The sequence below is a fragment of the Salinihabitans flavidus genome (assembly GCF_900110425.1).
Lineage (GTDB): Bacteria > Pseudomonadota > Alphaproteobacteria > Rhodobacterales > Rhodobacteraceae > Salinihabitans > Salinihabitans flavidus.
In genome coordinates this window covers 1-53,848 of sequence record NZ_FODS01000023.1, presented here as the reverse complement: position 1 = coordinate 53,848, position 53,848 = coordinate 1, and the positions used below count along the sequence as shown (strand labels likewise).

At 62.7% G+C, this 53,848-nt stretch carries 50 protein-coding genes, 1 tRNA gene, 2 pseudogenes and 1 riboswitch; of the genes and pseudogenes, 16 read left to right on the top strand and 37 right to left on the bottom strand.

The features are described 5' to 3' along the window. The 4 genes and pseudogenes from BMW66_RS15830 to BMW66_RS15815 all read right to left on the bottom strand — a co-directional run. The coding region (locus BMW66_RS15830) for a transposase (RefSeq protein WP_139196193.1) at positions 1–258 on the bottom strand (258 nt) is incomplete at its 3' end. 48 nt (positions 259–306) lie between these two features. After that, positions 307–546: pseudogene (locus tag BMW66_RS15825) on the bottom strand (IS481 family transposase); the annotation flags it as partial. A 70-nt stretch (positions 547–616) separates the two neighbouring features. After that, positions 617–1,267, bottom strand: a complete 651-nt coding sequence (locus tag BMW66_RS15820) for an RluA family pseudouridine synthase (protein WP_093119893.1) — start codon at positions 1,265–1,267, stop codon at positions 617–619. A 50-nt stretch (positions 1,268–1,317) separates the two neighbouring features. Next, the gene (locus BMW66_RS15815; RefSeq protein ID WP_093119892.1) at positions 1,318–2,742 is read right to left on the bottom strand and encodes an aldehyde dehydrogenase family protein; all 1,425 of its coding nucleotides are present in this window, start codon (positions 2,740–2,742) and stop codon (positions 1,318–1,320) included. Between the two features lie 130 nt (positions 2,743–2,872). On the opposite strand from BMW66_RS15815, the gene BMW66_RS15810 reads away from it, so the two are divergent. Next, positions 2,873–3,526 carry a peroxiredoxin gene (locus BMW66_RS15810; RefSeq protein ID WP_093119890.1) on the top strand — a complete coding sequence of 218 codons (654 nt, stop codon included), beginning with the start codon at positions 2,873–2,875 and terminating at the stop codon, positions 3,524–3,526. Positions 3,527–3,619: 93 nt separating this feature from the next. Here BMW66_RS15810 and BMW66_RS15805 read toward each other — a convergent pair whose 3' ends face one another. From BMW66_RS15805 to pnp, 3 genes are all read right to left on the bottom strand, one after another. Beyond that, positions 3,620–4,822 (bottom strand): hypothetical protein, encoded by a 1,203-nt coding sequence (locus BMW66_RS15805; protein WP_093119889.1) that lies wholly within the window; start codon positions 4,820–4,822, stop codon positions 3,620–3,622. A 5-nt stretch (positions 4,823–4,827) separates the two neighbouring features. After that, positions 4,828–5,577, bottom strand: a complete 750-nt coding sequence (locus BMW66_RS15800) for a lipopolysaccharide kinase InaA family protein (protein ID WP_217639324.1) — start codon at positions 5,575–5,577, stop codon at positions 4,828–4,830. Between the two features lie 215 nt (positions 5,578–5,792). Continuing rightward, positions 5,793–7,925, bottom strand: a complete 2,133-nt coding sequence (gene pnp, locus BMW66_RS15795) for a polyribonucleotide nucleotidyltransferase (protein WP_093119886.1) — start codon at positions 7,923–7,925, stop codon at positions 5,793–5,795. A 293-nt stretch (positions 7,926–8,218) separates the two neighbouring features. On the opposite strand from pnp, the gene BMW66_RS15790 reads away from it, so the two are divergent. After that, positions 8,219–8,665, top strand: a complete 447-nt coding sequence (locus tag BMW66_RS15790) for a PACE efflux transporter (RefSeq protein ID WP_093119885.1) — start codon at positions 8,219–8,221, stop codon at positions 8,663–8,665. Here the strand turns inward: BMW66_RS15790 and BMW66_RS15785 are convergent. The 3 genes from BMW66_RS15785 to rpsO all read right to left on the bottom strand — a co-directional run bounded on the left by BMW66_RS15785 (position 8,641) and on the right by rpsO (position 10,447). Continuing rightward, on the bottom strand, positions 8,641–8,934 hold the full coding sequence (locus BMW66_RS15785) for a DUF6525 family protein (protein ID WP_093119884.1): 294 nt from the start codon (positions 8,932–8,934) through the stop codon (positions 8,641–8,643). The two genes, BMW66_RS15790 and BMW66_RS15785, sit on opposite strands and share 25 nt — an antisense overlap. Further along, positions 8,931–10,037, bottom strand: coding sequence for a GTP-binding protein (locus BMW66_RS15780; RefSeq protein WP_093119882.1), 1,107 nt, complete (start codon positions 10,035–10,037; stop codon positions 8,931–8,933). The genes BMW66_RS15785 and BMW66_RS15780 overlap by 4 nt, the downstream gene beginning before the upstream one ends. 140 nt (positions 10,038–10,177) lie before the next feature. Further along, a complete protein-coding gene (gene rpsO, locus BMW66_RS15775) occupies positions 10,178–10,447 on the bottom strand; it encodes a 30S ribosomal protein S15 (RefSeq protein WP_093119881.1) in 270 nt (89 codons plus the stop codon). 279 nt (positions 10,448–10,726) lie between these two features. On the opposite strand from rpsO, the gene BMW66_RS15770 reads away from it, so the two are divergent. Next, complete coding sequence (locus BMW66_RS15770; RefSeq protein WP_093119902.1) at positions 10,727–11,320, top strand: NAD(P)H-dependent oxidoreductase; 594 nt, start codon at positions 10,727–10,729, stop codon at positions 11,318–11,320. Positions 11,321–11,556: 236 nt separating this feature from the next. Here the strand turns inward: BMW66_RS15770 and BMW66_RS20775 are convergent, their stop codons facing one another. From BMW66_RS20775 to rbfA, 6 genes are all read right to left on the bottom strand, one after another. Next, positions 11,557–12,519, bottom strand: a complete 963-nt coding sequence (locus BMW66_RS20775) for a calcium-binding protein (RefSeq protein ID WP_093119879.1) — start codon at positions 12,517–12,519, stop codon at positions 11,557–11,559. A gap of 98 nt (positions 12,520–12,617) precedes the next feature. Next, entirely contained in the window at positions 12,618–12,950 is a 333-nt protein-coding gene (locus BMW66_RS15760) for a DUF5665 domain-containing protein (RefSeq protein WP_245729511.1), read from the bottom strand. Beyond that, positions 12,947–13,486 (bottom strand): DUF1643 domain-containing protein, encoded by a 540-nt coding sequence (locus BMW66_RS15755; protein ID WP_093119878.1) that lies wholly within the window; start codon positions 13,484–13,486, stop codon positions 12,947–12,949. Before BMW66_RS15755 ends, BMW66_RS15760 begins: the two co-directional genes overlap by 4 nt. Positions 13,487–13,536: 50 nt before the next feature. Further along, entirely contained in the window at positions 13,537–14,445 is a 909-nt protein-coding gene (gene truB / locus BMW66_RS15750) for a tRNA pseudouridine(55) synthase TruB (protein ID WP_093119877.1), read from the bottom strand. A 54-nt stretch (positions 14,446–14,499) separates the two neighbouring features. Then, the gene (locus BMW66_RS15745) at positions 14,500–15,240 is read right to left on the bottom strand and encodes a phosphodiester glycosidase family protein (RefSeq protein ID WP_093119875.1); all 741 of its coding nucleotides are present in this window, start codon (positions 15,238–15,240) and stop codon (positions 14,500–14,502) included. Next, entirely contained in the window at positions 15,237–15,638 is a 402-nt protein-coding gene (rbfA, locus tag BMW66_RS15740; protein ID WP_093119874.1) for a 30S ribosome-binding factor RbfA, read from the bottom strand. The genes BMW66_RS15745 and rbfA overlap by 4 nt, the downstream gene beginning before the upstream one ends. Before the next feature lie 85 nt (positions 15,639–15,723). Between rbfA and dapB the strand changes: the two genes are divergently transcribed. The 3 genes from dapB to BMW66_RS15725 all read left to right on the top strand — a co-directional run bounded on the left by dapB (position 15,724) and on the right by BMW66_RS15725 (position 17,747). Next, positions 15,724–16,533, top strand: coding sequence for a 4-hydroxy-tetrahydrodipicolinate reductase (gene dapB / locus BMW66_RS15735; protein WP_093119872.1), 810 nt, complete (start codon positions 15,724–15,726; stop codon positions 16,531–16,533). Positions 16,534–16,688: 155 nt separating this feature from the next. Next, the gene (locus tag BMW66_RS15730; RefSeq protein WP_093119871.1) at positions 16,689–17,450 is read left to right on the top strand and encodes a hydroxypyruvate isomerase family protein; all 762 of its coding nucleotides are present in this window, start codon (positions 16,689–16,691) and stop codon (positions 17,448–17,450) included. Between the two features lie 69 nt (positions 17,451–17,519). Then, the gene (locus tag BMW66_RS15725) at positions 17,520–17,747 is read left to right on the top strand and encodes a DUF2798 domain-containing protein (protein WP_093119869.1); all 228 of its coding nucleotides are present in this window, start codon (positions 17,520–17,522) and stop codon (positions 17,745–17,747) included. 166 nt (positions 17,748–17,913) lie between these two features. Here BMW66_RS15725 and BMW66_RS15720 read toward each other — a convergent pair whose 3' ends face one another. The 5 genes from BMW66_RS15720 to BMW66_RS15700 form a co-directional block, all read right to left on the bottom strand. Next, positions 17,914–18,813 carry a cation diffusion facilitator family transporter gene (locus tag BMW66_RS15720; RefSeq protein WP_093119868.1) on the bottom strand — a complete coding sequence of 300 codons (900 nt, stop codon included), beginning with the start codon at positions 18,811–18,813 and terminating at the stop codon, positions 17,914–17,916. Positions 18,814–18,846: 33 nt separating this feature from the next. Next, on the bottom strand, positions 18,847–19,257 hold the full coding sequence (locus BMW66_RS15715) for a universal stress protein (RefSeq protein WP_093119867.1): 411 nt from the start codon (positions 19,255–19,257) through the stop codon (positions 18,847–18,849). Between the two features lie 117 nt (positions 19,258–19,374). Next, on the bottom strand, positions 19,375–22,185 hold the full coding sequence (gene polA / locus BMW66_RS15710; protein ID WP_093119865.1) for a DNA polymerase I: 2,811 nt from the start codon (positions 22,183–22,185) through the stop codon (positions 19,375–19,377). 142 nt (positions 22,186–22,327) lie between these two features. Next, the gene (locus BMW66_RS15705; protein WP_093119863.1) at positions 22,328–23,014 is read right to left on the bottom strand and encodes a CbtA family protein; all 687 of its coding nucleotides are present in this window, start codon (positions 23,012–23,014) and stop codon (positions 22,328–22,330) included. Positions 23,015–23,034: 20 nt separating this feature from the next. Next, a complete protein-coding gene (locus BMW66_RS15700) occupies positions 23,035–23,223 on the bottom strand; it encodes a CbtB domain-containing protein (protein WP_245729510.1) in 189 nt (62 codons plus the stop codon). 24 nt (positions 23,224–23,247) lie between these two features. After that, positions 23,248–23,460, bottom strand: a riboswitch (cobalamin riboswitch). 205 nt (positions 23,461–23,665) lie between these two features. On the opposite strand from BMW66_RS15700, the gene smc reads away from it, so the two are divergent. After that, positions 23,666–27,121 (top strand): chromosome segregation protein SMC, encoded by a 3,456-nt coding sequence (gene smc, locus BMW66_RS15695; protein WP_093119862.1) that lies wholly within the window; start codon positions 23,666–23,668, stop codon positions 27,119–27,121. A gap of 111 nt (positions 27,122–27,232) precedes the next feature. On the opposite strand, the gene BMW66_RS15690 is transcribed toward smc, so the two are convergent. From BMW66_RS15690 to BMW66_RS15680, 3 genes are all read right to left on the bottom strand, one after another. Further along, complete coding sequence (locus BMW66_RS15690) at positions 27,233–28,402, bottom strand: lytic murein transglycosylase (RefSeq protein WP_093119860.1); 1,170 nt, start codon at positions 28,400–28,402, stop codon at positions 27,233–27,235. A gap of 70 nt (positions 28,403–28,472) precedes the next feature. After that, on the bottom strand, positions 28,473–29,381 hold the full coding sequence (gene cbiB, locus BMW66_RS15685) for an adenosylcobinamide-phosphate synthase CbiB (RefSeq protein WP_093119858.1): 909 nt from the start codon (positions 29,379–29,381) through the stop codon (positions 28,473–28,475). Further along, complete coding sequence (locus BMW66_RS15680; protein WP_093119857.1) at positions 29,378–30,310, bottom strand: threonine-phosphate decarboxylase; 933 nt, start codon at positions 30,308–30,310, stop codon at positions 29,378–29,380. Before BMW66_RS15680 ends, cbiB begins: the two co-directional genes overlap by 4 nt. A 145-nt stretch (positions 30,311–30,455) precedes the next feature. Here BMW66_RS15680 and BMW66_RS15675 point away from each other — a divergent pair, with 145 nt between their 5' ends. After that, positions 30,456–30,815, top strand: coding sequence for a response regulator (locus tag BMW66_RS15675; protein ID WP_093119856.1), 360 nt, complete (start codon positions 30,456–30,458; stop codon positions 30,813–30,815). A gap of 6 nt (positions 30,816–30,821) precedes the next feature. Here the strand turns inward: BMW66_RS15675 and BMW66_RS15670 are convergent, their stop codons facing one another. Then, positions 30,822–31,796 carry a glutathione S-transferase family protein gene (locus BMW66_RS15670; RefSeq protein ID WP_093119854.1) on the bottom strand — a complete coding sequence of 325 codons (975 nt, stop codon included), beginning with the start codon at positions 31,794–31,796 and terminating at the stop codon, positions 30,822–30,824. Positions 31,797–31,971: 175 nt separating this feature from the next. Between BMW66_RS15670 and BMW66_RS15665 the strand changes: the two genes are divergently transcribed. Both BMW66_RS15665 and BMW66_RS15660 read left to right on the top strand, forming a co-directional pair. Then, positions 31,972–32,325, top strand: a complete 354-nt coding sequence (locus BMW66_RS15665; RefSeq protein WP_093119853.1) for a hypothetical protein — start codon at positions 31,972–31,974, stop codon at positions 32,323–32,325. A 259-nt stretch (positions 32,326–32,584) separates the two neighbouring features. Beyond that, a tRNA-Gln gene (locus tag BMW66_RS15660) sits at positions 32,585–32,659 on the top strand. Positions 32,660–32,835: 176 nt separating this feature from the next. On the opposite strand, the gene BMW66_RS15655 is transcribed toward BMW66_RS15660, so the two are convergent. From BMW66_RS15655 to BMW66_RS15645, 3 genes are all read right to left on the bottom strand, one after another. Next, positions 32,836–34,413, bottom strand: a complete 1,578-nt coding sequence (locus BMW66_RS15655) for a recombinase family protein (RefSeq protein WP_093119851.1) — start codon at positions 34,411–34,413, stop codon at positions 32,836–32,838. Between the two features lie 146 nt (positions 34,414–34,559). Next, entirely contained in the window at positions 34,560–36,200 is a 1,641-nt protein-coding gene (locus tag BMW66_RS15650; protein WP_093119849.1) for a GMC family oxidoreductase, read from the bottom strand. 53 nt (positions 36,201–36,253) lie between these two features. Continuing rightward, the gene (locus BMW66_RS15645) at positions 36,254–36,664 is read right to left on the bottom strand and encodes a sorbitol dehydrogenase family protein (RefSeq protein ID WP_245729509.1); all 411 of its coding nucleotides are present in this window, start codon (positions 36,662–36,664) and stop codon (positions 36,254–36,256) included. Between the two features lie 297 nt (positions 36,665–36,961). Here BMW66_RS15645 and BMW66_RS20770 point away from each other — a divergent pair. Further along, positions 36,962–37,075 (top strand): annotated as a pseudogene (locus tag BMW66_RS20770) (YcbK family protein); the annotation flags it as partial. Positions 37,076–37,157: 82 nt separating this feature from the next. Here BMW66_RS20770 and BMW66_RS15630 read toward each other — a convergent pair. From BMW66_RS15630 to BMW66_RS15615, 4 genes are read right to left on the bottom strand one after another with little or no spacing between them, the layout of a single operon-like run. Beyond that, positions 37,158–39,017 (bottom strand): acetyl-CoA hydrolase/transferase C-terminal domain-containing protein, encoded by a 1,860-nt coding sequence (locus tag BMW66_RS15630; RefSeq protein WP_093119845.1) that lies wholly within the window; start codon positions 39,015–39,017, stop codon positions 37,158–37,160. Position 39,018: 1 nt separating this feature from the next. Continuing rightward, positions 39,019–41,106, bottom strand: a complete 2,088-nt coding sequence (locus BMW66_RS15625) for a 3-hydroxyacyl-CoA dehydrogenase NAD-binding domain-containing protein (RefSeq protein ID WP_093119844.1) — start codon at positions 41,104–41,106, stop codon at positions 39,019–39,021. After that, positions 41,103–42,392 (bottom strand): acetyl-CoA C-acetyltransferase, encoded by a 1,290-nt coding sequence (locus tag BMW66_RS15620; RefSeq protein WP_093119843.1) that lies wholly within the window; start codon positions 42,390–42,392, stop codon positions 41,103–41,105. The genes BMW66_RS15625 and BMW66_RS15620 overlap by 4 nt, the downstream gene beginning before the upstream one ends. Then, entirely contained in the window at positions 42,389–44,662 is a 2,274-nt protein-coding gene (locus BMW66_RS15615) for an acyl-CoA dehydrogenase (RefSeq protein ID WP_093119842.1), read from the bottom strand. Before BMW66_RS15615 ends, BMW66_RS15620 begins: the two co-directional genes overlap by 4 nt. Positions 44,663–44,902: 240 nt before the next feature. Between BMW66_RS15615 and BMW66_RS15610 the strand changes: the two genes are divergently transcribed. After that, positions 44,903–45,181 (top strand): aspartate dehydrogenase domain-containing protein, encoded by a 279-nt coding sequence (locus BMW66_RS15610; RefSeq protein ID WP_093119840.1) that lies wholly within the window; start codon positions 44,903–44,905, stop codon positions 45,179–45,181. A gap of 191 nt (positions 45,182–45,372) precedes the next feature. On the opposite strand, the gene BMW66_RS15605 is transcribed toward BMW66_RS15610, so the two are convergent. The 5 genes from BMW66_RS15605 to BMW66_RS15585 all read right to left on the bottom strand — a co-directional run bounded on the left by BMW66_RS15605 (position 45,373) and on the right by BMW66_RS15585 (position 49,475). Next, positions 45,373–45,972 carry a helix-turn-helix domain-containing protein gene (locus tag BMW66_RS15605; protein WP_245729508.1) on the bottom strand — a complete coding sequence of 200 codons (600 nt, stop codon included), beginning with the start codon at positions 45,970–45,972 and terminating at the stop codon, positions 45,373–45,375. Positions 45,973–46,028: 56 nt separating this feature from the next. Further along, the gene (locus BMW66_RS15600) at positions 46,029–46,727 is read right to left on the bottom strand and encodes a GntR family transcriptional regulator (RefSeq protein WP_093119839.1); all 699 of its coding nucleotides are present in this window, start codon (positions 46,725–46,727) and stop codon (positions 46,029–46,031) included. Between the two features lie 98 nt (positions 46,728–46,825). After that, positions 46,826–47,683 (bottom strand): ABC transporter permease, encoded by an 858-nt coding sequence (locus BMW66_RS15595; protein ID WP_217639323.1) that lies wholly within the window; start codon positions 47,681–47,683, stop codon positions 46,826–46,828. After that, complete coding sequence (locus tag BMW66_RS15590) at positions 47,683–48,465, bottom strand: ABC transporter ATP-binding protein (protein WP_093119837.1); 783 nt, start codon at positions 48,463–48,465, stop codon at positions 47,683–47,685. Before BMW66_RS15590 ends, BMW66_RS15595 begins: the two co-directional genes overlap by 1 nt. Next, positions 48,462–49,475 (bottom strand): ABC transporter substrate-binding protein, encoded by a 1,014-nt coding sequence (locus BMW66_RS15585; RefSeq protein WP_217639322.1) that lies wholly within the window; start codon positions 49,473–49,475, stop codon positions 48,462–48,464. The genes BMW66_RS15590 and BMW66_RS15585 overlap by 4 nt, the downstream gene beginning before the upstream one ends. Positions 49,476–49,894: 419 nt before the next feature. On the opposite strand from BMW66_RS15585, the gene BMW66_RS15580 reads away from it, so the two are divergent. The 4 genes from BMW66_RS15580 to BMW66_RS15565 all read left to right on the top strand — a co-directional run. Further along, positions 49,895–50,809, top strand: a complete 915-nt coding sequence (locus BMW66_RS15580; protein WP_093119836.1) for an Ldh family oxidoreductase — start codon at positions 49,895–49,897, stop codon at positions 50,807–50,809. A 54-nt stretch (positions 50,810–50,863) separates the two neighbouring features. After that, on the top strand, positions 50,864–52,186 hold the full coding sequence (locus BMW66_RS15575; RefSeq protein WP_093119834.1) for an acyl-CoA thioesterase/BAAT N-terminal domain-containing protein: 1,323 nt from the start codon (positions 50,864–50,866) through the stop codon (positions 52,184–52,186). 61 nt (positions 52,187–52,247) lie between these two features. Continuing rightward, on the top strand, positions 52,248–53,141 hold the full coding sequence (locus BMW66_RS15570; RefSeq protein ID WP_217639321.1) for a DUF1684 domain-containing protein: 894 nt from the start codon (positions 52,248–52,250) through the stop codon (positions 53,139–53,141). 477 nt (positions 53,142–53,618) lie between these two features. Beyond that, positions 53,619–53,848, top strand: a 230-nt coding sequence (locus BMW66_RS15565) for a transposase (RefSeq protein ID WP_139196192.1), incomplete at its 3' end; no start/stop codon positions are given.

Genomic DNA, 53,848 nt, shown 5'->3' with positions numbered 1-53,848 from the left:
GCGCAGTTCACGGTTCTCACGCTCCAGGGCCTTGATCCGTGCCTTCTCCTCGCTTGTCGGTCCGGACAACTCGCCTGCATCACGCGCGGCGCGCCGACACCAGTCCCGCAGGCTGAAAGACGAACAGCCCAGCTTCGAGGCAATTGCCCGGTAGGCAGCACTGTCGCTGCTGTAATCAGAACGATGTTCGCGGAAAAGCCGAACGCCGCGCGCGCGGAACTCGGCCGTGTAGCTCGGGGTGTGTTTCTTGTCTGTCATGAGGCTCACCTTTTGAGAGTTTTACTCTCCGGTAAACCCGGGGCGGTTCAATGTGTGCCGCCGGAACGCGACGATCATTGCCTCCTCTTCCTCGCTGAGAACGGTTGAACGCGTGGCTCTCGGGCCGGTCTTCTGATCCTCCACCGTCGCACGCTTGCGCCACTTCGCAACGGTCTTGGGGTTGATGCCCAGCTCCTTGCTCAGCTGCGCGAGCGAAGCTTGCGATCGCTGTATTGCAGCTCTGACAGCGTGCGTGGTCGTGGCGCTCCCGTGACGAACTTGTCCCATAATGCTTCCTTCCATTCCCGAGAAAGGATCGCACCATCAAACCATGGGATCAAACACCTAGGCCGGGCGCTCAGAACGGGGCCTTCACGCGAAACCGCACCCCCGCCCCGCCATCGGGGTGACGCAGGCGCAATTCCTCGGAATGCAGCATCAGGCGCGGATGCTCCGCCGCCGCCCCGGTGGCATAGAGCGGATCGCCCAGTATCGGATGCCCCAGCGCCAGCATATGCACCCGAAGCTGATGGCTGCGCCCGGTTTTCGGCATCAGCCGAACGCGGCTTTCACGCTCGCCATATCGCTGCACGCGCCAATCGGTTTGCGCCTGTCGCCCGGTCTCGTGGCAGACCTTCTGCAACGGGCGGTTGGGCCAGTCCACGATGAGCGGCAGATCCACCGTTCCCGTTTTCGGCTCCAGCCGTCCGGCGACGCGCGCGACATAGGTTTTCTTCGTGTAACGCTTTTCGAATTGCAGCGAGAGATGGCGCTGCGCGTGGGGGCTCAGGGCAAAGATCATCACCCCCGATGTGTCCCGGTCCAGCCGGTGCACAAGAAGCGCCGTGGGAAACGCCTCCTGCAGGCGCGACAACAGGCAATCGGCCAGATCCGCCCCCTTGCCCGGCACGGACAGAAGGCCGGCCGGCTTGTTCACGGCCAGAATCTCGTGATCCTCGTGCAGGATCTCGAGCGGCTCCGTTGGCGGGGTGTAGGCGCTTTGCGGCATGGCGCCCGATATAACAGGCCTCTGCCCCGCGTCCACCCCGCCGCGCCGGTTCAGCGGCAGCCGGAGATCGCCTTGACCTCGCAGAACTCCTCAAGCCCCCAGAGGCCGCCCTCGCGCCCGTTGCCCGACTGCTTGTAGCCCCCGAACGGAGAGCCGTTCTCGCGCGCCTTGCCGTTGGTCTCCACCATGCCAGAGCGCAGGCGCCGCGCGACTCGGAGCCGCCTCTCGTCGTCCTCCGACTGGATGTAGTTGGTCAACCCATACACCGTGTCATTGGCCATCTCGACCGCCTGCGCCTCATCCGCGAAGGGCGACATCGCCAGCACCGGGCCGAAGATTTCCTCGCGGTAGATGGTCATTTCCGGCGTCACATCGGCAAAGACCGTGGGGCGCACGAAATAGCCCCGGTTCATCCCCTCGGGCCGGCCGGGCCCGCCGGCGACAAGCGTGGCGCCCTCCTTGATGCCGGTCTCGATCATCGCCTGCACCTTGTCGTATTGCGCCTGCGACACGACCGGGCCGATATGGCGGCCGGGTTCGGACGGCGCGCCGACGGCGACGGCCTCCGCGGCGGCCTTGGCCTGCTCCACCGCGCTGTCATAGCGGCCTTGCTCCACCAGCATCCGGGTCGGCGCGTTGCAGCTTTGCCCGGTGTTTTGCATGCAGTCGATCACCCCGCGCTTGACCGCCTTTTCGTTGGCATCGGCGAAAATCAGGTTGGCCCCCTTGCCGCCAAGCTCAAGGCTCACGCGCTTGATCGTATCGGCGGCGGCCTTGGAAATGGCCGTGCCCGCGCGGGTGGAGCCGGTGAAGCTGATCATGTCCACGTCCGGGTGCGCCGAAAGCTGGCTGCCCACGCCCGCGCCGTCCCCGTTCACGAGGTTGAACACCCCGGCGGGAAAGCCCGCCTCGTCCACCATCTCGGCCAGCAGCAGGCTCGACAGCGGCGCGATCTCGGAGGGTTTGAGCACCACCGTGCAGCCCACCGCCAGCGCCGGGATCGTCTTGAGCACGACCTGGTTCATCGGCCAGTTCCACGGCGTGATCAGCGCGCAAACCCCGATCGGCTCATAACGGATGAGATCGTGCTCGCCGTAGGGGCGCTCAACCTCGAAGTCCTTCAGCGCGTCGAGAAAGCCCTGCGTGTGCCATGCGCCCGCGCCCCACTGATTGTTGCGCGCCAGATCGATGGGCGCGCCCATCTCCATGCTGATGGCCTGCGCCATCTCGTCGCGGCGCCTGTTGTAGATTTCCGCGAACCGCTCGATCAGGGCGACCCTTTCGGCCAGAGGGGTTTGCGCCCACGCCCCGAACGCGCCGCGTGCGGCGGCGACGGCGGCATCGGTATCTGCTTGATCTCCAAGGGAAATTACAGCGCATGGATCTTCCGTCGCCGGATTGATCACCTCAAGATCCCGGGGCGTCGCCGGGTCCGTCCAGCCGCCCGCGATATAGAATTGACGTTTCTCGATCATGATTGACCTCCGTGTGGCAGGCGGCACTTTAACCGCGCGGTTGAGACCCCATATGGGTCTTGTGTATCGGACTTGCCGAATATGATCAAATTCACACCCCTCATGCAAGCCTCATCCAAAGGAGAATGAAATGGGCCTTCGTATCAATGACACCATTCCCGACCTGACCGTAAAAACGGATCAGGGAACATACAAGTTGCATGATTGGATCGGCGACAGCTGGGCGATCCTGTTCTCGCACCCGAAGGATTTCACCCCCGTCTGCACCACCGAATTCGGCGCCGTCGCGCAGCTTTCGGAAGACTGGGCCAAGCGCGGCACCAAGGTGATGGGCATTTCCGTCGACAGTGTCGAAGAGCACAAGGAATGGAAAAGCGACATCGAGGGTTTTGCCAATGCCAAGGCCGGCTTTCCGATCATCGCGGACGAAGATCTCGCCGTGTCAAAAGCCTTCGACATGCTGCCCGCCGACGCCTATCTGCCCGATGGCCGCACCGCCGCCGATTCCGCCAGTGTCCGCTCTGTCTTCATCGTCAGCCCCGACAAGAAGGTGCAGCTGATCATGACCTACCCGATGTCGGTGGGCCGCAACTTCGCCGAGGTGCTGCGCGCGCTGGACGGCCTGCAACGCACCTACCAGCAGCCGCTGGCCACCCCGGCCAACTGGCAGACCGGGCAGGACGTGATCGTGGCGCTCGGCCTCAACGACGTGGACGCGGAGGCGAAATACGGCCAGCTCGACAAGAAGCTGCCCTATCTGCGCTTTGCCAAGAATCCGGCCTGATCCGGGTCTGACCCAAAGGAGCGCGCAGGAAGAATCGGTGTGACGTCATGTTATCGAATTGCAGGGGTTCGGAGGCTTCTCCTCCCCTGCAGTTCAGGTCTGCGAGAACCGCCCGAGTGCGCTATCCAGACCATCTCCAAAAATCGCTGACAGAGTTTCGGCGCATTCGAACGCATTGTCTGTCGCATGGATGACAACACGATCAAACGATGACGGTGTGGCGGCGTTGATCTCATCCCTGATCCGACGCTTGATCAACACGTCGGTATTGGCAACATGCGGATAGCGCTTCTTAACCTTTGCAGGCGACATGGGTATGGGAAGCGGTCCAGGTGAGGGCGCATTGCGGCAAATGATGGCAACAGTTGGCCGAACAACAGCGCCGCAGTATTTCTCCACCCAATCGCCGCCGCGCGTCTGCCGGATCACCCGGTCTTGTTGCGTTTCATCCAGAATGACTGTTTCCAGCGGTGTGAACCTCTCGGAAATCATTCGCGTGGCCAGTTGAACCATATCCGGAGCGTCGCCGTCTTCGCGCAGTATGAACACGGTAAGGCCTTTACATCTCTCTACTTTCGTGGTGGCCAGAGATTGTTCGTATTCGATTAGTGTCGCCATGAATGGATGCTGATCCGGCCAACGCACCATCAGGTCGTAAGGCATGTTCCAATCAGAAGACCTGAGCAACTCGTGAAGAGCCAGTAGGGTCAGAGGCTCGGGCAACGCAATGTCCCCAGCAGCCTTTGCCAGCCCACGCAGTTCCGCAACGTAGTCTTTCTTGGGTACATCCACGGTGCCATTGAAACCGCCACCGATCAAAATGCCACAGCGGTGCCCTTTATGATAACATAAATGGTAGGCAAAGGCGAAAAACTCAGACACTGGATCAGGCCGAAAAAAGCCACGCGGGTCCAGAACGCGCCCTTTCAACAGCCGCTCTGCCAGTGCTGGCATATAGTAGGGCATACTGCGGTAGCTGGAACCTTGTTGGCCGGAAACTGAATAATAATCACATTTCGTACCGCCGTGGTGGCGGGACGAAATCTCCAGAATTTCCCAAGTTTGATCGTCGGCAATCAGGTGGTCGATGTCATCATTGCTGGCGGCTTCTTCCTGTGCGCATCGCGGGACATGATCACTCCAACGTAGTACGACATAGTTGATATCGGCATCATTCATGTCGGCGTAAAAGGACTTCAGATCACCGGTGTAGAAGCGAACCGTGCCTCCTCGAATAACGGCTGCAGCAAGACGCAAGTAATTCCCGATCTTGGCTAGAGGCAAAGGGCTTGACATGTCTATCAATCCTTACCGACCGGCTTCAGGTGCAGTCGGGCGCGAACGGAGGGCCTAGCATTCAGCAAGCGCTCGACACGTTGTTTTACAATGTCCAGCGGCGTATCCATATCAGCCTGCCCATGCAACCGTTTAACCCAATCATTCAATAGTGCTTCACGCTCACCAAGAGGAGCTTTGCGAATATAGTGAGCGCAGAGGTGTTCCAGAAGCCAGTCCGACCGGGGCTCGAAAAAAGCGGCGTATTGCCAATCAATAATGCTGAATTTGGTGCCATCATCATAGTTCGGAGCGATCAGAATGTTCTCGTCCCGAGCGTCCACATGATGAACGCCCGCATGATACAATGACAACAGCGCTGGGATGGCCAATAAAGATGCCTCCAAATAACCACCCGGCCGTGTTCTGGACAATTGTAAGATATCACGATGACCAGCAAGGTCCTCGGTTACCAGCCCCGAGCCAGTCACCAGACCAAAGAGGCGCCGATGGAAATAGCAGTAAGGCCGTGGTACCCTGATCCCGCGCGCGCGCGCCTCCTGCCCGTTGCAGAACTCCTGGTAGGCATATTTTTTGTAGCGCAGCATCGAGCTGATATTGCGCAAGGGAAACATCTTTGCAACAAGGCTCGGATGCGCGTCACCGAAGAATATGCGCAGGACCAACCTCTGACGAGCGGTCTTCAATATCTCTGCATTTTCAGGCGCTTGAGTCCACGAAGGATCAGGCACGGCCTCCGAAAGCCACGCCTTCAATTCCGGTTCCGTTTCGGACGGGAACTCAAAATGGAGCTTTCTCGCAGGTCTTGACGGTGAAGGTGTCATTTGCGGTTTTTACTCTATTTTATGCCCAACTATTTGCACATCTGAGGTAGAAAGCGCGGGGATCTTCGAACTAGATAAAGCCGCATCTAACGCAAAAGGCCCCGACACGAGTGCCGGGACCTTGTTCGTCGATCTGGAAGGAAAGACTACTCCGCGCTTTCCTCTTTCTTCATCTCTTCTCCGGTCTCCTGATCGACCATCTTCATCGCAAGGCGCACCTTGCCACGGTCGTCGAAGCCCAGAAGCTTGACCCAGACCTCCTGACCTTCCTTGAGCACATCCGAGGGATGGTTCAGGCGGTGGTTCTCGATCTGGCTGACGTGCACGAGGCCATCGCGCTTGCCAAAGAAGTTCACGAAGGCGCCGAAATCGACGATCTTCACCACCGTGCCCTTGTAGATCTCACCTTCCTCGGGCTCTGCCACGATCGAATAGATCATGTCATAGGCCTTCTGGATGGCTTCGGCATTGGGCGAGGCGATCTTGATCACGCCATCGTCGTTGATATCGACCTTGGCGCCCGACACTTCGACGATCTCGCGGATCACCTTGCCGCCCGACCCGATCACTTCACGGATCTTGTCGGTGGGAACCTGCATGGTCTCGATCCGCGGCGCATGGACCGAGAAATCGCCCGCGCCCGAGATGGACTTGTCCATCTCGCCAAGGATGTGCATCCGGCCGGCCTTCGCCTGATCCAGAGCCTTTTCCATGATCTGCGGCGTGATCCCCGCAACCTTGATGTCCATCTGAAGCGAGGTGATGCCCTCGGCGGTGCCGGCGACCTTGAAATCCATGTCGCCGAGGTGATCTTCGTCACCAAGGATGTCCGACAGGATCGCGTATTCGCCATCGTCTTCCAGAACAAGACCCATCGCCACGCCGGCAACAGAGGTCTTGAGCGGCACGCCCGCATCCATCATCGCAAGCGATGAGCCGCACACCGTGGCCATCGAGCTGGACCCATTGGATTCGGTGATCTCCGACACAAGGCGGATCGTGTAGGGGAAATCGGTCGCCGGCGGCAGGACCGCCTGAAGCGCGCGCCATGCCAGCTTGCCGTGGCCGATCTCGCGCCGTCCCGGAGGGCCGACACGCCCCGCTTCGCCCACCGAATAGGGGGGGAAGTTGTAGTGCAGCAGGAAGTTGGACCGGAAGTTGCCATGCAGCGCATCGACGAACTGTTCGTCATCGCCGGTGCCCAGCGTGGTCACGACAAGACCCTGCGTCTCACCACGGGTGAAAAGCGCGGAGCCATGCGTGCGCGGCAGAAGGCCGGTTTCGCATTCGATGTCCCGGATCTCGTCGAGCTTGCGGCCGTCGATGCGGTTGCCGTTCTTCACGACATCGCCGCGCAGAACGGTCGACTCCAGCTTCTTGAGAGCCGCGCCAAGGTTGGCGTCTTCAAGCTGCTCCTCGGTCAGGGCCGCCTTGATCGCTTCTTTCGCGGCGGGAATCGCGTGGGTGCGTTCCTGCTTGTCACGAATGGCGAACGCGGCGCGCATCTGCTCTTCGCCTGCGGCTTTCACGACCTCGTAAAGCTCCGAATAATCCGGCGGAGTGAAATCGAACGGCTCTTTCGCACAATCTTCGGCCAGATCGATGATGAGATCGCAAACCGGCTTGATCTGCTCATGCGCGAAGTTCACCGCGCCCAGCATTTCGGCCTCGGACAGCTCATAGGCTTCCGATTCGACCATCATCACCGCGTCCTTGGTGCCCGCGACAATCAGATCGAGGCGCTGCTCGGGGTTGTTGCGCAGATCCTGCATGTCATCGATTTCCGGGTTGAGGACATATTCCCCATCCACATACCCCACACGGCATCCGCCGATCGGCCCCATGAAGGGCGCGCCGGAAATCGTCAGCGCCGCAGAGGCGGCGATCATCGCCACGACATCGGGATCGTTGACAAGATCGTGGCTCAGCACGGTGCACATCACCAGAGTCTCGTGCTTGAAGCCGGGCACGAACAGCGGGCGGATCGGCCGGTCGATCAGACGCGCGGTCAGCGTCTCCTTTTCCGACGGACGCGCCTCGCGCTTGAAAAAGCCACCGGGCACCTTGCCCGCAGCATAGTATTTTTCCTGATAGTGAACCGTCAGCGGAAAGAAGTCCATTCCGGGCTTCGGTTCCTTGGCAAAGGTCACATTGGCCATGACACTGGTCTCGCCCAGAGTGGCGATCACAGAGCCGTCGGCCTGCCGGGCAATCTTGCCCGTTTCAAGGGTGAGGGTTTCCTCGCCCCATTTCATGGATTTCGTCGTTACGTCAAACATCATCGTTTCCTGATTGGAAGCACTCCCGGGCCCTCCCGGGTCTTCCGTTTTGCATGGCGGCCCCATTGCCGCCGACCCCTTCCATCATATCTCTCGAATGCCGGGGCCCGGGCACACGTCTCAGATTGTCCGCCCATACATGAGTTTGCCGCCGATTGAAAGGACAAGCGCGCGCGCCCGCGCGTGTTGCCGCGATCCCGGCGGGCTGCTATGAGCCCTCGCGGAAGGACGACCTCCCCCGCGGATGCGGCACCATACGGGACGGCCCGGCATGACAGAAGGGAAGCCCCGGAATGCGCACAACACCGGACCGTATTCGCCACGCCGTCAGCTTTGAGATTCTCGGCCTGCTGATCGTCACACCGCTGGGGGCGTGGGCCTTTGACATGGCGCCGCTCGCCATCGGCGTCGTGGCGGTCGTGGGGGCCACGATCGCCACCCTGTGGAACTATCTCTACAACGTGCTGTTCGACCGGGCGATGCTGCGGCTGGCCGGTCACGTGCACAAGACTGTTGCTCTGCGCGTCCTGCATGCGCTGCTGTTCGAGGCGGGGCTTCTGGTGGTGCTGATGCTCTTCATCGCGTGGCATCTCGACGTGAGCCTGATGACCGCGCTGGTGATGGATCTGGGCTTCGCGGGCTTCTATCTCGTCTATGCGTTTGCTTTCAACTGGGCCTATGACGTGATCTTTCCGATCCCCGGCGCCGGGCGTCGTCAGGCCCGCGCCTCCACCGACTGAGACGCCATGGCGGCGGGGGGCGCGTCCCGGGCAAGCATCGCCGCCTCGATCTGGTCGAGGCGGGCAAGCGCTTCCGTCACATCGCACCCACCGCGCGCACACCGGCGCCAGATGGCGAGGCAGGACGCCGGCGACCACGGCCGCGCCGCCTGCGCCAGCCAGCAGCGCAGGTGCGGCGGCAAGGCATCGAAATCGCGCATCGGATCGGATTTGCGGCGGCGGAGTCGCAGCCGCGTCGCACCGCGATTGCCATTCCGGGTCGTCCTCATGCGGCGGCCCCTGCCTCACGCCAGAGTGGGAACGGATCGCTCAGCCCGGTCAGCGCCGAAAGATCCTCCGCCTCGGCCTCCGGTATGAGGCACGCCTCCAGTCCGGCCCGAAGCGCCGGCCAGTCGATGCCACTGCCGATGAAAACCAGTTCCTGCCGCCGGTCGCCGAACGGTTCGGCCCAGTTCTGGCGGACATAGGCGTGCGCCTGCGGGTGATCCGGCCAAAGCTCCCGGGGGACAGCGGCCCACCACTTGCCAAGCGGCTTGACGCTCGACAGCGCCCCGGCAAGTGAAAACTCGGCCGCCCAGTCGGGACGGGTGGCGATCCAGAAGTGCCCCTTGGCCCGGATCACACCGGGCAGCGGGCCGTCCAGAAAGGCGTGAATCCGTCCCGGATCGAACGGCGCACGCGCCCGAAACACAATGGAGGCGATTCCATATTCCTCGGTTTCCGGGACGTGATCCGCGAACCCATAGAGTTCCTTGGCCCACATGGGATGTTCATGCGCCCGGTCGAAATCGAAAAGCCCGGTGTCCAGCACGCTGTCTGCGGGCACATCGGCAAAGTCGGTCGACAGGATGCGGGCGTCGACGTTCAGACTGCGGACGATCTTGCGGGCGGTATCCGCACGCTCGGGGCCCGCCTCGGAGATCTTGTTGACGATCACCACGTCGGCAAATTCGATCTGGTCGGTCAACAGGTCCACCAGAGTGCGGTCGTCGGCCTCCCCCAGCGATTCCCCCCGGTCGCTCAGAAAGTCGTGGCTGGAAAAATTCTCCAGCAGGTTGCGGGCATCGACCACCGTCACCAGCGTGTCGAAGCGGCCCTCGTCGGCCAGCCGTCGCACCTTCGCCAACAGGTCGTCGCGCAGGGTGCAGCAGATGCAGCCGTTCGACATTTCGACAAGGGTTTCGTCCGTGTGGCTCAACTCGGCGCCACCTGCGCGCACCAGATCCGCGTCGATGTTCACCTCGGACATGTCATTCACGATCACGGCGACGCGGCGGCCTTCCCTGTTGTTGAGGATTCGGTTCAGCAGAGTGGTCTTGCCGGCGCCCAGAAAACCGGACAAGACAGTGACGGGCAGGCGGGTATCAGTCATTGGTGGCCTCCGATATGGATATGTTATTACATATCATTTCATAGCGAATCGAACCCCCCTTGCCAAGCCACCGCGGCGCCACAAAAGAAAACCGCGCCCCGGTGGGGACGCGGTCAACGAACCAGCGGTCGGCGGTCCGCCTAGCGGCGGATGCCGAGACGCTTGATCAGGTCGCGATAGCGGCCTTCGTCCTTGCCCCGGAGGTAATCAAGCAGCTTGCGGCGCTTGGCCACCATCATCAGAAGGCCACGGCGGCCGTGGTTATCCTTCTTGTGGGTCTTGAAATGCTCGGTCAGCGTGGAAATGCGCGACGTGAGAATGGCCACCTGAACCTCGGGCGAGCCGGTGTCGCCTTCCTTGGTGGCAAATTCCGTCATCAGGCGCTGTTTTTCGTCAACGGTAATCGACATCGGGGTCTCCTTTGAATTGAAGGGTGAGGGCACGAGCCGGGATGTCGTCCAGCACGGTCCTTGGAGATGTCTGCACGGCTGTCGCCGGTCAGATGCGGGCGTATAGGCGGAATCGCGGCAAAAGAAAAGGGGGCAATTCCGCCAGCACCTTGCAGTGCGTGGGCAAAGGCAGGCGGTTTGATCCTCTCTGCAAACACGCACAAGACATTTGCGCACATACACCTTTCATGGCCCGGCCCTGCTGATCACATGAAAGGTGAGACATGAATGGAGGTCAGAATGCCCACACCGAAAATCGCTGTCATATTCTATTCGACATACGGCACCAACCACGAGATCGCCGAGGAAGCCGCCAGGGCCGCGGAGGCCGCAGGCGCGGAGGTTCGCCTGCGCCGGGTGGCCGAGACCGCGCCGCAAGAGGTTGTGGAAGGGCAGGACGCCTGGAAGGCACAAGCCGACAAGATGGCGGATATTCCGGAGGTCGGCCCCGATGACATGGAATGGGCCGAAGGCTACTTCTTCTCCGCGCCCACCCGCTATGGCGTGGTGGCCAGCCAGTTGCGCGCCTTCATCGACACTCTCGGTCCGCTATGGATGGCTGGCAAACTGGCCGACAAGGCCGTGACCGCCACCACCAGCGCGGCAAACACCCATGGCGGTCAGGAAGTCACACTGCTCACTCTGTATCCGACTTTCATGCATTGGGGGGCGATCGTGGTGACACCAGGCTACACCGACTCCGCGATCTCCGAATCCGGGGGCAACCCCTATGGCTATTCGACCAAGGCCGGGGAATTCGATGCGGCCGGCCGCGCGTCGGTGGCGCATCAGGCCCGACGATTGGTCGAGAAGACAGCAAAGCTCGCTGCTTGATGAGCCGGGCGCTGCACGGTCGGGGCATGTGATTGTCCCGACCACATGGCCAGAATCGCTTTTGAGAGAGCGATTCGCAGGATGCGCGTGGACCCGGTGAATTTGACCCTCGGGGCTTTGGCCTGCGCTGAACAAAACGGATTCCTGCCGGCCGCGGCGGTTCCGCGTGGGCCGCGATATCGAGGTGAACGAGCGACTGGGGGATGCCAGCGCGACCGGCGCAGCCCCTTGATGGCTCAGACTCGCATGATCGCGGCGGTGGGGCTGTCCTGCGGCAACAACGTTATATCCGCCAGCGACAGATCGCCGCCGCCCCGGATCGCCGCAATCTCCACCCCGTCCAGCAGCAGATGCGAGGTGCCCGGATCGTCCGCATCGGGGACAAGCGACAGATCCGGCGCCACGTCCGCCTCATTCATCAGAAGCACGAGGTTATCCTCATCCGGGTCATAGTCGATCACCGTCGCCGCCTCGCTCATCCGGTCATGAAGCGTGATCGTGTCCGCCCCTTCGCCGGAGGTGACGATATCGCCGCTCCCCGCCATGAGAAGGTCGTCGCCCGCCCCGCCATTGAGATAATCGGCCTCGCCATCTCCCGCGCCGACGATCAGATCGTCGCCCGGACCGCCGAACAGCGTATCCTCGCCCGTGCCGCCCAGCAGCGTGTCATCGCCATAGCCGCCATGCAGCGCGTCCGCGCCCTCCCCACCGTCCAGCAGGTCATCGCCCATCCCGCCGTGCAGGGAATCCCCGCCCGCACCGCCAAAAAGCGTGTCATCGTGGAAATGACCGAAGATATTGTCGTCGCCGGCACCGCCCGCAAGAAGATCGTCCCCATCGCCACCATGCAATGTGTCGTCGCCCTCCCCGCCGTCCAGCGTGTCATCGCCGGCCCCGCCGAATAGCTGATCCCAATCGGCCCAGCCCTCCAGCAGATCATCACCGTCATATCCGTTGATCTGATCGTTGCCGCTCCCGCCGCCAAGCGTTTCGCCCTCGTCAGTGCCGGGCAGGATGCTGTCCGTGCCCCCGTCCGCCGCCTCCCCATTCCCGGCCTCGGTCTGAAAATCTGTCGTCAGTTCGCCCTCTGGCTCGGGAAGGTCGTTTTCATCCGCCTCCTCCGTGTCCAGAGAATCCGTTCCGACAAAGGCTGCGGCCCCCATCGCCATCAGGCCCAGCAGCCCGGCAAGATAAAACATGTCACCACCCTCACGCGGATCACCCCGGCCTCAATAGGCCACCGACAAGGGTCTCCGGGCAACTTTAATCGGACGCGATGGTTAACGCGCGCGGCGACCTATGGGCCCTGTTTGTCCTGGATTTCCTCGACGAGTTGGTTGGCCCACTCCCCGATGATCGGCAGGAACTCGAACTGCGAAACCCACCATGCGACGATGGACACAAGGATCGTCGCCCCCAGAACAGAGCCAAGCCCGAAGGCCAGTCCGCGCGTGAACTGAAACAGGATCAAGCGCCAAAGCGAGTTCTGCACCCGGATGAAACGATGCGAATTGAGCTTTTCCAGCTCACGGGCAAGAGACCGGATGGCTTCGACGTCGAGCTCTACGGCGCCGGGCTGTCGCGTGTCCTGCTTCCGGGGGTCCGGCTCTTGGGTATCTTGCTCTGTCATGGCGTCTCCTCGAAGTCATGCGCGCCCATCACGTCCCACGGCTCCGGCGCCAGCGTGTAGGGAAGATAGAGCGGATGGCGCGGGTGGCCCTCTTTCGTCTGACCGAAATGAAAAAGCGGCGCGCCCGCTGCCAACAGGATCGCGCGCATCTCGGCGCCGCGCCCCATGTGCGCCCCATGCACGCCCCAGGCCGCGATCACCCTGTCGGCCCCGCGGCAGGCCGCAGTCACCTGCGCGTCGTTGCCCGGGCCCACCGGCGCGGGATGCGCCCGAAGCCGGCGCGGATCGGTCTCGCGCAGCGCGAAAAGATTGACCACATCGAACGCGCCGAACCCAAGCCTGCGCGCGCGCCGCTCGCAGCGTTCAATCGTGGGGTCGTTCTGCGCCTCCGTCGCCTTCGACGGGTTGAGCATGATGAACAGGACACGCGCGCCCTTGGGTGTCCAGCACCGGCTCAGGCGATAGCGATAGGTCTCGCAGTCCGAATAGACCGCTTCGGAGGCCGCATCGCACTTCTGATGTCTGCGCGTGATCATGCACCTGTTGTGCCGGGTTCGGCGGGCGGTTGCAACGCCGCCCGACGCGCTCAGCCGCGGTTGAACACCCGGGCGGGATGCAGCGTCCCGGCCCGGTAGATGCCCACCGCCACGGCGTGCCCGTCGAAACTGGCCCAGCATTCCTCGCCATATTCCACGTCATGCGCGATCACCATGCCGGGGTTGCCGTTGGCAAGGCGCACCGCACCCTCGGGTGTGCATTTCACCTCTGGCAGATCGGAAAGCCCCACCTCCAGCGGGCCGACATACGCGTCAAGCGCCGGGGTTCGCGCCATCTCCTCGATCTCGTCCATGCTGAGCCCGTCTTCGGCCTCGAAAGGGCCGGACCAGATGCGCCGCAGCTTCACCACATGGCCATGACAGCCCAGCGCCTCGCCCAGATCGCGGGCGATGGACCGGACATAACCGCCCTTCCCGCAGGTCATTTCAAGCTCCACATGGTCGGCGTCGGGCCGTCCGGTCATCACCAGATCCTCGACCCAGAGCGGCCGCGCGGCAATCTCCACGTCCTCGCCGTCGCGCGCGAGCTTGTAGGCGCGCTGCCCGTCGATCTTCACGGCCGAGAATTTCGGCGGCACCTGCTCGATCTCTCCGGTGAACTGCGCCAGCGCGGCCTCGATCGCCGCATCGTCCGGGCGCAGATCGCATTCTGCGATCACCTCGCCCTCGGTATCGTCGGTATTCGTCGCCTGCCCCAGCCGCACGGTGAACCGATACGCCTTCAGCGCGTCGGTGACATAAGGCACGGTCTTTGTCGCCTCGCCCAGCGCGACCGCCAGAACGCCGGTCGCGTCGGGATCGAGCGTGCCGGCATGGCCCGCCTTCTTCGCGTCAAGCGCCCAGCGCACCTTGTTCACAACGGAGGTGGAGGTGATGCCCGAAGGCTTGTCCACCACCAGCCAGCCGGAAATGTCGCGCCCCTTGCGCCTGCGTCCCATGATGCCCTCGTTTTTGTGACAGGAAAGGCGCGGTATCGGATGCCAGCGCCCCTGTCAATTCTCCGCCGGCTCCACCACGCCCACGATCGGCCCGACCCACAATCCGGGGTCCGACCGCCCCAGCGCGGGCGCGTGCAGACGCGAGATATTGCCATCGAGGTAAAGCGCGTCGGGCGTGTTCAGCACATCGCGGAACAGCCGCCCGAATTCGTGAAAGGTCACCGGCTGATTGGAAATCGCGAAGACCGCGCGCCGCCCGTTCGCCGAGGTACCCACCCCGTTGCGCAGATAGCGCGAGCCGCTGTCGGGCAGGAACCGAGGATGCAACGCCCCGTCAATCACCAGCATCGGCCCCGACTGCGTGGCATCGCGGCACGCGGGGCCTTCGGCCTCATAGCGCAGTGTCTCATAGACCCGTGCGCGCCCCTCCTCGATGCAGAACACCCCATTGGGCAGCAGGCCAAAATTGCCCGGCCCCGCGCGGGTCACAAGCGGGGTCTGCGCCTTGCCCTCTTCGACATAAAGCCCCACGGGCGAGCGGTCGGGATGATACATCCCCGCGTTCATCCCAAAGGCCAGCCGCGCGCCCTCCGCCTCCAGCGCCGCGTCCACCGCGCCGAACTGGCCAAGCAGATCACCCGCGTCATCGCTCAGGAAAAGCCGCAGATCTTCGCGCGCCGCGTCCACCTCGCAGACCGTGTAGGGGCGCCCCTCGTGGTCGATGTCCCGGCATGTCACCGCCTGCGCCGGCAGCGCGTAAATCAGCAGCAGCACCAGGACCAGCGCGCGCATCACTCCTCGTCGTCGAGATCGCGCAAGACGTTGTCCTGCGACAACAGGCGCCGCGTCTCGTCCATCCGGTCGAAGGTCTCGTCGATGCGAAACCGCAGGTCGGGCGCGAACTTCAGGCCCACCTTCTTGCCGATCACCCGCCGCAACTCTCCCTTGTTGCGCGCCAGAAGCTGCACCGCATCCTCCTTGCCCTCGCCGCCCAGCGGCAGCACGAAGACCGTTGCGATCTTCAGATCCGGGGAGGTCCGGACCTCCCCCACCGTGATCGACAGCCGGTTCAGCTCCGTATCGTGTATATCCGCGCGCGCCAGCACCTCCGCCAAGGTGCGGCGGATCAACTCGCCAACGCGAAGCTGTCTTTGTGTGGGCCCGGGGCCGTCCTGGAAACTGTTCTTTGCCATGCGCCCCACTTAGGGCTTTCGCGGGGCTTTGCCAAGCGCCGCGGCATTGGGTATGAGTGCGCAAACCTGCCGTGGGAGAATGGACATGAACGACTTGCCGGGTATCGTGATCACCGGCGCCTCCGGGCGCATGGGCCAGATGCTGATCCAGACCGTGCAGGAAAGCGACCGCGCGCGCCTCGCCGGGGCGGTGGAACGGCCCGGTCACGACTGGATCGGCCGCGATGTCGGAGAGGCGATGGGCGGCGCGCCCCTCGGCGTCACCGTTACCGATGAGCCGCTGGAGGCGTTCGCGCGCGCGCAGGCCGTCATCGACTTCACCGCCCCCGCCGCCACGGTGGAATTCGCCCGGCTCGCCGCGCAGGCGCGCGCCGTGCATGTGATCGGCACCACCGGCATGAGCGACGAAGATATCGCCGCGCTGGAGCCTTGCGCGCGCCACGCGGTGATCGTGCGGGCGGGCAACATGTCGCTGGGCGTCAATCTTCTGGTGCAGCTGACCAAGCGGGTGGCCGCCGCGCTGGACGAGGATTTCGACATCGAGGTGATAGAGGCGCACCATCACCACAAGGTCGATGCCCCCTCGGGCACCGCACTGATGCTGGGTGAGGCCGCCGCCGTAGGGCGCGGCGTCGATCTGCGCGAGGTGGCCGACCGCGGCCGCGACGGCATCACCGGCCCGCGCCAACGTGGCGACATCGGCTTTACCGCGATCCGCGGCGGCGACATCGTGGGCGAACACGATGTGCTCTTCGCCGCGCCGGGGGAACGGATCACGCTGCGCCATGTGGCGACAGACCGGGCGATCTTCGCCCGCGGCGCCCTTCGGGCCGCGCTGTGGGGGCAGGACAGGAAACCGGGGCAATACGACATGGTGGACGTTCTCGGGCTCTGACCGCAGGTGGCCACGATTCACCAAATTCGCTTGCCTCATTTCGGCCATGATGGTCTGCTGATACTCAAAGGCACTGCTGTTTATCTCCTTTGTATTTGACCGGCGCCCGGCCTGCCGCGCAATGCCATTTGAAACCTGAACATCAAAGGATGGGAATGCTCCGATTCGCTGCCGATATCAGCACGCTCTTCACCGAGCTGCCGCTGGTGGACCGAATCGCCGCCGCGCGTCACGCCGGATTCACCGCGGTGGAGATACCTTCGCCCTATGACACGCAGGCAACAGAGATCCTCGACGCGCTGCGCATCTCGAACATGAAACTCGCACTGATCAACGCGCCGCCGCCAAACCGCGCGGGCGGCGCGCGTGGCTATGCCGCCGTTCCCACCGGGCAGGACCGCTTCCGCCACGATTTCAAACGCGCCCTGCGCTTTGCCCAGGTGCTCGGCGCTGATCTGATGCACATCATGGCCGGAAAGGCCGAGGGTCCGGAAGCGCGCGAGACGTTGATCGACAACCTGCGCTGGGCGACCGATGCGGCGCCAATGCAGAAACTCACGATCGAGCCGGTCAACACCGGCGACATGCCGGGGTATTTCCTCGATGACTTCGACCTCGCCGCCGAGATCCTAGATGCCGTCTCGGCCCCCAATCTGGCGCTGCAATTCGATGCCTACCACGCGCAAAAGATCACCGGCGACGCGATGGCGGCCTGGGCCGCGCACGGCCACCGCGCCGGACATGTGCAGATCGCACAAACCCCGCGCCGCTCTGAGCCGGACACCGGAGAGATCGACTATCCCGCCTTTTTCGACCGGCTGGACGCTGATGGCTTTACCGGGTTTGTCAGCGCCGAATACAAACCCGCCGGCGTCACCACGACCGCCGGCCTCGGCTGGCTGCGCGCGGCGCTGTAGCCGCCCGGTTGCAATATTCCATATTCAGAATATATATCGCGCAACACAGTTTCCGCCAAGGAGTGCGCCATGATTCCCGCCCGTTTCGCCAATCTCTTGTTCGGCTTTCTTGTCTCCGGTCTGATGTCGTTCATCGTGTCGGGCATCTCGACGGTCCGGGCCGTGGGGTTTGCCGAAAACTTCGCCGGCACATGGGCCGGGGGCTGGATCTCAAGCTGGGCCGTGGCCTTCCCGGTGATCCTTTTCGTTGCCCCGATGGCCCGCAGGCTGGTGACCCGCCTGACCACTTCGGACTAAGCACCACCACACGTCACATCTTTACCCGATCTTAAGATCTTGCCACCGAACGCCGCGTTCATCACGCATCCCGGCGGCTCCGCCACCGACGCGATACCGACAGAATACCGACGTTTTACCGACATGGGTTTTTGAGCGTTAACAATGACTTGAGGTGATTCGCCGTTCAATGCCCGATAGCCGCCGCCCCGTCGCAGGCATCCGCGCTCGTCTCAAGCTCCAGAACCGCGTGGCGGATGCCGAAATCCGCCTCCAGCACATCGCGCAGCGCCTGCTTCACCGCCGCCGCATCCGCCCCCGGGGAAAGCACCACGTGCGCCTCCAGCGCGGCTTCATGTTCCTGCATCCGCCAGACGTGCAGGTGATGCGCCGACGCCACCCCCTCTACATCCTCGATCGCGGCCAGCACGGCGCGCAAAGACATGTCCTCGGGGCTGCCGAGCATCAGAATTCTTACAACGGGTCGCACCCCCTGCCACGAATGCCACAAGATATAGCCCGCAATACCCAGCGTCACAATCGGATCGACCAGCCGCCAGTCATAGAGAAGGATCAGCGTCCCCGCGACGATGACCGCCACCGACCCCAAGGCATCCGCGACATTGTGCACAAAGGCGGCGCGTATGTTCACGCTGTCCTTCGACATCGAATAGATCAGAAGCGCCGTGACCAGATCCACGACCAACGCCACGCCCGCGACCACCACGACGATCCATCCCTGCACCTCTACGGGGTTGAAAAGACGCTGAATTCCCTCGCTCACGAGATACAGGGCAATGACGATCAGCGTGGTGTAATTGACCAGGGCCGCCACCACCTCCGCCCGGCCATAGCCGAAGGTCATCACCTCGTCCGCAGGCCGCCGCGCGATCCGCCGCGCGGCGAAAGCAATAACCAGCGACAGTGCATCGCTAAGGTTGTGAATCGCATCCGCGATCATCGCGAGCGAGCCTGAAATCACCCCCGCCACGATCTGCACCAGCGTCAGCAAAAGGTTCACCCCGACCGCCGCCGCAACACGCCGGTCGCCCTCTATCCGGGGATGGTGATGATGATGCTCGCCCATGAAACCTCTTTTACTGGCAAGAGGTTAGGACGTTCAGCGCACCACGTAAACCGAACATTCCGCATGCGTGACAACATGGCTCGCCGTGGTACCAAGAAGGTAGTCGCGCACCTTGGGGTTGGCCGCGTCCATCACGATCAGATCCACCTTCTGCTCATCGGCCAGCTTGACGATCTGCCGGTGCACCGCACCGCGCCGGATCATTGGCGTAACCTCCACGCCCTCCGCCGGGTGTGTGGCGAGGAACTTTTCCAGCTCCCGCTCCCAATATCCCTTTGGATCCAACACGTTCATGTTGCTTTCGATCTCGGGGATAACGGTCGCCACGATCAGCCGCGCCCCGCGCCGCTGCGCCATTTCCACAGCCTCGCTATAGGCGTTGTATTCGAGCTTCGCATGACGAAGGTTCAACGGGCACAGGATCAGTTTCGTCTCGCGGCTCATGGGATACCCTTTCCGGTCGCGGCTGCAGCATACGCCTCATGCCAGATTCATTCAGGCCCCGCTGTCCATGAACGCCGCTATAGGCGCTGAAAACGTCGCTGTTGCAGGGCGTTCGGCCTAATGCGCCTCGGCCCAGTTCGCTCCCTGTCCCGCATCCACGACGATCGGCACATCCAGCTTCACCAGCGGCTCCGCCGCGCCCTCCATCACCGCGCGCGCGGCGTTGATGGTCTCGTCCACCTTGTCCTGCGCCACCTCGAAGATCAATTCGTCATGCACCTGCAACAGCATCGTGGCGGGCAGACCGGCAATCGCCTCCGGCATGCGGATCATAGCGCGCCGGATGATGTCTGCGGCCGTGCCCTGAATCGGCGCATTGATCGCCGCACGATAGGCAAAGCTCGCCCGCGGCCCGCGCGCGTTAATCTCCGGCGTGTGGATCTTGCGCCCGAACAGTGTCACGACATGCCCGTGTTCCTTGGCAAACGCCTTGGTGTCGTCCATATAGGCGCGAATGCCCGGAAACCGCTCGAAATAGCGATTGATGAAATCCTGCGCCTCGCCGCGCGGAATACGCAGGTTCCGCGCAAGGCCAAAGCCGGAAATGCCGTAGATCACACCGAAGTTGATCGCCTTGGCCTGCCGCCGGATCTCCGGCGTCATCGCGTCCATCGGCACGCCGAACACCTCCGACGCGGTCATGGCGTGAATGTCCTGCCCGTCGCGGAACGCCGCCTTGAGCGTGTCGATCCCCGCGATATGTGCCAGAATCCGCAACTCGATCTGCGAATAATCAAGGCTGAGCAACACCTTGCCCTCATCCGCGACAAACGCCTCCCGGATGCGGCGCCCTTCTTCGGACCGCACGGGAATGTTCTGAAGGTTCGGATCGGTGGAGGCCAGCCGCCCGGTATTCGCCCCGGCCTGCACGTAAGAGGTATGAACGCGCCCGGTCTCGGGGTTGATGTGATCCTGCAAGGCATCGGTATAGGTCGATTTGAGCTTCGAGACCTGCCGCCAGTCAAGCACCCGGGCCGGCAGGTCGTGCCCCACCGCCGCGAGATCCTCCAGCACATCGGCGCCGGTGGCATAGGCGCCGGTCTTGCCGCGCTTGCCACCCTCAAGCGACATCTCGTCGAACAGGATCTCGCCCAACTGCTTGGGGCTTCCAACGTTGAAGGACCGGCCCGCAAGCTCGTGAATCTCCGCCTCAAGGCCCGCCATCTTCTGCGCGAAGGCATGCGACATGCGCGACAGCGTTTCGCGGTCCACCTTCACGCCCGCCCGCTCCATCGCGGCCAGCACCGGCACCAGCGGCCGCTCCAGCGTCTCGTAGACCGCCGTGACCTTGCGCTGATGCAGCATCGGCCGGAACCGAAGCCAGAGCCGCAGGGTGATGTCGGCATCCTCGGCGGCATATTTCACCGCTTCATCAATGGGAACGCGATCGAACGTGATGGCCGATTTGCCCGACCCCAGAAGTGTCTTGATCGGGATCGGCGTGTGGCGGAGATACCGCTCCGACAGCGTATCCATCCCGTGCCCATGCTCTCCGGCGTGAAGCGCATAGCTCAGAAGCATGGTATCGTCGATCGGCGCCACCTCCACGCCGTAACGGGCCAGCACCTTGCAGTCATACTTGGCGTTCTGGAAGATCTTGAGCACCGCGTCATCGGCCAGTACCGGGCGCAGCGCGTCCAACACCTCGTCGAGCGGCAACTGCCCCTCGGCCAGTTCGTCCGATCCGAAGAGATCGCCCGACGCCCCCGTCTTGTGCCCCACGGGGATATAGCACGCCTCCCCCGGCTCCACCGAAAGGCAGATTCCCGCCAGTTCGGCCCGCATCTCGTTGAGCGAATTGGTCTCGGTATCCACCGCGACGCGGCCCACGGCGATGATCTTTTCAATCCACGCATCCAGCGCCGTGCGGTCGCGCACCCACTCATAGCGGTCCGGGTCGATGGGGGGCTCCTCCACCGCGACCTCGCCGGGATTGGCCGCCTCGGGCTTGGGTTCGGGAACGACTGGCGCCTCCACCCCGAGCTTTTCGGAAATCCGCTTGGTCAGGGTGCGGAACTCCATCTGTGCCAGAAATTCCAGAAGTTTCTCCGGATCGGGGTCGCGCACCTCCAGATCCTCCAGCGTGAAATCGAGCGGCGTGTCGGCGTCAAGCTCCACCAGACTGCGCGACATCTCGATCTGCTCGCGCTTGTCGATCAGCGTCTGGCGCCGCTTGGGCTGCTTGATCTCTTCGGCGCGGTCCAGAAGCTCCTCAAGAGAGCCGAATTCATTGATCAGAAGCGCGGCGGTCTTGATCCCGATCCCCGGTGCGCCGGGGATATTGTCCACGCTGTCGCCGGCAAGCGCCTGCACATCCACCACTTTTTCGGGTGGAACGCCGAACTTCTCGATCACGCCCTCACGGTCGATCCGGCGATTCTTCATCGCGTCGAGCATTTCGACGCCATCCCCGACAAGTTGCATCAGATCCTTGTCGGAACTGATGATCGTCACCCGCCCGCCCCGGTCGCGCGCCTGCACGGCGAGCGTGGCGATGATGTCGTCGGCCTCAAAGCCCTCGATCTCTTCGCAGGCGATGTTGAAGGCGCGCGTCGCCTCGCGGGTGAGCGGGATCTGCGGGCGCAGATCCTCGGGCATCTCCTCGCGGTTGGCCTTGTATTGATCGTAGAGGACATTGCGGAACGTGTGGCTGCCCTTGTCGAAGATCACCGCCACATGCGTCGGCGCATCCGGCCCGTTGTTGCCGTCCACATAGCGTTGCAGCATGTTGCAGAACCCCGACACCGCCCCCACCGGCATTCCGTCGGATTTCCGCGTCAGCGGCGGCAGCGCGTGATAGGCCCGGAAAATGAAGGCCGACCCGTCGATCAGATGCAGATGACAGCCCTTGCCGAACCCCTCTCCCATGACGCGCTCCTTTTGCGTTGCCCGGCCTTGTCATGCCATGCCGCGCGCTTCGGTGCCAGCGGGGAATTCGGGGTATCGGGAGCTTTCGCCCTTCGCGTGAGGCGGCAGGCCCCGGCAGGTTCACCGCCGGGGCTCATCGGTCTTATCTCTCTCCGCGAGCGAAGAAATAGGCACTGAAATAGCCCAGAAGCCCCCAGCCAATCATGGCCATGCCAAGACTCATCGTGGCGAACTCCGCCGAAAGTTCGGGCGGGGCAATCCCGAAATAGGTATCGAGATGCGGCGCCCCGATGATATGCGGAGCGAGGATCAGGACAAGCCCGACGACAAGCCCCGCAAGACCCCGCCAGAAGGCGACAAGGCCCAGTCCCGCCACTGTGGCAAGGATCGTGCCCAGCCACCAGATCTGGCGCGGCGCGAGTTCCGCCGCAGGCGTGCCCGGAAGCTCCGGCGGCAGCCCGACCGCAGGCGCAAGCTGCACCGCGAGAAAGCCGCAGATCCCCCAGATCAGGCCACTCTCGGGCGTGATTTCCAGCCCGCGCAGCGCGCGTGCCAGAACCATCCCCGCCAGAAGCAACAGGCCATAGCCGGTATAGGTGACAAGGTTGAAGCCAACCGTCATCGCATGACGGCCCCATTCGGTGCCAAGACCGGGTGCCTCGCGAACCGACTGTGTCGATCCGTCGGACATGAAATGCACCCGCGCCCCGCTTTCGTAAAGCTCCCCTTCCAGAAGAAGCGGAATGACAAACATGAACTGAAGCAGGGCCGCCACGGCTCCCGCTATCAGGCCAGCGAACACCGCGCTGGACAGCAGATTTTTGGTCATGAGTTGGTCAGGCTCCCCGCTCAGTGGCAGGGAAAGGCCATGGCATGGCGCTGATCATGGGCGGCGTCGTGCAGAACGGTCGCCTGCGCCATGCCGGACACGGTCAGCAGGGCAACCCCCAGAACCAAGGCCAGCGCGCAAGCGCCAAGGCCGGATCGGGCGGCAGCGGGGTTTGCGGTTTTCGTCATCATCATCACTGTCTTCTCCATTCTCCCGTCACACCCGACGGGGCGGGGTTTCATTGTCACATGGCCGGTCTCCTGGCTCACGGGTCGATGCGCGCGCTTCCCTTCCCAAGGCAGAAGCCTCAGTGGCGTTGAAGGCACGCTCTCCGCTTACAGTCGCGGGGGCGGCTGCGGCATTGGGGCTCTGCCCCGCACCGCATTCCCATTTCATCCCAACCGGCCTGCCGGGTCGGCGGGGACACCATGTCCCCCCTGTTTGGCCGCAATCACCGCACCGGGTCAAGGAGATTTGCGACATCCCGAGGCCCGGCAGCGGCGCGACAGCAGCAAACCCATCGGCGGGATTCCGCAATATCTTGTGGAAAAGTTAATGGAAACTTCCATATCGTGGGGTTTACAGTTGACTCGACGGGCAGAGGTTTTCCAGAGTCGTTCAATCAACGGAATCATCGAAAGGCTCCAGCATTTGCGTTTTTCCAAGCTGCGTCTGACCGGCTTCAAAAGCTTTGTCGACCCCACGGACCTGATCATTACCGACGGGCTGACGGGTGTGGTCGGTCCGAATGGCTGTGGCAAGTCGAACCTGCTGGAGGCGCTGCGCTGGATCATGGGCGAGAACCGCCCCACCGCCATGCGCGGCGACGGGATGGAGGACGTGATCTTCGCGGGCACCGCCTCACGCCCCGCGCGCAATTTCGCGGAGGTCGTGCTGCAGCTGGACAACTCCGAACGGCTCGCCCCCGCCGGGTTCAACGATGACGACACGCTCGAGATCGTGCGCCGCATCACCCGCGACGTGGGCAGCGCCTACAAGGTCAACGCCAAGGATGTGCGCGCGCGCGATGTGCAGATGCTTTTTGCCGATGCCTCCACCGGGGCGCACAGCCCGGCGCTGGTGCGGCAGGGGCAGATCTCGGAACTGATCAACGCCAAGCCCAAATCGCGCCGCCGCATCCTTGAAGAGGCGGCGGGAATTTCCGGCCTCTATCAGCGCCGGCATGAGGCGGAGCTGAAGCTGCGCGGCACCGAAAGCAACCTCACCCGCGTGGACGACGTGGTTGAACAGCTTGGCGCGCAGCTTTCTCAACTCGCCCGGCAGGCGCGGCAAGCCGCCCGATACCGCGCCATCGGCGAGGAGCTGCGGCAGGCCGAGGGCCTTTTGCTCTATCGCCGCTGGCGCGAGGCGGACGACGCGCGCGCGGCGGCAGAATCGGAACTGCGCGAGTGTGTTACGGCGGCCGCACGGGCCGAATCGGCCGCACGCGCAGCGGCGAAGGACCGGGAGGCGCAGGATGTGGCCCTGCCTCCGCTGCGCGAGGAGGAGGCGATCGCGGCGGCGCTCCTGCAACGTCTTACGGTGGAACGCGATGCGCTCAACGATCAGGAGGCCCGCGCGCGCCAGACCATCGAGACCCTGCGCAACCGGATCGAACAACTGACCCGCGACATGGAGCGTGAAGCCGGGCTCAACCGTGACGCGGGCGAGACCATGGAGCGGCTTGAATGGGAGGCCCGGGAACTCGCACGCGCGGGCGAAGGCCACGACGAGGCGCTTGCGCAGGCCGCCGAAGAGGCGAGCGAGGCGGCCACCCTTCTGCAAACGCGCGAGGGCGATCTGGCCGCGCTGACCGAGGATATGGCGCGGCTCTCCGCGCGGCATCATTCGGCCCAAAGGCTTCTGGACGACAACCGCAAGACGCTTGAGAAAAGCGAAGGGGAAGCGGAGCGCGCCCGCGCCGCCGTGGCCACATCGCAAGAGGCGCTCGCCCGCGCCGAGGCCGACCTGGAGGAATTCGAGGCCGCCGCCGAGATGGCCGCCGAGGCTGCGGAACAGGCCGACGAGGCGCTGGATGCCGCAGAGCAGGCCCGCGCCGATACCCAGAGCCGCGAGGCTGACGCGCGCGCCGAACGTTCCGAGGCGGAAGGAGAGCTGAACGCCCTGCGGGCCGAGGTCACGGCGCTGGCGAAACTGGTGGAACGCGACACCGCCGAGGGCGGGCAGATCCTCGACCGGCTTCAGGTGCAGCAGGGGTTCGAAAAGGCGCTCGGCGCCGCATTGGCCGACGATCTACGCGCCCCGGAGGTGGAGGGAGACGGCCCCTCGGGCTGGCAGGCGCTGCCGCCCTATGACACAGAGCAGACCCTGCCCGACGGGGTCACCGCGCTGAGCCTGCATGTTTCCGTGCCCGACGTGCTGCAACGGCGGATGGGTCAGATCGGGCTGGTCGCGCCGGAGGATGCCGCGCGACTTCAACCGCTGTTGAAACCGGGGCAGCGGCTCGTGTCCCTCGAAGGGGATCTGTGGCGCTGGGACGGTTTCCGTGCTTGGGCCGAGGACGCGCCAAGCGCCGCCGCGCTGCGCCTGCAACAGCTCAACCGTCTGGAAGAGCTCAAACAGCAGATGGCCCGTGCCACGGCACGCGCCGACGGGGCGCAGGACGCGCATGAAACCCTGCAAAAGCGGCTGACCGACCTGACAGAAGCCGATCGCGCCGCGCGCGCCGCCCGTCGCGACGCCGATCAGGCCGTGGCCGAGTCCGGACGCAAGCTCAGCCGGGCAGAGGCGGATCGCAACCTTGCGGCGGGGCGGCTCGAGTCGCTTGGCCTTGCCGTGGCGCGCCACGAGGAAGAGGCCATGACCGCCCGCGCGGCCCTGCGCGAGGCCGAACGCGCGCTCGAAGAGCTTGGCGATCTGGACGCGGCCCGCGCCGAGCTTGAGGATGTGAAGATGACGGTGGAGGCGGCGCGCATCACGATGATGTCGAAACGCTCCGCACACGATGAGCTGCGCCGCACCGGAGAGGCCCGCACGGCCCGCGCCCAGCAGATCGCAAAGGAGATCAGCGGCTGGCGCCACCGCCTCGAAACCGCCGAAAAGCGGATCGGAGAGCTGGAAGAGCGCAAGATCGCGTCAGAGGCCGAACTGTCCGAGGCGCAGGAGCTGCCCGAGGAAATCGCTGAAAAGCGCGAGGAGCTGTCAGAGGCGATCGAACAGGCCGAAGAGCGCCGCCGCCACGCCGCCGACCGGCTGGCAGAGGCCGAAACGGCGCTTCGAACCGCCGAACATGCCGAACGCGACGCCGAGCGCGCGGCGTCAGAGGCACGAGAGGCAAGGGCGCGATCCGAGGCCCGGTTCGACGCGGCGAAGGACACGGTCACTCAGGCCGCCGCGCGGATCGCCGAAGAGCAGGACCTCAGCCCGCAGGCGCTGCTGGAGCGGCTGGCAGTCGATCCGGAACAGATGCCCGACAGCCACGCGATAGAGGCCGATGTCACCCGTCTGCGCCGCCAGCGCGACGCGCTTGGCGCGGTGAACCTGCGCGCCGAGGAGGACGCCCGCGAGGTGCAGGAGGAATACGATCAGCTTGTGACCGAGAAATCCGACCTCGAAGAAGCGGTGAAGACCCTGCGCAATGGCATTGCCAGCCTCAACCGCGAGGGGCGCGAACGGCTGCTGACCGCCTTCGAACAGGTGAACAGCAATTTCACCATGCTCTTCACCCACCTGTTCGGCGGCGGAGAGGCGAACCTCGTTCTGGTCGAAAGCGACGATCCACTCGACGCGGGGCTTGAGATCATGTGCCAGCCGCCGGGCAAGAAACTCTCAACGCTGTCGCTTCTGTCCGGGGGGGAGCAGACGCTGACCGCGCTCGCGCTCATCTTCGCGGTGTTCCTCGCCAACCCGGCCCCGATCTGCGTGCTCGACGAGGTGGACGCGCCGCTCGACGATGCCAATGTCGCGCGGTTCTGCGATCTGCTGGATGAAATGTGCCGCCAGACCGAAACACGGTTCCTGATCATCACCCACCACGCGGTGACGATGGCCCGGATGGACCGGCTTTTCGGGGTGACAATGCAGGAACAGGGCGTCTCGCAGCTTGTCTCCGTCGATCTCAAGAAAGCCGAGGCGATGGTGGCGTGACCTTCGACAACGGCAGGGATCGCAGCGACAAGTTCGTCGAAAACGCCGGGCGGCTCGTGCTTTTGACGGATGCGGGGGACCGCTTCCCGGTGCGCCCGTGACGCCCCAGGCTCAGAGCCGCGACAAAAGCGTCGGCGTCGGCCAGGCGTCGGCGGGCAGGCCAAGGCGGATCTGTTCCTTCTGCACCGCATCGCGGGTCTTCGCGCCAAGGATGCCATCCACCCCGCCCACGTCATGACCACGCGCGCGCAGCTTCTGCTGAAGTTGTTTCATCTGCGCTCCGCTTAGCCCCGGATCGGGATTGCCCCTGTCATAGACCGGCGCCCCCTCCAGCCGCGTGGCGAAATAGGCCGCCGTGGTGACATAGACAAAGCTCCGGTTCCATTCGAAAAAGACCCTGAAATTCGGGTAGACGAGGAAGGCCGGACCCTTCCGCCCCTGCGGCAGAAGAAGGGATGCAGGCAGATTGGCAACTTGGCCCTGCCGCGGCCGGACACCGAGTTTGGCCCACTGCGCGGCCGGCATGGTCTGATCCAGTCCCGATTTCGCCCAGTCGAGGTCAGCAGGCACGACAACCTCCTGCAACCACGGCTCATTCTTGCGCCAGCCCAGATCGCGCAGCATATTCGCCCCTGACATGAGCGCATCCTGTGGCGAGGTTTTCAGGCTCACCTTGCCGTCGCCATCGCCATCCACGCCGTTTTCGAGGATGTCGGCAGGCAGCATCTGCACCATGCCGATCTCACCAGCCCAGGCCCCAGTGGTTGTCCTGGGATCGAAATTGCCCCTCTCATAAAGCGTCAGAGCCGCAAACACCTGCGGCCGGAAAAGCCACGGGCGGCGGCAGTCATGCGCCAGTGTCACCAGCGAATTGAGCGTGTTGTAATCGCCCTGAAACGCGCCGTAATCAGTCTCGAACCCCCAGAAGGCCAGCAATACACCCCGCGACACGCCGTATTGCCGTTCGACCGCGTCGAAGGTGGCCGCATGTTGCCGGGCTTTCTGACGGCCCACGTTGATCCGGTTCGCCGAAATCAACATCTGCGAGAATTCGAGGAACGGCTTCTGAAACACGCCCTGCGATCGGTCGGCGCGCAGTGTCTTGGGGTCTTGCCGCACGGAGGCAAAGAAGCTCTCCACGCTGGTGCGGGAATGGCCCTTGGCAATGGCCTCCTGTTTGAGGTCATTCACGAAACCGGAAAAGCTCCCCCCGCAGGGGGTGTCGGCCAGGGCCGGGGCGGCGGCAAAAAGACTGATGATGAACGGGACGATCAAGCGCATCGGAAACCTCATTGGAAATCTGTGCCCCAAGCGTAGCAGGTGCCGTCGATCCCGCAAGCCTTCGACCCGATCAGAATACAGCGAGGATGAGCGCGAACGCCAACGCCGCCCCCCACACCCGCCACAGCGCGCGCACGGCGGCATCGACCGCCTCCGGCCCGATCTCATGCGCGCCGTGCGGGTTCACGAACGGATAGTCCCGCATCGCCCCGTCATAGCTTCGCGGTCCGGCTAGCGCGATGCCCAGCACCCGCGCCATCGCCGCCTCGGGCCATCCGGCATTGGGGGAACGATGCAGCCGCGCATCCGCCCGGATCGCGCGCCACCCGCGCAGCCCGCCATGCACCCCGGCAATAAGAAGCGCCGTCAGACGCGCCGGCACCCAGTTGAGAAGATCGTCAAGCCGCGCCGCCGCCCATCCGAACTCGGCATGGCGCGGCGTGCGATAGCCAATCATGCTGTCGGCGGTATTCACCAGCTTGTAGATCAGCAGCCCCGGAAGCCCCGCGATCAGGAACCAGAACGCCGGGGCGATCACCCCGTCCGACAGGTTTTCGGCCCCCGACTCGATACCCGCCCGCGCCACTGCGGGCCCATCCATCGCGGAGGTGTCCCGGCTTACGATCCGGGCCACCGCGCGCCGCCCGTCGCCCAGGGACAACCGCAGGGCATCGCCCACTGCGCCCAGGTGATCGACAAGCGAGCGTTGCGCCAGAAGGACCGCCGCCAGCAACAGCTCCGGCAGCCAGCCGAGTTCCGAAAGCACCGCCCCGATCACTCCGGCCGCAAGGACCATCACCGCAAGCACCGCGATCCCGGAGATCCGGCCCGCCGCGCCGGTGTTGAACATCTCGTCCGCCCAGCCCACCGCGCGCCCCATGAGCACCGCCGGATGCGGCACCCGGTCCCAGATCGCGCGCGGCTCTCCAACAGCGGCATCGAGGAGAAGCGCAAGGGCAAGAATTTCCGGGGTATTCATAACGCATCCTCCAACTGCGGCCAGCGATCCGGCGCCGGCAGGCCAAGCCGTATCAGATGCGGTGAATAGGGGAAAACGCGGCTCCAGACCCGTGCGCGCGCCAGATGCTCCTGCCATCGGGCGGCATCGTCCACCTCGTAAAGGCGAAACAGTGGTGTGCCGCCAGCCACCACGGCGCCGCACGCCTTCATCAGCGCATCGAGCCGGGCGGCATCGCGTGTCAGCCTCGCGCGCGTGTCCTCCGCCCAGCCGGGATCGTTCAGAGCGGTGGCGCCCGCCGCCAGCGCCGGCCCTGACACCGGCCATGGGCCCAGCATCGCGGCAAGACGCCCGATCAGATCCGGAGCGGCGATGGCAAAGCCAAGCCGAAGCCCCGCCAGCCCCCAGAACTTGCCAAAGCTCTTGAGTACGATCCGCCCGGGCCGCGCGGCATGGGTGACCAAGCTCCGCTCTGGTGCAATATCGCAGAAACTTTCGTCGATCACGCAAAGCGGCGCTGTCACATCCGCGTCCGTCCAGAACTGGCCGGTCGGGTTGTTGGGATGCACAATCACCCGCGCCTCTCCGGGGGAGTCCCCCACCTGCCAGCCCTGCGCGGCGAAGGCGGCGGCATGTTCGTTATAGGTCGGCGTGGGGATCTCCACCCGACCGGGGTGTACCAGCGCAGGTATCCGCGCGATCAGCGCAGAGGCGCCCGGCGCGGCCAGAACCTCCGCGCCGTCCGGCACCTTCCAGAAGCGCCGCGCCGCAGCGATCAATGCCGCCTGAGCGTCCCGATCCGGCAAGTCGGTCCACGCCGCGCGATCAAGCTCCGCCACGGGATAGGGCACCGGATTTATCCCCGTGGACAGGTCGAGCCAATCCGTCCGCGCCCCGCCCCAGCGCGCCGCCGCCAAATCCACCCCTCCGCCGTGATCTCGCCCCGACATCCTGTTTTCCCGCGTGTCTGTTTCACCGAGGTTTTGAGCAGGAAACAAGGTCCGAGGCAAGATTACGCCGTCAAAAGATGAATCATTGGTGTTCCTTATCCGGTTCGGTCTATTATTCGACTAACTTAGGTCTAGGCGAAACTCGATGGAAGTTCTCATTGCAGAAAGTGAGACGGAACTCGGCGAACTCTGGAAGCGGCATCTGGAGCGTATGGGCGCCAATGTCGCGCTTGTGGGGACGCATGACGCGGCCATTGAACTGCTGCGCGACCATGCCTTTGACGTGATTGTTCTCGATCTGGTGCTACAGGATGGTGGCGCGCTCGCCATCTCCGATTTCGCCAGCTACCGCCACCCCGAGACGCGGGTGATCTTCGTTACCAACACCTCTTTCTTCTCGGACGGGTCAATCTTCAACCTAAGCCCGAATGCCTGCGCGTTTGTCCGCTCCGGCACCCCGCCCGAGGATCTGGCCGCGATGGTGGAATACCACGCGCGGCGCTAAGGGACGTCACCCCCGGCCATGCGGCGCATCGAGATCACGCCGCTGCACAACCGGTACGATGCGGTGCGGATTTATGGTATCGTGACTGTAATAGTAGTGCCGCACGATATGCTCCATGTTGACCGTCTCCGCCACACCCGGCTGCTGATAGAGATCGCGGGTATAGGCCCAGAGGTTGGGATAATCCACGATTCGCGACCGGCTGCATTTGAAATGCACATGATAGACCGGATCGAACCGGATCAGCGTCGTGAAAAGGCGCCAGTCGGCCTCGGTAATCTCGTCGCCGACGACATAGCGCGTCTTTGAAAGGCGCCCCTCCAGCCAGTCAAGCGTATCGAACAGCGGCCCGACCGCCGCCTCATAAGCGTCCTGCGTGGTGGCGAAACCGCTCTTGTAAACGCCATTGTTGAGCGTGTCATAGACCCGCGCGTTGACAGCGTCGATCTCTTCGCGTTTCTCCTCCGGGTAATAGTCACGGCTGTTGCCGGTGAGATCGTCAAAGGCGGAATTGAACATCCGTATGATCTCTGCGCTTTCATTCGACACGATCGTCTCGCGCTTTTTGTCCCAAAGGGTCGGCACGGTAACGCGACCGGAATAAACCGGGTCGGCCTTCGTGTAGATGTCGCGCAGGAAGCTCAGCCCATGAAGCCGGTCGCCGGTCGCGCCCTTGTCATCGGTATCGAACGTCCAGCCGTCCCTGAGCATATCCGGATGCACCGCCGAAATTCCGATCAGATCATCCAGCCCCTTCAGCTTGCGGAAGATCAGCGTGCGATGCGCCCACGGGCAGGCATAGCTGACATAGAGGTGGTAGCGCCCCGCCTCTGCGGCGAAGCCCCCTTCGCCCGACGGGCCGGGCGCACCATCGGCGGTCACCCAGTTGCGGAACTGCGATTCCGAGCGTTCGAACTTGCCGCCCGTGGATTTCGTATCATACCACTGGTCGGTCCATTTTCCTTCTACGAGCAATCCCATCTTCTTCGCCTCCGAAATTTGCTGTCTCTGACCTAGGTCCTTTGGCAGGGCGACAAAACCTCGTCTCCCGCAAATGTGTTGCGCATTTGCGCACACGGACCTGACCTTGCTGGTCCCCGCTTGACCCTGTCCGCGATCATGGCAAGCTTGGTTTTCAAGCTAGGGGGCGATGGTTATGGACAGTTTTCTGCCGGAACATGTGCGCGCCGGTCTCGAAGCCGCGCGCAAGAAGGATCAGAGGCGCCGGTCGCGCATGCGGGTGGAGGCGGACGGTCGCAGTTTCCGCATCCTGCGCTTTCAGGAGGATGGTTTTACCCTAGACATCGAGGACGCCCCGCATCTGCGAGGGCTGGTCGATCTCTACGACGGGCCTCGCCACCTGTCACAATGCCTGATCGTGGCCTCCGGCGAAGAGGTGGGCGAAATGCGTTACGAGTTCAAATGGTCCACCCGGGCAGGCGATCGCCCCGCGCTCGATTTCGAGCGCCCCGACGACGCGCCGGACGGCTACCTCCCCGATCTTCGCTGATTCCTATCGGGATGCGACGGGCCGCCCGCCGCACCGACGCAATACCGACAAAATACCGACGTTATACCGACACGGGATTTCAGACCTTTCCGGCGTGCATTTCCGCAACTCCGCACGCGCCACCTTGTCCAAGCCGCAGTTCTGGTGGGAGGTGGTGTCACACCAGAATTCCGCTGCAAAACACAGAATATGCGCGCCGGAAATTGTCAATTCAGGGCTTGCACCCAGTTGTTTCACGCAGTAATTAGCCGCTCATTGTTGGGGTGTAGCCAAGTGGTAAGGCATCGGTTTTTGGTACCGTGTATCGTAGGTTCGAATCCTACCACCCCAGCCAGACACTTCCGTAGATTCTGCAGCCGAGAGACTGTCGGGAAATTGTGTCGAGACTTCCGTGGCTTGAGTCTCCGGGTTTCGGAAAGAGACGCACACTTGAGACAAAATCCGGCCGATTTTAGCCTGAAGTCTCAGTTTGCGTTTTAGGCGGTACGAGTTTGGGAAATTTCAGGGGCTCTAGAGCTTGGTAAAAAGCTCTCTCTGTTCTGACCAGGTCGCAGGAACACCCGACTTGATCAGATAGTCCGAGGTCAGATCGTCCGGCTGCTCACCTGCTGCGATCGCATCGAGTATGTTCGGCGCGAGCATCGCGAGATCGACGACGTCCTGAATCCGCCGTTTTGATGTGCCTTCAGCTTCTGCGATCTCAGTGAATGTCTTTCCTTCCATGATCATCGCCAGCCATCTTTGCGCCCTGACGATGTTCTGGACAAGCGTCTGATCGACCTCCTCTTGAGCATCGCCAAGGTGCAGCTTCAGCTCTACGCCCCGCCTGCGCATCCGGAACGGGGCTTTCAGGATCAGGGCATCCGCGTCGATCTGGTCCGGATCGCAGCCCATAACAATAGCGATTTCTGAATGACTCAATTGCACGGTCAGGTTACCCGGACGCAGGTCTGCACGCTCAATCAGCCTTAGACTTGAGTTTGTCGTCTGAGTGGCCTGCAGTCTTGTCGTTATCGCACTTACCATCGCGGCAGGCAGGTCTTTCACCAGAACTGCTGCAATGTCGTGGCGCTGCAGATGCTCTCTGACCAGATCGGCAATCAGCCCCTCCAGTTGCTCTGCTGGCAGACGCCAGGCATCCGGGTGCTCTTTGCTGCGATCTTTCACCAACCTGTGGGAGATGTAGTATCGCAGGCGCTTGCCATTCTTCCGGCTATGACTGGGTGTCAGGCGGTCCCCGGTTTCGTCAAAAAGCTTTCCGGCCAGTAGTGATTTTGTGGCCTTTCGTGTCGTGCCGCGGGTTTTTGCAGCCCTGCCGTCAAGCATACTCTGCACGCGATCCCAAACATCGGGATCAATGATCGCCGGATGTTGCCCTTGATAGACGTGCCCTTTGTGCCGGATGCGCCCAGCATAGATCGGATTGCTTAGGATGTGATGAATGTGCCCCCGGTCGAACGCCGTGCCGCCTGAGAGACGTCCTGCCCCACGTACCCGCCGACGTGATCTCAGGCCAAGGTCATCCGCGCGGTTTTTGACCTCCCGAATGAGCCCGTGCTCCAGATAGAGATCGTACAGGGCCCTAACGGTACTGGCCTCGCCTTCGTCGATCTTCAGAGTCCGGCCATCGGCCTGATAGCCGAGTGGCACATTTCCGCCCATCCAGAGTCCTTTGCGCTTGGAGGCCGCGATCTTGTCCCGGATGCGTTCCGCCGTGACCTCGCGTTCGAATTGAGCGAAGCTCAAGAGTACATTCAGGGTCAGGCGGCCCATGCTGGTCGCCGTGTTGAAGCTTTGCGTGACCGATACGAAGGACGCTTCGGCCGCATCCAGCCGCTCTACCAGCTTGGCAAAATCAGCAAGCGAGCGGGTCAGCCGGTCGATCTTGTAGACAACGATCTGATCCACACGTTTGTCGTCCACCGCCTGCATGAGGCGCCGTAATGACAGGCGGTCCAGATGGCCGCCAGAGATCCCGCCATCATCATATCGGTCCGGGAGCAATTCCCATCCCTCATGCTTCTGGCTGGCGATATAGGCCTCGCAGGCCTCTCGCTGCGCATCGAGCGAATTGAAGTCCTGTTCCAGCCCCTCTTCGGAGCTTTTGCGGGTATAAAGATGCGGATTTTTGGCTTGGGCGCGCTCGTGATGGCGAAACTCGTGCTACGGCCTTGGCGTGCGCTTCGTCGACAACTGCGCGTCCTGCGTGGCGGATTGCTTGTGCATTTCTGAACTCACTCAATTGGCATCAAATCAGCCTCTGAGACACTGGCCGCGATGGCATCCACCGCGCGCAAGGACAGGGCTGCGATGGTGAGGCTTGGGTTCGCGGTGGCGGAGGTCGGGAAGGTTCCTGAGCCCAGTAGGAACAGGTTACGGTGGTCGAAGCTGCGCAGGTCAGCGTCCACGACTGCCGTGTTGGCATCTTTGCCCATGCGGACGGTACCGATAATATGCCCCGCGCCTTGGAAGTCGGGCGAGTGATTGACGTCGGTGGCACCAAGAGCTGCAAACACCTCTTCGTGCGCCTCTTGCGCGGCATCCAGACCGGCACGGGTGTAGTCGTCAAAGTCAAAGTAGATGCGCGGTAGCGGCATGCCGTTTGCATCCTTCTTGTCAGGGTCCAACGTCACGCGGTTTCCTGCATCCGGAGATTGCTCCACCAAGGAGGCGAGGCGGATTTGCCGTGATGTTGTATCCTTGATCGCTGCATCCAGCTCTTCTCCGCGCAGGCCGGACTTGGCCAGATCAGCAGCCGTGGAAGTCGGGGCGCCTGTCGGCCAAGCGTGCCCGTCATTGCCCATCTCAATGCGGAATGCGGCGCGGTCCTTGCGGAACTCACCATCGCGCAGGTTTTCGATCCCCGATGTCGAAAGCGGGCCGCGGTAGGGCCAAACAGGTTTGGGCGCGACAGCCCAGCTGAGTTTGGTCGGGTGATCCATCAGATTGCGTCCGACTTGGTCAGAGCTGTTCGAAATACCATTCTCGGCCCCTTCTTGCGCCGAATTCAGCAGCAGGCGTGGCGTTTCGATCGCATGGGCCGCCAAGACAACCACTTTGCCGGTGGCCGTTCCAGTGCTGCCGTCAGCGCGGCGGAAGTCAACGGATGCGATCCGCCCAACCTTCCCGAGATTGAGCCGGGTGGCTGTCGTCTGGTCATGAGCAACAGCACCTGCGTCCTCTGCCTGCATCACATGAACGGTTGCATCATATTTGGCCTGAATGGGGCAGATCGGAATGCACGACGCGTTGCCGCAGCATTCGGGACGATCCGCGTGGAAGGTGGAGTTGCGGCCCTGCGGTGTCGCGCGGACCTGATATTTCGACCCCTCCAACGACTTCGAAAATTGCTTATCCAGATAGGTCATCGGGATCATCGACATCGGGAAATCCCCGGACCGCGGGGACCCCAAATCTTCCGAGCTATCGCCCGCCACGCCGATTTCCTGCTCAGCCGCGAGATAGAACGGCTCAAGCACTTCGTAATCAAAGGGCCAGTCAACGCCATGGCCGTATAGGGATTTCAGTTTGAAGTCCGCAGGCACATTCCGCAGCGTGGTGCCCAGCCAGTGCCACGTCGTTCCCCCTACGACCTTGATGTAGGTCGATTTGAAGTTTTCGGGGCCCATCTGCTGGTAATAGTCTTCAATTCTATGGCTGACAGGGTGCGGCGCGGTGGGATCGTTGGGGTAGGCCGATTCCGGCACCTTGATCTTGGCATTCCAGAACGTCTCGACCGCTTCAGACCGATCGATCCGTTTACCGCTTTCCAAAAAGGCGACCTTCAGCCCCTTCTTTGCAAGCTTTGCCCCGGCCACCGCGCCTGCGATGCCTGTGCCGATGATGAGAATGTCTGCGCTGATGTCAGATGCCATTTCGGAATTCCTTTGACCGTGATTTTTTGGGAGAACGGAAAAGAGCGCTGTTATCAGGCTCCAGGCGGTTCTGCCCAATACCCCATGGCACCGCCGCAGTAGGCCAACGGTTTCGTGTAATCCATCGCCTGCCACATCAACGCATCAGTGTAGGTGATAACGTCGAGATCATCGGGGTCAGGCGACACTCCGGTGTACCACGTCGCGACGATCTCATTGGCGATCGCATCATCATTCTTGCCATCCGCCAGCGCAGATATAGCTTCCTTCTGGCCGGTGACGGAGAAGGCATCGAGCATCGCCGCCGCGATATCCTTTGACAGGTCGTCCTGCCCGACCAAGTTTTGGGACAACGACAGGAATGCATCTACATCCAAATTGGCCGCAAACGCGCGGCTCGGCGTGTGCGTCAGGGCGAGCACCGACATGGCGGAAACAGCCGACAGCATTCCCCGTCGGGTCATGGTTCCGGATCTTGTGGATTTTGGATGAGCCATATGTTTGTCCCCACCTGGTTTGTTTTCGGAGCAACGTTCGGTATGCCAGTATTAACGCGCGACCTATCCCTTTGGTTCCTGAAAGTTGGCCAATGCGCGAATGGGGCTGATTACGCTGCTCCATATAAGCTGACAGTCTCCAAGTGGCCGTTTGACGTCAAGATCGCCAGATTTTTCCGACAGATCAGGTAATTGGCTCTCCAAGCCTCGTCTTCGCCCCTTCTGCGGTCGCCGAAATGCTAGAATGTGGGTGGATCGGGCCTTGAATCCGCCATCGAGCCGCGAGTGCCGTATCTCGACACCTTGCGTTGGGTGTTCATCGCCGTGTCGCTCGGTGGGATCGCGGTGACGATCTCCGCCCACCTCGACGACTGGTGACGGGAGCAACGGTGACCGGTGAATTTATCTCTCTCTTTTCGCGGCGTCCTGGCCGCGAGGTGACACGCCAGATTGCCGTTGATCAGGATTTGTCCGCCGCTGCTTTAAGGGCCCCCTTGACTGCGAGCCTCGTCAGTCGATCGGCAAGAGACCGCGGGTGATCCAGTGACAGACGCTCCAGACCGGCGCGCTGCTGGGGATCGGGCGCGCCGGTTAAAAGGCCACGCCAGAGCAATCCTGCCATTGCCCGGCGCGATCCCGCTTTTGCTTTCAGGATGGCAAGGGCCGCCAGCAGGCTTTGTTCGACCTCGGTGAAGTCGGTGCCGAACGGGAACCGCGCCAAGGTTGCATCCGCCATGAAAGGTGCAATCCATGACCGCAGGACTTCGGGCGTGTTCGTTTGATGGGCCTGCGGCACCTGCGCGTCCTTGGGCAGCTTGCCTGCCGCTTTCGCCCGCTCCAGCAATTCGGGCTGAAACCGGCTGTCGGCGATCGAAATCATGGCCATGACGCATTCGGCGTCCGAGCGTCCGCGCAGATCGGCGACCCCGTATTCCGTCACGATGATATCGCGGTAATGGCGCGGGATCGTCTCGTGCGGATGATCCCAGACGATGTTCGACGCCACATCGCCCTTGCTTTCGCGGGTGGCGTGCAAGGTGATGATCGCCCGCGCGTCATGCAGCGCGAACGCCTGGTCGACGAAGTTGAACTGCCCACCGACACCGCTGACGATTTGGCCCTTGTCCGTCACGTCCGAGGTGACGCCACCCAACAAGGTCGCCTTCATCGCCGCGTTCACGAACCGCGCGTTAAGGCGCGCCGCGCGCTTGGCCTGCTCGTCTCCATAAAGCTGGTTGGTGAACGACACCGGCATCATCTGGATGCGTGCACGCTCGCCTTCGGGCATCTCGCGCAGAGAGCGGTAGAAGTCGTGGCAATCGACAAAGAACCCCGCGTGAACGGCGGCGCCGTCTACCTCCCGCCGGATAATCCCGGCTTTTACCAACTCCACGATGCCCTGAACCAACATCTCGGTCACACCGTAGAGCCCAACCTCGAAACGGCCGCCTTGCGCGCCGGCGTGGCCGGGAAAAGGCGCGGCGGCCATGATGGCGCGCAGGGTGTCCGGGGCCCGGTGACGCAGCATCAGTGACGCGGCCACCGCATCGCCGATAGACCCGATGCCGATCTGAAGTGTGCCGCCATCGGGCACCAGCCCGGCCACATGCAGGCCAATCGCGTGGTCGGCCGCCGCGACCGGGCGCTTGGGCACCGAGAACAGTTCGAACTGCGTGGCGGGATCGTCCAGCACCCAATCGAGTTCGTTCGATCCGATTTCGGCGGCACCGGGCATGAAAGGCAGGTTCGGATTGATCTCGCCCGCAAGGATGAAATCCTGTTCGCCCTGCGCGCGGGCATGCAACATATCGGCCGTGATATCCGTGTTGCCGGACAGGCTGAACCGATCGCCGTCGCGTGCCACAAGCTGCGCGATCACGTTGGGACGCCGGGCCATCAGAACATGCAGTGCGTGCGTGTAGTTGGCCGCGATATAGCCCTGCTGGGCCGCGGCGTTTCCCAGCCAGGTGCCGGCCTGGAAAAAGAATTCCTGCACCTCGATGTTGTCGGGCAATGTTCCGTCCGACAGCCGCGTCGTGTAGTCGAGCGGCGTGTAAGCGCCGAACAAGCGGTCCACGGCCGGGCCGAGAAACCGCGCCTGAAGATCGCTTTCGGGGCGCGGACGTTGCAGGGTCAGCGCCGTAAAGATATGCAGCCGGATCGACCGGTCGGCGATGGCCAGATGGGTCAACGCGTTGACGATGGTATTCGCCTTGCCCAGCCCCAGTGGCAACGCCAGCCGGATATCGCCGCCGGTCTTCTCGACGATACGGCGGGCCATGGTCGCGGGATCGGACAGGGTCAGCGGCGCGCCCGGCATGTCAGTCCAAGTCCTTCCAGCCCGGATCCGGGCGGAAGCGGTCGCCATGGCTTTCGGCCAGTTCGGTCAGGCGCGCCACCACCTCATCCACGCCACGCGAACGGGCGTAGTGCATCGGCCCGCCGCGAAACGGTGCGAATCCGGTGCCGAATATCAGCGCGCCATCTACCTGATCGCTGTCGTGGGCGATGCCCTCGCGCAGGCATTCCACACAGGCGTCAAGGATGGGCAGGATCAGCCGGTCGGTGATGGCCTGTGCGGTCTCTGGGTTCGACGCGGCGCCTTTGTCGGCCTTGCCGTCCGTCCAATCGTAGAAACCCCGGCCTGATTTCTTGCCCAGATCTCCGTTTTCGATCTTGTCGGTCAGCCAGCCGGGAATTTCGACCATCGGCTTGGATAGACCCGATTTCAGGCTTTCGGCCACATGAAGGCAGATATCGAGGCCGATCTGGTCGGCCAGTTCTACCGGGCCCATCGGCATGCCGAAGGCTTCGGCGGCGGCGTCTATGGTTTCTTTCGCGTGGCCCTCCTCGATCAACTGGATCGCCTCCAGAAGGTAAGGCGTGAGCGCGCGGTTCACCAGATAGCCGGAATAGTCGCCGACGCGTGCGGGCAGTCGCCCTATGGTGCCGCAGAAGGCGGCCAATCGATCCGCCACCGCGCCGTAGAGGGCGTCGTGGGAGACGACCTCGACCAGTTGCATCTTGGAGACCGGGTTGAAGAAGTGCAGCCCGGCAAAGCGGCGCGGCCGCTTGAGGGTCTTGGCGAGTTCGGTGATCGAGAGTGACGAGCTGTTCGTCACCAGCGTCGCGGTCGGGTTCATCCGTGGCTCGATCCCGGCATAGATCTTGCGCTTTATCTCGGCGTCTTCTGGTCCGGCCTCAATGACCAGGTCGGCCTTCGGCACGCCCAGCCCGTCCGGATCGGGCATCAGCCGATCCAGCGTATCGCGGTTCTCGATGCCGCTCAGGTGCTGGTCCTTGCAGATGTCGCCCGCGCGGCGGATCGTCTGCCCCAGCGCCTTGAGATCGGGGTCCGAGAAGGTCACGCTCTTGCCATTCAGCGCGCACCAGGCGGCGATTTCGCCGCCCATGGTGCCCGCCCCCACGACATGGACATGGGTGATGCCGTCCTGGCCGTCGCCATCGTTCTTCAGCGCCTGCCGCAGGAAGAACACCCGCACCAGATTCCTTGACGTCTCGTTGGTCACGAGGTCCGCGAATGAGGCAATCTCGGCCCGTTGCATCTCGTTGCGGTCGCCCCCATGCGTCTCCCACAGCTCGATCAGCGCGTAGGGTGCGGGATAGTGATCTCTGCTCGCGCGTTCCTTGACGGTGCTGCGCATCTTGCGTGCGGCCAGGCGGCGCGCAGGCGAAAGCGCCATGGCGCGGTCTTTCAGGCTGGGTCCGTCGTGCTTGCGATTACCGTTGATGGCGTCGCGCACCGCCGCTTCGACATGGCGTTCCTCGACGATTGTCTCAACGATTCCCAATGCCTTGGCCTTCTTCGTGTGCGCCGTCTTGCCGGTCAGCATCAAGGTCATGGCCTCGATCGGGTCGATGCGTTCGGTCAGGCGAAATGTCCCGCCGAGCCCCGGGTGCAGCCCGAGGTTGACCTCGGGAAAGCCGAAGCTGGCACCGTTCACTGCAATGATCCTGTCGCAGGCCAGCGCGATCTCGAAACCGCCGCCAAGCGCTTGTCCGTGCACGACGCAGACCGTCGGGCATTCAAGCGCCTCGAGCCGGTCGAGCACGGCGTGCCCCTCATCCAGCATGGTCTTGAAGTCGTCGGCATCCTTCAGATCGCGGAACATGTTGATATCCGCCCCGACGGCGAAACTGCCGATCTTGGCCGAGCGGATCACGACGCCTTCGGGCGGATCCTCCGCGATGGCGTCAAGCTGGCGGTCCAGCCCCTCCAGCACGTCGCGCGAGACGGTGTTGGCGCCGGCCTCTTCGACATCGAGTGCCATCCAAAGGATGCCCTGCGCATCGCGGGCCGCGCGCCACGGCCCGTCGCTTTCGGCTGTTCGGGCGGGCCCCAGTTCCAACCATGTCTTTCCCAGATGGTTCAGCACAGGTCCAGTCATGCCATCGCCTCCAGCAACATTGCGCCGCCCTGGCCGCCGCCGATGCATTCGGTTGCAATGCCGCGTGTCAGGCCCTTGCGCTTCATCGCGTTGGCCAGGTGCAGCACGATCCGGTTCCCGCTTGTGCCGACCGGATGTCCCAGCGCTACGGCACCGCCGTCGATGTTCAGGCGGTCGCGGTCGATCGCCCCGAAGGCCGCGTCCAGGCCCAGGACCTGCTTGCAGAAATCAGCGTCCTCCCACGCGGCCAGGCAGGCCAGCAGTTGGGCGGCAAATGCCTCGTTGAGTTCCCAAATGTCCACGTCATCGCGGCTCAATCCCTGGCGCCGGGTGATCGCAGTCGAGCACAGCACCGGCCCCAGCCCCATGATCGATGGGTCGAGCGCCGACCATTCGCTGTCGACGATCCGCGCGATCGGGGAAAGCCCGTGGTCCTCGACGGCCTTTTCGGAGGCGACGATCACCCAAGAGGCCCCATCGGTGATCTGGCTGGCATTGCCCGCGGTCACCTTGCCATGGGGTTTTTCGAAGACCGGGCTCAGCGTGGCAAGCGACTCGGCGGAGCTGTCGGGGCGCACGCCGTCATCGTGATCGTAACACGCACCGTCCCTGTCGAAGGCGGGGGTCAGTTCGCCCGACAGCCAGCCTTCTTCCTGCGCCCGCGCCAGGCGCTTGTGACTCTCCACAGCGTAAGCGTCGGCCTGTTCACGTGTTATACCGAAGCGATGTGCGAGGATCTCGGCCGTCTGGCCCATGTTCAGATCGGTGACCGGGTCGGTCAGGCCGCGTTCAAGCCCGATGATCGGCTTGAAGAAATTCGCGCGCAGCCCCGCCAGTTGCGACGCCGTATCCAAAGCGCCATCGGCGGTGGCCATGCCCGCGTACCACTCGACCGCCTCCTGACGCAGAACCAGCGGCGCGTGGCTCAGCGCCTCGGTCCCGCCGGCAAGGATCAGATCGTGTCCGCCGTCACGGATGTAGCGATAGGCGGTGTCGATCGACTGCATGCCCGAGCCACAGTTGATCTGCACCGTGAAGGCTGGCATCGCCGCCCCCATCCCCAACCGCAGCGCGGCGACCCGGGCGGGGTTCATCTCGTCGGCGATGACGTTGACACAGCCAAGGATGACCAGATCCACGGCATCGCGCGCGAAGGGCTGGCGCGTCAGCAGCGGGCGGCCGCATTGCACGGACAGATCCACGGGCGTGAACGGCCCCGGCTTGCCCCTTGCCTTGACGAGCGGGGTTCTTGCGCCATCGATGAGGTAGACAGGACGATCGGTCATTTCTCGGCCTTTCGGGATGCCTTTGGAGCGGCTTTCGGCTTGGAGGATTTCAGGTCCGGGAAGAATGCCGCGAGTTCATCGGGCGCGAAATCGTCCACGGCGATGACCTTCTGCACGGCGGCTTTCATGGCGTTCAGCTTTTCGTTCTCGGCCTTTGAGATCTTGCCCGCGTCGAGCGCCTGCTTCTGGGTCATGTCCGCCTCGCGCAGCCGTTTTTCCAGTGGTGCACAGTCGATCACGGCTGCAAAGGCCGCGTCCAGTTGCGCGATGCCTTCATGCGCACAATTCTCGAACAAGGCACCGGACAGCCGCGCACGCGTCTCGGTCGGTTCGGTGATCAGATCGGCGCAATCTGCGGTCAGCGCATCGGAAGGTCCGCGCGATGCGTGCCGGGGCAGCGTCACGGCGCGCAGCAGCCAGCCGGCCCACCGCGCCGGCAGATTGGCCTGCGCCTGGTCAAGGCTGCGGCTGATCTTTGCGAACGCGGTCTCGGCGGCGAAATGCACCAGCGGTAGGTCGGCTTCCTTTTTACCCTCATTCTCCCAGCGCTTCAGCGTCGCCGACAGGAAATAAAGCTCTGACAGCACATCCCCCAACCGCGCCGACAGCATCTCGCGCTGCTTGAGCGCGCCGCCCAGCGTCAGGAACGCGAAATCCGACGTCAGCGCAAAGGCGGCGGACCAGCGCGACATGCGCCGGTAGATCTGCGTGACGGCGCCCGCGTCGCGCGGTGCCGGAGCAAGGCGCGCGCCCGTCCAGGCACGCCCCAGGGCGCGGAAGAACGTCGCGGTCGTATGGCCGACATGGGCCCAGAAATGCCGGTCGAAGGCATCCAGCGACCCGGCGTCGTCCTCGATCTCGAGCGCTTGCATTTCGTCCAGAAGATGCGGATGCGCCCGGATCGCGCCTTGCCCGAAGATGATCAGGCTGCGCGTCAGGATGTTGGCCCCCTCGACGGTAATCCCGATGGGTATCGCCTTGTAATGCTCGGACAGATAGTTGCCGGGGCCGTCTATCACCGCCTTGCCCGCATGGACATCCATGGCATCGTTGAGCGCGTCGCGCATGCGTTCGGTGGCGTTCGCCTTCATGATGCCGGATATCACCGCCAGCGCCTGACCCTGATCCAGCCCGACGCAGGTCAGTTGACGCGCCGCATCCAGCGCGTAGGCGTTGGCCCCGACCCGCGCAAGGCGTTCCTGCACACCGCCGAATTTTGACACCGGGATACCGAATTGCTGGCGCACGCGGGCATAGGCGCCGGACGTGTGCGCCGACATCACGGTGCCCGCCGCCGACAGTGACGGCAGCGAGATGCCGCGCCCGGCGGCCAGCGCGCTCATCAGCATCATCCAGCCCCTGCCGGCGTACTCCCGCCCGCCGATGATGTTGTCGAGCGGAACAAACACATCGGTGCCCGTGGTCGGCCCGTTAAGGAACATCTGCCCGGCCGGGATGTGGCGGCGGCCGGTCTCTACACCGTCGAGGCTCGTCGGTACCAGCGCGCAGGTGATGCCGATATCCTCGGTATCGCCCAGCAGGCCATCGGGATCGCGCATCTTGAAGGCAAGGCCCAGAACGGTGCAGACGGGCGACAGGGTAATATAGCGCTTGGCCCAGTTCAGCCGCAGGCCGAGCACCTTTTCACCCTCCCATTCGCCTTCGCAGACGATGCCGGTGTCGTTCATCGCCGCCGCGTCCGACCCCGCCTCTTCACTGGTCAGGCCGAAGGCCGGAAGCTCGGTGCCGTCTGCCAGCCGCGGCAGCCAGTAATCCTTTTGCGTATCGGTGCCGAACTGCATGAGCAACTCGCCCGGGCCCAGAGAGTTTGGCACCATGACCGTCACCGCCGCCACGAGCGAGCGCGCCGAGATCAGGCGCACAACCTCGGAATGGGCAAGGGCCGAGAACCCGAGGCCTCCGTATTTCTTCGGAATGATCATCCCGAAGAACCCCTTGTCGTGCATCATTTTCCAGACCTCTTCGGGCAGGTCGGCGGCCAAGTGGTTCACGCGCCAGTCATCGACAAGCGCGCACAACTCCCGGCACGGGCCGTCGATGAACGCCTGCTCCTCGTCCGTCAGGCGCGGGGGGTCTGTCTCGCGCAACTTGCGCCAGTCGGGGGTGCCGGAAAACAGCTCCGCCTCCCACCACACATCCCCGGCGCTTAGTGCCTCGGCCTCGGTTTCCGACATCGTGGGCAGGGCAACCTTGGCCCAACGGTGGATAGGTCTTGTCAGGTAATCGCGACGAACATGGCGTATCTGCATTTTCACTCCCTTCGGTGAGGCCAGGGCGTGCACGGTGCGCGGCAAACTAGTCTTGACGCTTTTTCCGAGGGCGTCAAATTGCGGCGTCTCCATGAACCCTAACACATGCCCTGTGCCGTTGAAGATGAATTTGTGAGGGCGGGAGATAGGCCGCTCGGCGCGCGCGTTGCGGGCTGACGGCGCGTGCTTCTTCGAAGAATGTTGGCCCCTGGGTCGGCTTGAAACCATCGCGCAGCCAGTCTGGCGAGAGAGATATCTAAGGCGGCATCCTACCCGAAGAATGCGAACCTCGCAGCGACGGTAGCTCTTGCAGGGATAGGTCTTGAGGGCACCAAGGTGCGCCTCATCGCAGATCCCAATTCAAAAGAAAACGTCGGGATAGTAGAGGCCGAGAGCGCGGCTGGTCTGCTGAGAGTCGAGCAACGCGGTGGCGCAAGTGGCAACCCAAAGACATCCGATTCAACGGCTTTCAGCCTCGCCCACGCGGTATCTAATATAAATGCAAGGTTAGTCATTTAGATTGTGGCGGATCGACCTCCTTGGCGTTTGGAACAAAGGGTTCGGCTCGGTGCGGGACAGCAGCCGCCCGGCTGGTTTCCTACGACGTCAATTCCAAGACGTACCAGTTAGGTACCGGATTGGTCGAACTTGCCAAAAGTGCGACTCGTTTGAATGACTTCGCCGATATCGCACGACCCCGACTGCAGGCCCTAGCGAGCCGGTTCAATATGACGGCGACAGCCACGTCCAAGACTGACGACCAGCATCTTGCGCTCGTCGCGTTTGCTAACGGGTCTCCGAATGGCCTGCGTCTCGAGGTAAAGCCCGACGATATCCGTGACCTTCTCCTCGAACTTCGGGTCGTTTGAGACCTTGAACCCCTTTGTGAGATGCGGCTTCAGGCCAGCCTCCGCCCATATGCGGCCGACGCTCGACGGCGAGATGCCCATGGCTTCGGCCATCAGCGCGCGACTCCAGTGCGTGGCGTTGGGCGGTGTCTCCTGCACCGTCTTGGCGATGACCTTCAGCCGCGTTTCCATGGGCATCGGCGGCACACGTGACGGTCGTGTCTTGTCGCGCTTGAGACCTGCCACGCCTTCCTCGAGATACCGTTGTTGCCAGCGCCAGACCGTGGGTTTCGACGTCTTCGCGCGCCGCATGATCTCGAAGGAGCCATGACCATCCGCCGTCGCCAGCACGATCTCGGCCCGCCAGACAAGCTTGCGCACGGTGTTGCGGTTGCTGATCAGAGCTTGAAGCTCAGCACGGTCGGCGGGGCCAAGGTAAAGGCAGATGCCGGAACGTCTCATGCCAGGAATGTGGCACATCAAGCCGCCAATGGGAATCCTGTGTCAGGTGGAGAACACTAGATGGCTCGGCTTCGACCCAAATCGGAAATTTCGGAATCAGAGAAATGCCCTTTGACGATCAGCGTCTCAAGTAAAAACGCCCGGGCTTTGGCGATATGCGACCGCTCTATTTCGGACGCTGTTTCGCTGTCTCCCTCGGCCAAGGCATCAATAAGCAGGAAATGATCTCTACTGTCCTCATCCTTGCGTGGTGAGAAATCGACCGTCAGGCGCATCACGCGCTCAAGCTCCTCAAAAAGGGAGTCGGTCAGCGTGGAAATGCGCGCGTTCCGCGATGCCCGCGCCACGGCAACGTGAAAGCGTCTGGCGGCAGATTGCAGTTCGCCCTGACCGGATGCTGGCAGGTAGTCACCGAGAATCGCACGCAGCTCCTCCAACTCAGCCGGAGTGATATAGCGTGCTGCCATGAACGCAGCATGGGGGCCGAGCGCCGCTCTGAGATCAAGAATCTCGTGAATGACGCGGAAGGTAATTGGCTTCACGCGGTAGCCGGAGCGTGGAAGTATGTCGACCAGTCCTTCGATCGACAGGCGTTTCAATGCATCGCGCAATGGAGTCTTGGAGACGTTGAACCGCTCGGTCAATTCGTTGGTGTCGATGGTTGCGCCCGGGCGCAGTCGACACTGCATGATGTCGGCGCGCAGCGCGCCGTAAATGGCATCAGACAGGCTTTCGAGGGGATCGCGGGTTTCCATCAGCTTTGAGCCAGTTCTCAAGACCTTATCTCCATGCTTTGCTTCCCGACGATCCTGGCTATACCAGAATTCAAGCCCTGTGCGAATTTACCTCGATGTCAGTTGCGTGCCCAAGGCACAACCCGGCGTTCGATCAGATCAATAAGCGTGAGGGTGAGATAGCCTAGCATCGAGATGGTCACAATGCCCACAAACATCCGGGTCACCGAGAACGTTTGCCATGAAGACCAGATGAAAAAGCCGACACCACTGCGCGCACCCAGAAATTCGGCTGCGGCAATAATAATGAAAGAGGTGCCGGCCGACAGTTTCAGCCCGGTGAAGATTTGAGGGAGAGCCGAGGGCAGAGCAATTTGAGTGAATACCTGGTATCGATTAGCACCCGTGCTTTGTGCAACGTCCAGATAGATCTGTGGCACCTGCCGAACGCCACCGAATGTATTATAGTACATAAGAAAAAATACGCCGATGGCGATGATCACGTATTTGGACATATCGCCAGTGCCGAATACCAGCAGGATTAGCGGCAGGATGGCAATCTTGGGCACCGGATAGAGCGCGGCCAGGATTGGGCCAACGATCTGACGCGGCCGCAGGAACAAGCCCAGGAAAATACCCATGAAAAGGCCCGGGATTGCCCCCATCAGAAAACCCACCGCAACCCGCTGGAGCGTGGCGCCGATATGGCGGAACAGTTCCAGGGAAACGATCATCGACAGGAACGTTTCGGCGATGGCGGAGGGCGGCGGAAAGAAGCGACGGTCGATAGCGCCCAATTGCGCGCTGATCTCCCACAGCAGAAGTATGACGAGGGGGCTGAAGTAAGAGAAGTTGCGGAAGACGCGCTCGCGATGAAAGGGTGCGCGCAGGCGCGCTTGCTCTTGCGTCGACAACTCCGCAGTGACCGCGTTCTCGGCTGGTCGCATGTGGTCGGTATTTGTGTTTGTCGCGCTCATCACGCCTCTCCCTCGCCTACTGCGCTGCCTTTTAGCAGTGACCAGACTTCGTAAGTCAGATCCCAGAACCGCTCGTCGCGGCGCAATTCAACGACATCGCGCGGGCGGCTGAATCCGACCTGCAGGTCGGCCAGTATCCGTCCGGGTCGATGCGACATCACCAAAACCCGGTCGGCCAGTGTCAGGGCTTCATCAACGGAATGGGTAATGAACAGAACCGTCTTGCCAGAGGCATCCCAGATGCGCAGCAATTCCTGCTGAAGTTCCAGCCGGGTCTGTTCGTCAAGCGCCCCGAAGGGCTCGTCCATCAACAAGACATCGGCGTCTTCGGCCAGTGCGCGCGCCACTGAAACCCGTTGCTTCATCCCACCTGAAAGCTGGTGCGGAAGCGATTTTTCGAATCTATTCAGGCCCACCAGATCGATCAGATGCCGCGTCCGCTCCAGCCGTTCCTTGCGCCACATCCCGCGGACGCGCAGCGGGAAGGCGATATTGTCCTGTACCGACATCCACGGAAAGACCGATTGCTCCTGGAAAACCACCGCGGGTCGTCCGCCGCCCACCACCTGTACCGCGCCGGAGAGGGGTTGCTCCAGATCGGCGATCACCCGCAAGGCCGTCGTCTTGCCGCATCCGCTGGGGCCGACGAGGCAAACGAACTCGCCCTTTCGGACGCTGAAGGAGAGATTCTTGAGCGCAATTGTTTCGCTGTCGGTGCGCGGCTCGTAGAAGGCCTTGGTCAGGCCTTCTACGATGATTGATGTTTCGGTCGTCACCGTCATTGCTGCGCGCTGTCCACCAGAGCGTTGGCGCGTTCCAACAGATCGGTGCGGTAAACTTGGCTGATGTCGATCTCGCCCTCGTATTCAAGCGCGCCCATGCTGTGGAAGAACGCTTCCTGCGCACGCACGGAGTCGAGGTTGATCGTGCCATCGGCGGGGCGCACGGTATACGCGATGTTGTTCAGCAGATCGGGTTCCATGCCGGTGTATTCGCCAATGATCCCCTGCACCTCGGGGTCATCCCAGCCGCCGCCGTCGAGCAGGCGCGAGGCCTCGATATAGCCGGCCAGAAGACCGACGATAGCATCTTCGTTGGCTTCCACGAATTCGGTGTTGAAGGCGATGAAGCCCAGTTCGACGCCATAGGCGTGGTCCTCAACCAGCCGCTGTGCAAGCCCTTCTTCTTCAAGCCGTGTGGCGAAGGGTTCGATCGACCAGCCCGCCTGGATGCTACCGTTAAGGAAGGCTGCTGCGGTTGCAGGCGGGGGCAGGTAGACGGCCTCCACGTCGTTAACCGTCAGGCCCCCTGTTTCCAGCGCCAGCGCGACGGAATAAATTCCGAATCCCCCCGGGCCGGGAATGCCGACGCGCTGTCCTCTCAGATCCTCGACACTGCGGATACCATCCTCCCACGCCTGCTGGGAGACCATGAACGGTGAAGGTGAACGTCCGCTTTCCGGCATGCGTGCCATGGTGGCGACAATCGTGACCGTCGCACCCATGTTGATCGAGTTGAACAGACCCGCACCCCAAGTTGCGGCACCGCCTTCGGAATTGCCCGAGGCGACGAGCTGGATTGTTTCGGCAGTGCCGGTCTTGGGCGCGAGGCTCACATCGACCCCGTATCTTTCGAACATGCCCATCTCTTGCGCGACGAAGAAGGGGGCATAATCGGTAAAGGGCGAATACAAGAACTCGATCGGCCCGGACTGCGCTTGCGCAACCGCGATACTGGCCATGATCCCTGCCGAGAAGGTGAGCGCGGCGATGTGTGATGTTGGCTTTTTCATTTCAGGATTCCCCAGTTGGACAGATGGCGATGATTTCTGACGTCGCAAGACCCGCGCGCCCAAGCTGCCGGAGCTCGATCGCTGGCTGTGAATCCCGGTTCGCCAAGGATTTCGACACTTCTTCCACTAATGAATGACTCTGATATGGTATTGCGTCAAGTTGAAATTTCAATCATCGCAGATGATGCTCTAATTGAGCACGCGATCCTAAGTAGGCACGATCTTCTTATATTATTGGTGATTAATGCGCCGGCGGCGATCGAACTTCACTGCCGACGGAGGGTGAGAAATATTAATTTGACTTTTTGATGTATCAGATGCACTCTCGTAAGAAATGGAAAACATGCGCTGGGCAGCCTCGCCGCACTTCTTGTCGTGGGATGGGCACACACCGACACTGCAACCAAAGGAACAGCATGATGATAGCCTTTCCTGAGGCAGTCGAGCGATTGACGGCAGCCTTGGGCGGTGGTCCATCGGCTAGACTGGCCGCATCCGCGCTGATCGAGGCCGACGCGCTTGGTATGCCGCGCTTTGGCATCGACTTGCTGGGAGAATGGCCTGCGGATACCGCGCCTGTTTCGAAGGACGTGAACCCGCAAGCGACAAGTTGGCGCGATTGTTCGTCCTGTTTCGCGCCGCTTGCGGTCGCGGCGGCAACGTTGGAACTGTGCACTGCGGCACGCCGCTTCGGGGTTGCGGTAGTCTTCCTTCGCGGCGTCAGAGGGTTTGGCCGTCTGGCTCCCTTTGTGCGATCTCTTGCCGATGGCGGTTTGATTGGCATCGCCGGAACAGAGGGCCCACCCTTCGTCGCGGCGCACGGCGGTACGCGGCCAGTGATTGGCACCAACCCGCTGGCCCTTGCGATGGGTCAGGGTGCTGAGCGCGTTGTGATCGACCTTGCCAGCAGCAGTGGAACCATGGCTGATGTCCGAAGCGCGCGCGCGGAGGGCAGGCCGCTGAAAGACGGGTTCGCACTTGACGGTACGGGGCAGCCAACCCGGACTGCAGCCGAGGTCGCGGCGCTGTTGCCGCGCGGTGGGCAAGTCGGGTCACTGTTAGGGCTCATGGTCGAACTGATCGCTGGCGTCGCCGGTGGTGGCCGCGGTGACCCGAAGGGGCGCGGCGTTTTTCTTCTTGCAATCGATCCGGGTGGGGCTGCTGAGGCCGTTGATATCCGAAACACGCTTGCAGGGTTGCAGCACGACTGGGTTGATGGCGGCGGGCACTGGCCCCGCGGCGGTGGCCTTTCTGCCGAGGCTACGCTGGACGCAGCGTTTGTTCAACGCCTCGACGCGCACCTCGTCCGTATGTCTGCTCAGAGGGGCGGATAGTGTTGCACAGCCTGAGCGACAATCCGAAACAAAGCCGGAAAGGACAAAGTCCAGATGACGATATCCCACACCGCGTCGCCCGTATCAGCGCCCATATTGTCAATTACCCCTGTCGATGGCCTGATAGACGTCCCGCGCCGGATCGTCGTCTCGGGCCTTATGCCTGATGAGCTGGTCGCGCTTTCGGCCCGGACGCAGCGAACGGGCGGGGCGTTCTGGGACAGTCAGGCGACGTTCATGGCGGACGCGCAAGGTATAGTCGATCTGACGCGCGACGCGCCGGTTGGCGGCGATTACGCCGAGATTTCGGCCATGGGCCTGCTTTGGAGTCAGCACCCGTCCGACGCAACGGGCCTAGAGGTTTTCGCCGACGATGTGATGCAACCCCTGACTACTTCGCTGACGGTCGAGACAGCGGACGGACGCCGCGCCGAGGGTGAACTTGCCCAGCGTTTTGCCGTGCCCGGTGTCGCCCGGCGTGAGATCCGCGAGGAAGGGCTGGTGGGCACGCTGTTCACCCCGACCGGCCCCGGGCCGTACCCGGTGGTGATGGTGCTCAACGGTTCAGGCGGCGGCATCAACGAGGCGCGGGGCGCGCTTTACGCGTCGCACGGCTATCAGGCGTTTGCTCTGGGCTATTTCAAGGTCCCCGGTCTGTCACCTTACATTACCGAAACACCCCTCGAATATTGCGAGACCGGGTTGCATTGGGCGCGGCGCGAACTTCGGCCACGGAATGACTTTGTTGCGGTGAGTGGCCAGTCGCGCGGTGGCGAACTTGCGCTTTTACTTGGCGCGACTTTCCCCGATCTGGTCTCTGCTGTCATTGCCTATGTGCCCGGTGCCATGGTCCATGGCGCGCAGGGGGCCGGTGACCCGGCGCGCGGGGGCTGGCAGGGCGCGACCTGGACCAAAGGCGGCGTTGCCCTGCCGCATCTCTGGCAAAACAATAGTGCGGTCCACTGGCACCCCTGGGCAGGTGACGCACCACCCGATCGGCACCATTCGGTCTTCTTTGAGGGGCTGAAGGATCGCCCGCTTGCGGACCGGGCCCGCATCCCGGTCGAGCAGATTGCGGGACCGGTCCTGTTGATTTCAGGCCGCGATGACCGTGCCTGGCCATCCAGCCTGTATTCGCGCATGGTGGTTTCGGCCCTGCACCGGCAGAAGCATCCCTATCTCGTCCGTCACCTTGATTTCGACGATGCCGGTCATTCCATCAATCTGCCCTTCGTCCCGACAACACAGTTGAGCCGTGCGCACCCTGTCTCAAAAGTGCCGTTCACCACCGGCGGAACAGTTTCTGGCAACGCCAAAGCCGACCTCGGTTCATGGCACGGCGTTCTGGCCTTTCTGCACGAGATCACCGGGCGCTAGCCAGCAAGCCTGACAACCGGGCGCCACCAAAAGTTAACGACCCTTCGAGAGGAAGAGGAAGATGAACATGGCTACAATAGAACACCTAGAAGGCCAGTGGCGTGAATGGCGCCATGCCCACGTCGCAACGATGTTCCGGCCCTATGGCTGGACCTCACTTGTTGCTCAGTACTGGCTGGAGGAAAATGACCGTGACGCCCATTTTGAAATGCTGCCTGGAACATGGTCCGTTGAGGACGGCAAGGTCATCTTCAACCCGCCTGCCTCTGGCCCGTCGCTTTCGGTGAACGGTACCTATCCGGCGGGGCCGGTCGAGATCATCCCGGGGCGCAACCAAACCTATGGTCACGGTGACAGTGTGCCTGTCTATTTCGGCGTGATGGAGGTTGAAACCGTTTTGCGCACCAGCCACGACGGGCAGCGGCTTTATGCAGTGCGCGTCCGCGACCCGCGCGCGGCAACCCGGCCCGAGGATGTCGGCGTTACAGCTTTCGACTATGATCCCGCATGGCGCTTGCCCGGTGTTTACACCCCGGCACAGCGCGTCGATTTCGAAGCCGAAACTGTTGAGGCTGGGGTTCGGGAAACGACGCCGCGTATGGGCACCTTCACTTTCGAGCTGAACGGAATTTTCCATGAACTCTTGCTGATCGGTAAAGATACATCAACAGGCGTGCAGCCGGTCGCGCATTTCCGTGACAAAACAAACGGCTCCGTCACCTATGGCGCGGGCCGAGTCGTTGAACTTCACTTCGCCGATGAAGAGGGCCGCCGCATCGACTGGATTGACTTTAACTACGCGGTTGCCCTGCCATGTGCCTTTACAAACTTCGTCACCTGTCCATTGGTCCCGCCTGAAAACTTCCTCGACATCGAGGTGCTTGCCGGTGAGAAACGCCCCGCGCAAACCGTGGCGAGGACCAATACCTATCAACGTGGTGCGACTGTCACCTGAGCGCGCGTTTCAACTGGTCGCGCCGACATTACCAGAGTGAAAACGCTGCTGTCGCGACCTACTGCTTTTCTCAAGAAAGTGTTGGTGATCACTTGGACTTGTGTTTAGCTCTTTTCTTTCAGCATCCAGAGTACCTCAAGGCAGGCAGCGAAGGGTCGGGCATCTACACCATCAGTGCCCGAATTTCGGGGGGGGGGCACCTCACACATCAAAGCATGCTCCAGCCAGAACAAGAGGCATGCTCGTTATGACGAACATGCCTCTGCCTGCCGACAACCACTCCGCCGAAAAGCTACGACTTCAATCTCAATTGGTCTTCATGACTATTTCTGCGGCGTATAGGCGGTGGCCTTGATCTCGATCACCAGTTCGGGGCGAGCCAAACCTGCGACTGTCTGACGTCAGCACCTTTGGGACAGATTTGAGGATTTGAACAACGGAGGGTTTCTGGTTCATCATAGCCTTTAAGGAGCGAAGATGAACAAGAAGCCCGGAACATCGAAAGACGCAGCTGACAAGCTGGTCAAAAACATCCGCCGCAAGACCCGCCAGACCTACTCGGCGGAGGAGAAGATCCGCATTGTTTTGGCCGGATTGCGCGGGGAGGAAAGCATCTCGGCGTTATGTCGCCGCGAGGGTATCTCTGACAGCCTGTATTACACTTGGTCGAAGGAATTCCTTGAGGCTGGAAAGCGTCGTCTTTCCGG

Excerpts from the sequence above, each read along its gene's own strand:
- BMW66_RS15715 (WP_093119867.1), bottom strand. The coding sequence starts at position 19,257 with ATGAGCCGCGAGACGAAACTGATCCTGTGCCCGTTGAACCTTCGTCAT.
- BMW66_RS20775 (WP_093119879.1), bottom strand. The coding sequence starts at position 12,519 with ATGTTTTATCTTGCCGGGCTGCTGGGCCTGATGGCGATGGGGGCCGCA.
- BMW66_RS15620 (WP_093119843.1), bottom strand. The coding sequence starts at position 42,392 with ATGACCGATCGTCCTGTCTACCTCATCGATGGCGCAAGAACCCCGCTC.
- BMW66_RS15820 (WP_093119893.1), bottom strand. The coding sequence starts at position 1,267 with ATGCCGCAAAGCGCCTACACCCCGCCAACGGAGCCGCTCGAGATCCTG.
- dapB (WP_093119872.1), top strand. The coding sequence starts at position 15,724 with ATGAACGACTTGCCGGGTATCGTGATCACCGGCGCCTCCGGGCGCATG.
- BMW66_RS15700 (WP_245729510.1), bottom strand. The coding sequence starts at position 23,223 with ATGGAGAAGACAGTGATGATGATGACGAAAACCGCAAACCCCGCTGCC.
- rpsO (WP_093119881.1), bottom strand. The coding sequence starts at position 10,447 with ATGTCGATTACCGTTGACGAAAAACAGCGCCTGATGACGGAATTTGCC.
- cbiB (WP_093119858.1), bottom strand. The coding sequence starts at position 29,381 with ATGAATACCCCGGAAATTCTTGCCCTTGCGCTTCTCCTCGATGCCGCT.
- BMW66_RS15580 (WP_093119836.1), top strand. The coding sequence starts at position 49,895 with ATGATAGCCTTTCCTGAGGCAGTCGAGCGATTGACGGCAGCCTTGGGC.
- BMW66_RS15755 (WP_093119878.1), bottom strand. The coding sequence starts at position 13,486 with ATGATCACGCGCAGACATCAGAAGTGCGATGCGGCCTCCGAAGCGGTC.
- BMW66_RS15650 (WP_093119849.1), bottom strand. The coding sequence starts at position 36,200 with ATGGCATCTGACATCAGCGCAGACATTCTCATCATCGGCACAGGCATC.
- BMW66_RS15805 (WP_093119889.1), bottom strand. The coding sequence starts at position 4,822 with ATGTCAAGCCCTTTGCCTCTAGCCAAGATCGGGAATTACTTGCGTCTT.
- BMW66_RS15665 (WP_093119853.1), top strand. The coding sequence starts at position 31,972 with ATGGACAGTTTTCTGCCGGAACATGTGCGCGCCGGTCTCGAAGCCGCG.
- rbfA (WP_093119874.1), bottom strand. The coding sequence starts at position 15,638 with ATGGCAAAGAACAGTTTCCAGGACGGCCCCGGGCCCACACAAAGACAG.
- BMW66_RS15720 (WP_093119868.1), bottom strand. The coding sequence starts at position 18,813 with ATGGGCGAGCATCATCATCACCATCCCCGGATAGAGGGCGACCGGCGT.
- truB (WP_093119877.1), bottom strand. The coding sequence starts at position 14,445 with ATGGGACGCAGGCGCAAGGGGCGCGACATTTCCGGCTGGCTGGTGGTG.
- BMW66_RS15575 (WP_093119834.1), top strand. The coding sequence starts at position 50,864 with ATGACGATATCCCACACCGCGTCGCCCGTATCAGCGCCCATATTGTCA.
- BMW66_RS15770 (WP_093119902.1), top strand. The coding sequence starts at position 10,727 with ATGCCCACACCGAAAATCGCTGTCATATTCTATTCGACATACGGCACC.
- BMW66_RS15690 (WP_093119860.1), bottom strand. The coding sequence starts at position 28,402 with ATGCGCTTGATCGTCCCGTTCATCATCAGTCTTTTTGCCGCCGCCCCG.
- BMW66_RS15570 (WP_217639321.1), top strand. The coding sequence starts at position 52,248 with ATGAACATGGCTACAATAGAACACCTAGAAGGCCAGTGGCGTGAATGG.
- BMW66_RS15785 (WP_093119884.1), bottom strand. The coding sequence starts at position 8,934 with ATGAGGACGACCCGGAATGGCAATCGCGGTGCGACGCGGCTGCGACTC.
- BMW66_RS15645 (WP_245729509.1), bottom strand. The coding sequence starts at position 36,664 with ATGACCCGACGGGGAATGCTGTCGGCTGTTTCCGCCATGTCGGTGCTC.
- BMW66_RS15790 (WP_093119885.1), top strand. The coding sequence starts at position 8,219 with ATGCGCACAACACCGGACCGTATTCGCCACGCCGTCAGCTTTGAGATT.
- BMW66_RS15780 (WP_093119882.1), bottom strand. The coding sequence starts at position 10,037 with ATGACTGATACCCGCCTGCCCGTCACTGTCTTGTCCGGTTTTCTGGGC.
- BMW66_RS15625 (WP_093119844.1), bottom strand. The coding sequence starts at position 41,106 with ATGACTGGACCTGTGCTGAACCATCTGGGAAAGACATGGTTGGAACTG.
- BMW66_RS15680 (WP_093119857.1), bottom strand. The coding sequence starts at position 30,310 with ATGTCGGGGCGAGATCACGGCGGAGGGGTGGATTTGGCGGCGGCGCGC.
- BMW66_RS15815 (WP_093119892.1), bottom strand. The coding sequence starts at position 2,742 with ATGATCGAGAAACGTCAATTCTATATCGCGGGCGGCTGGACGGACCCG.
- BMW66_RS15760 (WP_245729511.1), bottom strand. The coding sequence starts at position 12,950 with ATGACAGAGCAAGATACCCAAGAGCCGGACCCCCGGAAGCAGGACACG.
- BMW66_RS15705 (WP_093119863.1), bottom strand. The coding sequence starts at position 23,014 with ATGACCAAAAATCTGCTGTCCAGCGCGGTGTTCGCTGGCCTGATAGCG.
- BMW66_RS15810 (WP_093119890.1), top strand. The coding sequence starts at position 2,873 with ATGGGCCTTCGTATCAATGACACCATTCCCGACCTGACCGTAAAAACG.
- BMW66_RS15730 (WP_093119871.1), top strand. The coding sequence starts at position 16,689 with ATGCTCCGATTCGCTGCCGATATCAGCACGCTCTTCACCGAGCTGCCG.
- pnp (WP_093119886.1), bottom strand. The coding sequence starts at position 7,925 with ATGTTTGACGTAACGACGAAATCCATGAAATGGGGCGAGGAAACCCTC.
- BMW66_RS15605 (WP_245729508.1), bottom strand. The coding sequence starts at position 45,972 with ATGAGACGTTCCGGCATCTGCCTTTACCTTGGCCCCGCCGACCGTGCT.
- BMW66_RS15585 (WP_217639322.1), bottom strand. The coding sequence starts at position 49,475 with ATGAAAAAGCCAACATCACACATCGCCGCGCTCACCTTCTCGGCAGGG.
- BMW66_RS15630 (WP_093119845.1), bottom strand. The coding sequence starts at position 39,017 with ATGCCGGGCGCGCCGCTGACCCTGTCCGATCCCGCGACCATGGCCCGC.
- BMW66_RS15615 (WP_093119842.1), bottom strand. The coding sequence starts at position 44,662 with ATGCAGATACGCCATGTTCGTCGCGATTACCTGACAAGACCTATCCAC.
- BMW66_RS15670 (WP_093119854.1), bottom strand. The coding sequence starts at position 31,796 with ATGGGATTGCTCGTAGAAGGAAAATGGACCGACCAGTGGTATGATACG.
- BMW66_RS15675 (WP_093119856.1), top strand. The coding sequence starts at position 30,456 with ATGGAAGTTCTCATTGCAGAAAGTGAGACGGAACTCGGCGAACTCTGG.
- BMW66_RS15600 (WP_093119839.1), bottom strand. The coding sequence starts at position 46,727 with ATGGAAACCCGCGATCCCCTCGAAAGCCTGTCTGATGCCATTTACGGC.
- BMW66_RS15590 (WP_093119837.1), bottom strand. The coding sequence starts at position 48,465 with ATGACGGTGACGACCGAAACATCAATCATCGTAGAAGGCCTGACCAAG.
- BMW66_RS15595 (WP_217639323.1), bottom strand. The coding sequence starts at position 47,683 with ATGAGCGCGACAAACACAAATACCGACCACATGCGACCAGCCGAGAAC.
- BMW66_RS15725 (WP_093119869.1), top strand. The coding sequence starts at position 17,520 with ATGATTCCCGCCCGTTTCGCCAATCTCTTGTTCGGCTTTCTTGTCTCC.
- polA (WP_093119865.1), bottom strand. The coding sequence starts at position 22,185 with ATGGGAGAGGGGTTCGGCAAGGGCTGTCATCTGCATCTGATCGACGGG.